Below are 56,592 nucleotides of genomic sequence, written 5' to 3'. Positions count from 1 at the left end.
TCATCGTCTCCGCCATCGGCCAGTCGGTCTTTCCGCAAAAGCAGAAAAAGCAGGCCAGCCTCAGCCCGCAGGCGGCGGCGATCGCCGGCTTCGATGCCGGCCAGCCCGGCGCCGGCCGCACCCAGGCCTTCCGCCAGCCCGTCACCGAGCACCAGATCATCGTCGGACGCTGCAAGGTCTCGGGGCCGATCGTCTTCCTCCACTCGGCGACCGACGATGAGGGCCGCGCCGATGGCTATTTCTACTCGGTGGTGGTGCTCGCCGCGCACCACGTCCGCGCCATCGGCGAGATCTATCTCGGCGACAAGCTGGAGAGCGATGGATCCCTCGCCGGGCTGGTCCGCATCGACCGCCATCTCGGCGAGCCGGACCAGGGCGCCGACGCCAACCTCATCGCTGAGACTGGCGGCCAGTGGACCAGCGAGCATCGTGGCCGCGGCCGCGCCTATGTCGCCGTGCGGCTCAAGCTCACCGCCGAGGCCTTCCCCGCCGGCCCGCCCAACATCGCCGCCATCGTCGAGGGCGCCGATACCATCCTCGACCCGCGCACCGGCACGACGGGCTGGTCCGACAATCCCGCCCTGCTGCTCGCCTGGTACCTCACCGCCCCCTTCGGCTGGCGGGCCTCCTGGACCGACATCGACATCCCCGCCCTCATGGCCGCGGCCAACATCTGCGACGAGTTGGTCGGCACCAGGGCCGGGGTCTACGAGCGCCGCTACACCGCCAACGGCGTGCTGTCCCTCGCCGAGGGCAAGATCGCCATCACCCGCAAGTTCGTCGCTGCCATGGCCGGCGCGCTGGTCGTCTCGGGCGGGCGATTCTTCATCCATGCCGGGGCGCCGGCCCTGCCGGCGGCGACCCTGACCTCGGATGATCTGCGCGGCGACGTCACCATCCAGGGCGCACGGCCGCGGCGGGACCTCTTCAACGGGGTGCGCGCCGTCTATGTCGAGCCGGCCGCCAACTGGCAGCCGACTGACGCCCCGCCGCTGCTGGCCTCCAACTACGTCGCCCAGGATGGCGGCGAGATGATCTACCGCGACCTCGAGTTCCCGCTCACCACCTCGGTCAGCACGGTGCAGCGGCTGATGAAGGTTGAGCTGGAGCGCAACCGTCGTCAGCGCACCGTCGCCTTCCCGGCCAACCTCTCCGCCCTGCGGCTGCGGCCCTGGGAGGCGGCGACGGTCGCCCTCGACCGCCTCACGCCCTTCCCGGCGCGGGTCACCGCCTGGTCGCTGGCGGCCGAGGGCGGGGTCGACCTCACCCTGGAGGAGGAGGACGCCGCGGTGTGGGACTGGAACCCGGCGGTGGATGAACGCGCGACGGGGAGCAATCCCGCGGTCGTTCTCCCCAACCCCGGCGTCATCGCCGCGCCCGCCAGCATCACGGTGGAGACGCCGGAGACGGTAGCCTTCGCTATCCTCGCCGTTTCCTGGGCGGCGGTCGGGTCCTCGCATCTCGCCGGCTACCAGGTGGAGTTCCTGCCGGCCTCCGTGGCGGCCTGGCAGGGCTATGGTGGGTCTTTGGGTGCGACCGCCGCCGCTATCCCCACCGCCGAGCCGACCGGCTTCCGGGTGCGCGCCGTGGCGCGCAGTGGGGCGGTGTCGGGCTGGCGGCAGGCCCTCGTCCCCACTCCGGTGACGGCGCCCGTGGCGACGGGGATTGCCGGCGGCATCCGGCTCTCCGGCGGCTCCCCGCCCGACGCCGTGCGCCTGCAGGTGTTCGAGGCCAGCTCCAACAGCCTCGCCGCCGCGACCAAGCTGCCGGAGGAGGCGAGCGGCCTCTTCTGGGACCGCACCGGCCTGACCGCCGGCGACACGCGCTGGTACTGGCTGCGTGCCGTCTCGGCCGAGGGCAACGTCTCGGCCCTGGCCGGGCCGGTCTCTGCCACCGCGCTCTGATGTCGGCCCGCCGCGCCCACGCGCGTGTACCCTCGCTCTGGTCGGGATAGGCGCCGCCGCGCGCCCCGTAACGCCCAGCCTATGCCGCTCACGGGCGGGCTTTCCGCGGCGACCTGCCGTCCCCATCTCTTCTACAAGCGTTCCGGCCGAACCGAGTGCCGTTCAGGCTGCGGCCTTATCCATCGGTGTCCGACGCGGGCAGTCAGGTGGCGACGGCTGCCGTCCTTTGGCGACCCACGGCCGAATCAAACGCTCACCATCAGGGAGCGACCAATGACGACCTTCCTGGGGCGCCCGGCTTTCGAGCGCCTCGCGCAAGTCCGTTCCCGGCTCATTGACCAGGGCTTTGCACCGGCGACCCCAGATCGGCCGGGCATCGCCGGCCTGTTCCTGCCGTGGTCCGGCCGGGACCTGTCTACGAAGGGGGGCATCTATTGGGTAGGCGCCGGAACTGACGGCATCTACGGCGCAGAAGGCGAACAGAGCTACGAGGCCTGCCACGAGCGGGCGGCGAGGCTTTGCGATCGCGGCCCCAACGCTCGGGCGCACACGCCGGTATGGCTCTTCCTTGATGCTTTGACTCGCACCCTGCTGGGTGGGACCTACGATACAACCTCAAGCCGCTGGGGATGGTCGAACCTCCTCAAGATTGGCTGGAGCGCTGGCAGTCCGGACGTCTGGCCGCCCGAAGTCGTCGAACGTCAGCAGCACGCATGCGCCGCAGCGCTCCGAGAGGAGATCGGGCAGCTGCGGAACAGTCTCATCTACATCGGGTCGCTCGATGATTTTGGCATTCTCGGCGAGGCACTCGGCAGCGTGCCTGCTTGGCACAGCGAGAACAGCACAACGACCAGCATCTGGTGGTTCCGCGACCAGGTCTCCGGAAATCTCTTCGTTCATGGAAACCACCCGAGCACTGCGCGACGCGAGGAGGCCGCCATCGCCGCGATTGAGCGCACGGTCTTGCTCACGCAGAACCTGCTTCCGCGGTTTGTGTGATGATCCTGCAAAGCTCCGTCTCGCTGGAGGCTGATGGCCCGCGGCCAACTCACCGGTACACCCGAGGCGAGCTTCTGGCCGACGGCACCATCCACCTTCTCGGTACATCCGCGGCTCTAGCCGCGTGTGTCGCGTTGCTCGCTCTGGCGGTGCGATCCGACAACCTGCTCACAGGACTTGCGATCGGCCCCTACCTGACCGGACTGGTGGCCATGTTCGGCTTCTCGGCGCTCTACAATCTCGCGACGGAAGGCCGCTGGAAGTCCCGGCTTCGGCGGCTCGACCATGCTTCGATCTTCATGATGATCGCGGGAACCTACACACCCGTCGTCATCTTCGCGATTCCCGGAACGCGAGGCTGGAGCCTGCTGGCTGTCGTCTGGGCCGGCGCTATTGCGGGCGCGACCCTGAAATTGCTCGCCGGTAGGCGCTTCGAGGGCTTGTCGGTTGTTGCCTATCTCGTGCTTGGCTGGGCCGGCGTGACCGCCCTTGGACCATTGCTGGACGCGTTGCCCACGCGGGACATGGTTCTGCTCGCGGCGGGCGGGCTGATCTACAGCACGGGCGTCGTGATGCATCTCGCAACGCAGCTCCGCTACCACAATGCGCTGTGGCACATGTTCGTCCTCGGCGCCGCGGGCTGCCACTTCGCGGCGGTGTACCGCCTCGCGGCTGTGTCGTCGGCTTAAGTTCTTCGTCGGCGCCCTTTCACGCTGCGGCCCCGCCAGAGGGCCTTCTTGGCCGTCGTGGTGGCGGCACCCATCGAGGTCACCGTTCCCGCGCCGAAGGGCCGCGATGCCCATAACCGCGCTCTGATCCGGAGCATCCCCTCATGCCCGCCCGTATCGATGACCTGCTGGTGCTCGACGCCGCGGTCAGCAAGACCGACCTCGCCAAATACCTGCGCGACCGCGAGACGGTGCTGCCCTCCGACTTCGGCGGCCTGGGCGATGGCGTCGCCGATGATCGCACCGCGATCCAGGCCGCCTTCGACCGCGCCGCGGCGGACCAGAAATTCGCGGTCATCCCGCCCGGCACCTGGAACGTCGCCGCCGGCGTCACGCTCGGCGGCGGCGCCCGCGGCCTGATCATGCATGGCGTCATCCGCTACAGCGGCACCGCCCCCACGACCGTGCTGACGCTCGGCGATGGCGGCACCGTCCGCAACGGCGAGAAGCACTATGCCGGGCTGCAGGTCGTCCGGCAGACCCAGTCCGATTGGCTCGACGAGACCGACATCGGCATCCTGGTGCGCAACGTCGACGCCTCGGTGGTCGAGCTCCGCCTGGTGTCGGGCTTCACCATCGGCATGCGGACGCTCGGCGACGGCCGCGGCGTCGAGGACAGCACCTTCCATCTCGGACGCATCCTCAACAACCGCATCGGTCTCGATATCCGCTGCGCCACCGCCACCGCCTGGAACACCTCCATTCGCTACTATGGGGGTCACTTCGCCATCGCAACCGGGATCAACCCCACCATCGATCGCTTCGGGATCCGGCTGTCCAAGGCGGACGGGGCCTATTCCAACCACAACCGGCACGTCTTCGACGCGCCGAACTTCGAGCTGCGGCAGCTCGACCCGAACGTCGCCATTCCCTTCCTGAACGAGACCAGCGGCTCGGCGATCATCGGCCGGGCGCTGCGCATGGAGGCCTGCTCGCCGATCGTCGCCCGGCACACCGCCGCGGCGCAGGATTGCGAGTACGAGGTCGCGTGGAGCAACACCTACCAGGTTGGCATCGACTACACCGCGACCGCCACGCGCTGCGGCAACACTGTGCTCAACCGCCACCGGGCGCCGGCTTCGCGGCATCTGCGGCTGCTGGGCTCGGTGCCCAATGTCCGGGCCCAGGCCTTCCGCCACAGCGCGACCGAGATCGGCGTCGAGGGGCTGGCGGTGGTCGCCACGTCCACGACCAGCGCCACCACGCTCGCCGGGCTGTCTTTCAACGGGCTGGACGACATCACGCCCACTTCCCGCGGGCTGCTGCTCGAGGCGCAGCGGGGGCTCGCCTTCGTGGTGGACTGCTCGCAGGCCAAGGAATTCGCCCTGGTCCATTCACTCGTCGGCGGGGCGGACGGGGGGCGGATCTTCGTGCGGTGCTTCGATGCGGCGATGGACGTCCGCGAGAACGTCGCCGGCGATGCGTTGGCCTCGATCACCACGCTGCTGTGGAATGTCCCGTCCAAGGCCTGGACCGGTGGCGCCGCCATGGCCGACGCCTCGCTGAACAAGCGCATGACGGTGCGGCTCGGCGCCGGTGTCGCCTTCGCGCAGATCGGCATCGTCGGCTTTGATGGGCAGATCGAGGTCGAGGCGCTGCGGCTCTATGGGCTGCCCGAGGCGGCGCCGGCGCTGCTCTGTGGCACGCCCGCCCTGCCGGTCGGGCAGCGGGAGTTCGCGGCGGAGGTCGCCTGGGACCTGCCGAACTTGGCGCCAGGGGCGACCAGCTTGCTCGACGTCACCGTCAACGGCGCGCGGCAGGGGGACCTTGCCCATGCGGCACTCGCCTCCTCGACGCGCTTCATCGAGCTCGACGCCGCAGCCTGGTCCAACAACACCGTGCGCGTTATGGCCAGGAACATCTCGCCCGCAACCTTCGACCTGGGCGCGGCGACGCTCTCCGTGGCCGCGCGGAAGGGCAGAGTACCGTGACCGATCAGAGCACATCGTCGGTGATTATGTGCGGCGTCCCGAGCCGCCCCCACGACCGAGCCGCTTGCGTTGCGACCTCATGGCGGGCACGGCGTCCACCCAAGCCATGCCCCTCTGTCGAGCATAGTGCCTGGCGAGAGCCAACACTGTTGCGCGCCCATCGTCACCAAGTGCCTCCATCAGCCGAATGAACTCCTCCCGCTCATCAGGGCCGATCGGGTCGCGAGGAAACCGGGGATCGTCTTCTATGCCAGGCATCGCTGTCGTCTCCTGCGTCAACGCCAATGGAGATGATCCAATGGAACGGGGCATCAGGGCGGTGATGGCCCAATGCGCTCTCGGCGGAAGGCGTGCCCGGCGCTGTCGCCGTGCCGGGCACGCTTCCACTGTTCGGCCGGTCCCATGGCGGCCGGCCTGGTGGGCACCAGCGGGTCCGCCGCCATCCCCACCACCGCCCTCGATCCGCCCCACCGTGCGGCGTCTCCGGCGGTCCCCGCGCTTTCGGGTCCGGGTCCCCATCCCAATGGCCGGCCCCGCCCGGCCGACCAGGCTATTCTCGTGCGATGCTCCGCGCGTCCGTCGCGACGGCCTCCATCACCGAGACCAGTTCGACAGACAATTCGGGGTGGTGGCGCGACAGATAGCTGGAAACCGCCTCGTTGCGCATGAGGCGCGCGAGGTACCCCTTGGCGACGACCAGCACGAGCATGGTCTCGCCAAGTGTGTCCTCCGCCACCCGGTGGTCCTGCTGAAGCCGCTCCATCTCGCGCTCCATGCGGGCGATGTCCTCGGGAGTCGTCCCCTCCGTCGCCTTCGCCCGCTTCGGCTCTACCAGGAGGTCGGCCCGCGTTGCCACCAGAACCATGCGTGCATAGTTCTCCGTGAAGCGGTTCGCTGAGATCATCATCTCCGCGGCCTCGATCTGCCGGATCGGCTTCATCCGGCGCAACACGCCGAAGACGCCGTGGCTCACCATCCTGTCCTTGAGGAGCGCCACCACCTCCGGCGCGATGCCATCGAGCATGCGCTGGCGCGCACGGATCCTCTCGACATTCACATTCAGGGCCTGGGCAATGCGCTCCGGTGGCACCCTGCGTTCGATCGCCTTCAGGATCATGCGGTGCTCCTGGATGGCGCTGAGCCGGTTGATGCGGCGATTGTAGGTGTAGCCTTCATCCTCCTTTGCCAGAAGACAATGCGCTTCCGTCGCACCCAGCACCTTCAGCGCCTCCAGCCGGAGGTGCCCATCCAGCAGCGAATAGCGGGGCGTACTGCCGGCCTCGACAGGTTCGGCATAGACGGCCAGAGGTTCCACAAGGCCGAGTTCCCGGATTGACGCGGTAATGGTCTGGAACTTCTGGGACTTGCGGATGTCCCGCGCGAGCTTTCTGGTCGGATGGATTTGGGCGATGGGGATGACGGCCGTGTTGTCCTCGAAAGCCGGTCGGACGCTGCTCATGGCCGCGCGGCTCCCGAAAGGCGGTCCGCCAATGGCTTCGGGACCTCGCCGACATTCTCCGCGCGAAGCAAGGTTCGGAGATGCTCGTCGGACATCAGGCGGCGCAGCGCCGACACGACGAAAAGCAGGCGCTGCTCTCCGACTTCGGCCTTCTTGACAACCAATCGTTGTCGGCGGACCTCGGCCTGGTAAGCCAGCAGCAGGCGGCGCGGCGTCATCGTTCCCTGCTCGCGTCGGGTCCTCGTATAGCGCTTACCCGCCGCTTGGCGCCGATCAATGAGTCGGCGGACCTTCATGAGCTGCTCGCCCCGAAGCATGCCGCTGTCATAGGCTTCCATCATGGCAACCTGGACGTCTTCTGGGCCAGCGGCGGAGATCTGCATCGCCAATGTGATCGGGAGCCATCCCTTCTCGACGGCGGCAATGAGGCGCTCTTCGCCAGCAGCCAGGAGCTGCAGGACGCCGCGAATGTAGGTCTGGTCGAGACCCGTCTTGCGGCAGATCTGCATCGCCGTGTAGCCGCGCTCATCGAGGGCACGGACAGCGCTCAGCAGGTCGGCGTTCGAATGCTTCCGCCGGGCAAGGTTCTCGACCAAGCTCATGAGGTACCGGTCGGCTTCCGAGGCCTGCACCACGATGCTCGGTATCTCCTTTTCGCCGAGCGCCAGGAATGCTTCCAGTCGGCCTTGGCCGCACACAAGATCGTATCGTGGCCCGCCTGCGTCGCTGCCGTTCAGCGCGACGGTGATCGGTCGCTTCAGGCCGATGGTTGCGATGCTATCCACGATGCTCGCGAAGATCTTCTGATTGCGGACCCGCGGATTGATGACGCGGATCCGGTCCACCGGAACGCGCCGTATCTCGCTTGCCTCCGGGCGGTACGGCTCGCGAGGCTCAGGTCTGTCGTGTTCGCTCATGCCACCTCCTTCAGGGGCACTCGTCCGGTGAGATCATACAGGGCGCCAAGATCGTCGAAGCGATACGCGTCGAGGCCGCCCTCGTTGTGCTGCTCAAAGCGTATCCGCGGCTCTGCCATGTCGATGCCTGGCAGGATGTAGTAGTCGAGGGGAACGAGGTTTCCCTCCGCCATGCGTACAGCGACGGTGAGGTCGGGCACGAGGCCTGCATCGAGGCGGAGGTGCCAGCGGGCCGAACCGGCCGCCGTTTCGGTGCGCCGTCCGATGATGATGGAGAGCAGGAGCTCGCTGTTGACCTTCAGGAGGTCGGTCTCGGGATCCTGGACAACGCTCCCGCCTCCAGCCTCGATGCCGGCAATGACAGATGCGACGATATCGGGATACATGCGCCGCAGGGCACGGTTCGTCTCGACATAGCCGTAGTCGCGATCGGGCGTGAAACCCACGAGCTCATAGGCTCGCAGGAGGCTGCCGAAGCGGTACTGGTACGCGCTGCTGGATGGGAGGCCCTCTGCCTCGTCGATGATGAGGCCGGACAGCTGGCCTCGCGCCTTGAGAAGGCTGCTCAGTGCCGCCAGCATTTCATCGTTGGAGAGGCGCTGCGAGCGGTCTTGGACGATGGCCTGCGCTGCATTGAAGAGAGCGCGATCGACCACCGCTTCGAAGGCGTCGTCGGCTCTGACCCAGAACTCGGGGCGATTGCGATGCGGTTTCTCCGTGATCTTCGACGAGGTCCGGTTCCAGACATTGTCACCGGCATATTTCGGGTTGATCAGCACCTGATGCACAGTTCCGCGGGTCCAGGCGCGGCCCAGGTCCGTCCAGATGCCATTTGCGTTCAGCTCCGCGGCAATCTCACGCTCGGTCCTGCCGCCTTCCACGAAGGCGCCGTAGATCCAGCGAACGATTCCGACTTCCTCTTCGGGGCCTGGGACAAGGATCACGCGGTCGGTCTGGATACTTTTCTGCTGTCCACGCTGGAGCAGGTTCTTCGGGTTGCCGCCAATGTCGATGAGCTGACGCCGGAGACCGAAGCCAGCAGCGCCGCCCTGCCGGCAACCGCGTTCGATGAGGCGGCACTGTCCCGCGAAAACCTTCACGGACAGCTCCCGGCTATACTCGCCGGCCATCATGCGTTTGACGTCCTTGACGATGTTCGCGATGGGGCTGCCGTCATTCTCGAATTGCTCGGCGCAGTACTGGATCGTGATGCTGGCCTTCTTGCAGATATGCTCGTAGTAGCCGGCCTCATCCGGATCCTGGAACCGACCCCAACGGCTCACATCATAGACGAGGATGGTGTTGAAATCGGCTTGGCCGGACTCTACGTCCTGGAGCAGGGCCTGCAGGCCATCGCGACCGTGGATGGTGACGCCGCTCTTCCCGTGATCAGTGTAGGTGCGGACGATCTCGATCCCTCGTGCTTCGGCATATCGTCGGATTGCATCCGCCTGATTTTCCGTCGAGTACTGCTGATGTTCGGTCGACATGCGAAGGTACTCGGCCGCCCTCGGTGGTCGAACCGCGCTCCCCCTCTTCGCCCGTGCCTTGTCGTGCCGATCCACCACCCGCGCCATTCCTGGGCAGCGCTGCCCGGTTCGCCGGAGATCACGCACTGCCCTGCAATGCGCGGAAGGCCCGGCAAGCGCGGTCGCACTCGCATCCTCGATGCCCTGAACCTAGCGGAAGGGGCGTGGCAGGATGTTGCCAATAAACGGGGCCGGGCGGGCGAAAAGCGGCAAGAAGTTGCCACGGGCCAATGGCGACGCGCTTGCTGCAGGCGAGTACGCCAAAGCCATTGCAAAGGCCTTGCAGCGTGGTGTGGGCCTCAGGGGCGGCGCGGCCAAGCAGCTCGAACGCTGGACGGGGGCAAGCAATAGGACCGTGCGTGGCTGGCTATCGGGCGCACGAGGCCCGAGCGGGGAGCATCTCCTGCGCATCGCACGACATTCTGATACCGTGCTTGAAGCCATACTGGTCCTGGCGCTGCGGAGAGATACTGCTGGCGACGGCAGAGATCTCATGATCCGTCGTCTCTTGACGCTCTCGATGTCGTTTCTTGACGTCGAAGGAGAGGAGTGAAGCCGCTCCGTGACAGCCTCTCATGCTTCGGGGTCAGATGCCGTCGGGACAATGGCGAGATCGAGTGCGTCGCAAGCGCGCCCCAAATCGACAGGGCTGTCCAGCAGACGCCGACGCGACGCAATGCGCAGGGCTCCCACAATGCGATCGTGAAACAGGGCGAGATTGTCCCCGGTCCGGAAGCGCGAGGGAAAGACTATGCCGGCGAAGCCGGAAGGATGTCGGCGGAAGGCGGCTGCCCAGGCACGGGCCAGCCGCTGGTCGGCAGCGCCCACCACATCGGTCGGAACGCGGGACCGGGTCAGCGCTGTGCCACGCAGATCCACCAGCAGCAGGGGGCGGACGACTTCGATCTCAACCCAATCCCAGAGCGCGAACTCCGCCTCTGCAACCAGGAAAGGACCAGGCGGCGCGACGTTGGCACGGTCCCGCAGCAGCACCTCCTGAAGGCACAGCGTGAAGGACTGACCGAGATAGAGCGGCAGCCAGCGCGGCAGCCGTCCACGGTCCAGCATCGGATCGGAGAAGCGGGACGCGCCCTGGCCGACACCGAGTGCGTCAGAATGCACGGCCCGCACGAAGCGAATCCAGCGGGCGCCCGCCGGGATCGTCGCGACGGCAGGCCGTAGTTCGGCCGCGCGACGGGGCGGACGGGCCCGTGCCCGCGGGTTACTCACGCCCCAGCCGGGCCGAAGTCACCACCGCGACGGGCAAGCGCAAGCGCCTCGGCCGCTTGGCGCGGATCGGTCACGGCCTCGAGGCCTGTCCGCATACCGAGCTCCGGATGGCGTTGGCGAAGGAAGCGGTACACGGCCCACGGCTCCCCCAATGCCTCGTGCAACGCTGGAAGCGCCGCCGGCGGTCGCCCGTTCGGCCCGATCTGCCATGCCGGGAAGCGCATGCCGCGCTTGGCGCCTTCGAGGCCGAGCAACTCACCGCGCCGCCGCTTCTGATGCACCGCCTCGCGCGATAGGCCGAGCCGCTCAGCCAGCGCATCAGAAGAAAGCATGTCCGGTCCCGACAGCAGCTCGGCCGCCGCTGCTGCGCCACGGCTATAGGCACGCTTCAACGCCGCGCGTGCGGCAGCTGGCGTGAGCGGCTCACCTTCATGCTGCGCGGGCTGGGGCTGTGCGGCCACGACGCGCTTCGACTTCACGAGCAGGAAGCGAGTCGAGCTACGTCCGACTGTCGGCTTGAGGTCGAGCGTCAGCACCCGACCGGTCCGCATCACCATGCTGGCGCTGCTTGCGACAGCGGAAAGCACTCGCCGGGCCTCTTCAGCGGAGATACCCTGTGGCACCTCGACGCGGGCTGGCGCCTTTCGGGCATGCGTCCGGGGAGGGCGGGCAGCGACCTTGCTGTGAGCAGTTCTCTGGTCGGTGGTAGTCATGGCGGGAATATGGGCCCGCGGCATTATTTCGTCAAGCTCGTCAACTTGGCCTTGCTGCATCGAAAGGCCACGAGCCGCTTCCTGCTGCGGCACGGGAACCGGCCACCGAAGACGGTTCGAACCCGGTAGCACTCCCTCCGCCAGTTCCGATGCGTGTCGTATTCTCCGGCTGAATGACCGCCGCGCTGAGTGGCAGGCATCCGAATTTTCCCAGCGCGCACCTGTTGACCGGCGAGACGCGGAGACGGCCGGACGTCGCTCTCCGGCTGGTGTTTCTCTCCGCACCTCCTGACCTGGCCGATTTAGTACGGAAATCGAAAGACCAGTTCAAAGGCCGGTTTCAGCACGGTCGGCACTTGCTCTGATTCGCATACCACTTGCCCGAAATCCGTACTTCGAGAACGAACACTTCGGTACGCCGCCGCCGATCGACGTGTGCTCGTGTTCGCTTCAATGAGGCCCCGGCATTTCTGCCGAGGAAGACTCCCCAAAAAAATCGCCCAGAAGACCAGACCCTTGCAAGACCCATTGCGAGCACTCTCTCCGGCGCCGTGATCTCGCCAGACGACAGAGGCTCTGCTCATCAGCACGATCACTGCAACTCCCTGATTTACCTGTTCAAACAGCCTGTGCGAGCGCTCCCGACCTTCTTGCCGCCATCACAGCGCTCGCACCGCCCTGGCAGCAAGTGCCACTGATGCGTCCGCCACCATCACACGATGACCGGTCGTCGTTCCACTGCCTCGAAGGCCTTGCCCAGGCTCGACACGCGCGGCTTCACCTCGTCCGCCGGGCCAAGGTCCAGGAACAGAACGTGGTCCTGGTTGTTGTTGACGACCTCAGCCAGGGCCGCGCGCAACTCCACCATGCCGCGCCGGGAGAGACGGCATTGGAAGACCGAAAGCTGCAACCACTCGCCGCGCCCTTTCATGATTCGGAATACACGCCGCCAGCGCTTCTGATCGCCCACATCATAGGTCACGTTCCAAAGCTGATCCCCGACGCGCATGCTTCCCCCTATCGCGGCGTGATGTGGGGCATGTCGGGAATCTCGCCGGCCAGGAAGCGCCCGAGCAATCGCGCCTGCACTTCGAACAGCTGTCGATAGGCCACCCGGTAGCCGAACAGCGGATGCGTGATCTCCTGGTCCAGCCGCCGCTCGAAGGTGGCGATGATGGCGCGCCGGCCGTCCGTAGCGCGGCTGGCGATAGAAGCCGCGATAGGCATCGAGGCCAACTGCCGAGAGCTGAATCGTCCAGGCGCGCGTCAGCATGGCATAGACAAACGAGAGCAGCGCGTTCACCGGATTGGTCGGCGGGCGGCGGTTGCGGCCTGGCCAATCAAAGCGCCCCTCTCCCAACATCCCAGGCGCGATGCAGGCCGAAAACCCCTCGAAGTACCGCCGCGCTGCGATCCCCTCGATGCCGAGCAAGGCTGCCTGGTCCCGCGCCGTCTCGGCCTCCTGCCGGTCACGGTCGAGCGCGGCCAAGAGAGCATCCGACGGCGCTTCACCCCGCCAGTTTCGCCGCTGCAAGGTGCGCCCGTTGCGGATTTTTGCGGCCACCAAACCGCGCGCACCAATGGCGGCAGAGCTTCGATGATGCGTTCTGCCTGCGCATGGCGCGCGGATTTCCACATTGCGATGGCCGAGCCCCATCGTATGGCCCATGAACCAGCCGCCATGGCTGTGCCAGCTCACCGGGATTTCGCGGCGCATCAACTCGTGCAGCGCTGGTGTGGTGAGGTAGGCGTTGCCATAGACCACAAGCTGCGAAACCTCGGCGAGGCGCGCCGTTGCCACCTTCGCGCCCTCAACGGAGACCTCCAGCGTGTCGCCATCCTTGCCGATGCGCGCGCGGGGCTCCTGCACCACCATTGGCAGAGCCTCGGCGCGGGCGACGGCCAGCGGCCGCGGCTCGGCACGGCCCGCCCGCAGCCACGACACCTCGTCGGGAAGGCAAATGCCGACGAGGGAACAACGTGGGCACTTCGGGTTGTCCTCCAACGGCGGTGGGATGTGGCTGGAGGCCGCCATGAGGCGCAGGCCATGCACGGCCTTCAGCACTTCGGCGTGCAGGTCCTCGTCCAGCACCACCGGCACACGCTCGCGACTTTCGGCGAAATGGAGGATGCCCTCATCGCAGGCGTAGCCATGCTCGCGCAGCAGCAGGATCTGCAGGCCGACCTGCACGCGTTCCGGCAGGTATGCCGAACGTTCAATATACGGACGGCGACCGCGCTTCGTGTCTACAGGACGAACCGCGCCGTCCTCGCCCTCGACCAGGTCGAGCTTCGCGATCACGCCAAGCGTGTCGAAGGCGAGGGTGATGGAGCGGGCGTGGATTCGGGTGGCCGCGTCGAGTTCCTCGGCTTCCGGCATGGCGCCGCGCGGGCTGTCCGTGCGGCGATGCGCGAACCGGCCCTCGGTGGTGTCGGCACTCTCGGCCCATTCGCCCTGCACCCATTCCAGGTAGGCGAGACGTGGGCAGTAGACGAACTCATTCACCATGCGCGCCGGCAGCAACGGAATCTCGGCGCCGGCGGCGAGCGGATAGGATAGCGCGAGTTCGGGCTGCGATGTCGGGTCAGTCATGGACAGGCTTGAAACAGGCCGCCACCGGCATGTGCGGTGCGCCCCAGCAGGATCGGCCCGGGCCGCGCAATGGCGAAGCGGAGGTGCAAGGTTGCGGTGAGGCCGCCACGCGGCCCCGCGCGGATATCGAGCACCTCGCAGATGGGCTCCGGCCAGCGGCGTCGCCGGCATTCGCGCCTCACATCCTCGGCGATCGCCTCGACGGGCGGCAGCGCCTTCGCATAGCGCGTCGGTGTGTAGGGTGTGATGCTCTGCCAGGAAGTCGCCGTGGTCAGCAGCGGGTCATCGTCCTGGCCGACATCGGCCCCCCGCAGCCGCAGCAATCCGGCGGAGCCGGCGCGCAGCTCAACCAGGCCCGCGAGCGCCGCATCCAGCGTGGCGAGGGGTTCACGTTCCCAGCGGGCCACCGGGCGGCCCTCCAACCCGTGCGGCGCGATCACCAGCCGCCGCCGATGCGGGTCGAAGGCGAGATGCCGGTGGTTACCGTCGCGCAGCGGCGCGCCATCGGGCGCATGGCCGGTGAAGAAGGCGTCAAGGCGGTCACTGCCCGTGCAATCGCGAACCCGCGCCATCACCGCGCGGCGGAGCGCGGATGCCAGGTCCGGCGCGGCACCGGAGCCGGCGGCGAGGCCGCCCATGACCCCGAGGGCGAACATGCGCGGATGCACCGCCACTGGTGCAAACAGGCCAAGGCCCAACCAGCGGCCGTTCCCGAGCACCAGCGGCCCGCGGCGGGGCTCGGCGAACCGCTGCTCCACATGGCGGAGGGCTGCCGCGGGACAGCGCGGCTCATGGACGAAAGCTTCCGCCCGCTCGCCGCGCCCCGCGAAGGGTTCGTGCTGCACGCGGATCGCGGTGACCGCCTCGGTGACGCCCGCATGGCGCAGCACCTGGCGCACCGCGCAGGCCTGGGAGGCTTCGCCGGCGAGGCGCGCCGAACCCGTGCGGCCGGATCGCGGCGGCCCGCCGGGCAGCGCCATCGGCATCACGCTCCGCCACAGCCGCGCCGGTTGCGATTCCTCACCCAGGCCATAATGGCGCAGCATCGTCTCCTCCGCGGCCGGAACCAGGCGGGCGTCTGACTGGATCTCGCCGGCGACGTGCAGGGGTATGGCGAGGAGCGCCCCGCGAAGCTCCAGGGGCGAGAGCGGGCAATGCGGGGGCACTTCCAGCAGGACGCGGCGGATCGCGCGATCGGCATGCACGAAGCCGATCGAGGGCAGGGGGATGAGCCGCGGGCGCAGCGCGAGGTCCGCTGGCGTGGCGCCGCGCCCCACCAGCAGCCGCTCGACGGTCGCGGCGCGGTCGGGCTTGGCCTTGCGGAGGCGGCGCGCCGCTTCGTCGCGCAGCATCTCGACCAGGGCAGCCGCGCGGCGCAGCGGCCAGGGCGCGAATGCCCGACCGGCGCGGAAGTCGAACAGCAGGCGCGCCGGCGGACAGTCATACGGGACCATGCGGAACCGCGGCTTCGGCGGTTCCGCGAACAGGATCGTGCCCTTGCGCTCCCCGGGCCGGAATCGCGTGGCCTGGGCCTGGTGGCGTAGGATAAGGCCGTCGAGCGACCCTGGCTGCGGACAGGCAAGTCGTGCACCACCGCGGCCGGAGTCGCTCGGCCGGTGCTTCGGGCCAGGATGCGCGGCGAGCCGGGCATCGGCGGTTGCCGGATCGACCGCCTCCGCCGTGGCCCAGGCCATGTCCACGCCGCGGCCGAGTTGATACAGGCGGTCGGCCATGGCGATCAGCGCGGGCAGATGCGCCGCGTCGTCCGGGATGCTCCAGGCATAGACCAGCGGGATTTCGGCATCGAAGAGCATCGGCCGGATCGTCTTGCCGGCACGGATTTCGCCGATCCGGACCGGATGGCCGCCCACGGCGTCGAGGTCGCTGTTCGGGACGTAGGTGATGGAGCCTGCGCCGCGGCGAGCCAGTGGCGTTGCAATCGTCGGTGGTGCAAGGCCCTCAAGCCAGCGGAGCGCCGCTGCATCGACGTCCGTCAGGGCGGCGCCACGGGCCGCGCCGGCGACGAGCGCCTGGACAGCCGCGCCGGGGCATGCGGCCAGTCCTCGGCCCCGTGGTAGCGGGCATCGTGGAAGCGGATGGCGATGAGGAGGACGCGAGGCACGGAACGGCTAGAGCAGATCCCGATCAGGTGGAATCACCTGATCGGGCAAAGATGCTCGCGAAAACAGAAGGCAGGAGAGGTTGCCGTGAGCCAAGGCGAACGGAAACCGCTCTAGTCCGAGGGGCTCGCGCCAGCCGCAGGCGCGTCCGGCTTGCCCATGCCGCGCTTCTCCTTCTTCTTGTCGGTCAGGTCCTCCCTTGCGGATTTCGGGTCGAAGGCGACCTTGCGCCCGGCGGCGACGCCGAACGTCGCGGCGGCGCTGGCCGCGAAGGCACGGAGGATGTCAGGGGCGATTGCCACCGGCTGACCGATTGCACGATGCGGGGCAGCTTCGCGCCCTCGCCGCGCGAATCCCAGGCGCCGAACACGAGGGAGGTCGGCGCCAGCCTGCCGATGGCCGTCGCGTCGCCGCCGATGCGGAATCCCTCGAAGGCGCGCTGCACCTCGGCCTTCAAGGCCGAGTTGCGCACGCTGGCGTCGCCGAGACGGTGGCCGACATCGAGCAGCGACACGCTCGACGCATTGCCGAAGGTGATCTCGATCTGCGGCACCAGCGCCGCGAAGGGCTCGCGCTTGAAGATCGGCTCCATACGGTTGGCCTGGGAGCCGACCGAATCGATGGTCGCGACCTTCGTGCCGTCGGCCAGATCGTCGATGTTGTAGTGCGGCCCTTCATCGTCCCGCCTTCCCGCATAGGTCGGCGGAAACACAACGCCGTCCTCGCCCTCGACGGGCACAAGCTTCTGCCTGAGGTGCAGCGCGACGGGGCCGGCGGGGTCGTCGGCCCAACTCTTGATGAGGTCCTCGGTGAGGATCCGCGTCACCCGGCCGATGCTTGTCAACGAAGACCTCGGCGCCTTCACCGACTTCGCCGCAGCGCTTGGCCGGCGCATCGCCGGCTTCGAGAATGCCACCGCCTATGGCCTGCTGAACTCGGCGAACGGCGACGGCCCGACGCTGACCACCGGCAACGCCGCGGTGTTCGGCACCGACGCGGCACGCGCCAACAAGGCGGGTGCGGGCTCGGCGCTGGATCTCGGTGGGCTCGCCGCCGGCCGCGCCGCCATCATGCGCCAGAAGACCCTCGACGGGCTGCCGATCGCAATCGGCTCCTCGATGCGCCTGCTGGTCGGCCCGAACCAGGAGCTGGCGGCGCGGCAGCTCACCGTCAGCGTCGCCGCGACGTAGACCAGCAACGCGAACGTCTTTGCGGGCTTCGTGCAGCCGCTCGTCGAGCCGGTGATCCAGGCGAACCGCCGGTACCTGTTCTCCGATCCGCTCTCGGCGCCGGTCTATGTCTATGGCTACCTGAACGGGGCGGAGGGGCCGCAGGTCACCACCGGCCCAGTCTCCAGCGTCGACGGCGTCGAGGTCAGCGTGATCTTCGACTTCGGCGTCGGCGCCATCGACTGGCGCGGCGCCCGCGTCAGGGGGCGCCGCAGCCCTTGCAGTCGTAGAACCACTGGCAGGCGTCGGTCGGCACGGTCTCCGGCCGCGCGTGCCCGCAGTGCGGGCAGTTGATCGTCCAGGTGAGGGTCACTGCCATCCGCGTCATCCCGCCGCCAGGGTGAGGCCGGCCAGCCCGCCACCGAGCATGACGATGGCGAGGAGCAGGACCCGAAAGGCCGCCTTGGAGCACACGCCCTCGGCGCAACCCGGCGCACTCCGCACCCGAGCAACAAACAGGGCGGCGACCAGGGCCGCTGCGCCACCCCACGACAGCACCCGCTGCCACGGTCCGGCAATGACGGCGATGTCCAGCATCCAGGCGCCACCCGCAATTCCAAGGGTGGCGAACACGACGGGCAGCGCACAGCACGCGGCCGCCGCCAGTGTCGCGGCGAGGCCGCCAACGGCCAGCACGGTTGCGCTGAGGGCGCGGGCGGCCCCTTTGGACGACTCTTCCACCGACTACTCCTGAGACTCCCCCCGGCCTTCGGGCAGCAATGGCGAAAAGCCACGCCCTCTCGGCGGATCTGGCCATTGGGCAGCACCCCCACACCACCACAGCATCATCGGAGCTTTTCCCATGCGCAACTTCGTCCAGCCAGGCGAGAGCCTGGCCGTCGCCGTCCCCTATGCGGCCGGCGTCACCGCTGGCCAGGGCGTCCTGGTCGGCGCGCTGTTCGGCGTGGCCGCCGTCGACGGCGCGCAGAATGCCGTCATCAAGGCCGCCACCCAGGGCGTGTTCGACCTCACCGAGGAGCCCTCGCTCGCCATCTCCGCCGGCGCGCGCGTCTTTTGGGACAACGCCAACCGCCGGGTCACGACCACCGCAGCGGGCAACTTCCAGGTTGGCATCGCCACCACCGCTGCGCTGGCCACGGACGCCACCGTGTACGTCTGGCTCACCACCACCATGCTACGCCGCATCGCGCAGCAGCCGGCGCTTCTCAAACACGCTCTCAGCGTCGCACCATGCAGCACGATGAGGAGCAGGAGCGGTGTATCGACGGCGCCGAAGGGCATCTGCGTCTTTATGCGCCTTTTGCGCCGCGCCCGCGGATCTCACATCGATCCTTTGCGCGCCACCCCGCTACGTCCACGGGCCGGACACGTGATGTCCGCACTCGTCCTTCCGAATTGGGGCGCACCATGATCGACCTTCTGCTGCTGGCGCTCGGCGTCGGCGTCTTCGGCCTGATGGCCGCCTATGTGGCCGGCTGCGAGCGGGTGTGACCGCCGTGACCGAGTTGATCCTCGGCGGCGTCGTGGCCGCCGGCCTCCTCCTCTACCTGCTGCGGGCGCTGGTGCGCCCAGAGGACCTGTGACGCCATGACCGCGATCGGCTGGGCGCAGATCGCCCTGATCCTCGGGCTCGTCGTCGCGACGGCCGTGCCGCTAGGGCGCTACACCGCGGCGGTAGCGGCGGGCCGCGTCGCCTTCCTCGCGCCTGTCGAGAGACTGTTCTACGCCGCGGGCGGGGTGGATCCGGCGCGCGGCATGGGTTGGAAGGCCTACACGCTGGCGATGCTCGCCTCCAACGCAGTCGGCTTCCTGCTGCTCTACGCGATCCTCCGCCTGCAAGGCGTGCTGCCGCTGAACCCCGAGGGCGTGGGCGGCCAGTCCGCCTGGCTCGCCTTCAACACGGCGGTCAGCTTCACGACCAACACCAACTGGCAGGCCTACAGCGGCGAGAGCGGACTGTCCTACTTCAGCCAGATGGCGGGGCTGACGGTTCAGAACTTCCTCTCCGCCTCGACCGGCATCGCGCTGGCGCTTGCTCTGAGCCGTGCCTTCGCGTCAGGCGCGGTGCAGGATCTTGGCAACTACTGGGCCGATCTCGTCCGCATCACGCTTTACCTGCTGCTGCCCCTGGCTCTGCTGCTCGGGCTGCTGCTGGTCGCCGGCGGCGTGCCGCAGAGCCTCTCCCCCTACGTCCAGGCGGCGACGCTGGAAGGGGGCACGCAGACCATCCCGCTCGGCCCCGCCGCCTTCCAGGTCGCCATCAAGCAACTCGGCACCAATGGCGGCGGCTTCTTCGGCGTGAACTCCGCGCACCCGTTCGAGAACCCGACGCCCTGGACGAACCTGCTGCAATGCTGGGCGATCCTCGCGATTCCCCTCGCGCTGGCGCTGACCTTCGGGCACATCGTCCGCGACATCCGCCAGGGCTGGGCGCTGTTGGCGGTGATGATGGGCTTCGTCGTCGCGGGCGTCGCCATCGTCTATGCGGCCGAGGCAGGCGGCAACCCGCTCCACATGGCCGCGGGCGTGGAGCTGGCGACGGGCAATATGGAGGGCAAGGACGTGCGCTTCGGCGTCGCCCTCTCCTCCCTCTGGGCGGTCGCGACGACCGGCGCGTCGAACGGCAGCGTCAACGCGATGCTCGACAGTTTCACGCCGCTCGGCGGCTTGGTTCCGATGCTGATGATCCAGCTCGGCGAGGTGCTGCCAGGCGGCGTGGGTTCCGGCCTCTACGGCATGCTCGTCTTCGTGCTGCTGGCGGTGTTCGTGGCCGGTCTGATGGTCGGCCGCACGCCCGAGTACCTCGGCAAGAAGGTGGGCGCGAAGGAGGTGAAGCTCGCGATGCTCGCGGTGCTGATCCTGCCGGCCTTCATCCTCGGCTTCGCGGCTGTCGCCGCCGTGCTGCCGGTGGCCACCGCCTCGGTGCAGGATGCGGGGCCGCACGGCCTGTCGGAGATTCTCTACGCCTACACCTCCGGCGCCGGGAACAACGGCTCGGCCTTCGGCGGGCTGACCGCCGACACACCCTGGTTCAACACCACTATAGGCCTGGCGATGCTGTTCGGTCGCTACGGCGTGATCGTGCCGGTCATGGCGCTCGCGGGGGCGATCGCGGCAAAGCCGAAGCTCGCCGCCTCCACCGGCACCTTCCCCACCCACACGCCGCTCTTCATCGGCCTGCTGGCAGGCGTGATCCTGATCCTCGGGGGCCTGCAATTCATGCCGGCCCTCGCCCTCGGCCCGGTCGCGGAGCACCTCGTGCTTGCCGCCGGCAAGACCTTCTGAGGCCATCCACGATGGACGCCACCCCTGCCTTCCACCCGGGCGAGGCCCGCCGCGCGGCGCGCGGCGGCGCCCTCCTCAACGGCCCGATCATCCGGCGCGCGATGCTGGATGCGATCGTGAAGCTCGATCCGCGCCGCCTGGTGCGGAACCCCGTGATCTTCGTCACCGAGGTCGTCTCCATCCTGGTGACTATCCTGGCGGTCCGCGCCGCCGCGCTGGGCGAGCCCTGGGCCTTCCAGGCCGGCATCGCCCTCTGGCTCTGGCTGACCGTCCTCTTCGCCACCTTCGCCGAAGCGGCGGCGGAGGGCCGCGGCCGCGCCCAGGCCGACAGCCTGCGCCGGGCGCGCACGGAGACGCAGGCCAAGCTGCTCCTGCGGGGCGACGACCGCACGCTCTGGCAGCCCCGCGCTGCCACAGAGCTGCGTGTCGGCGAGCTGGTGCTGGTCGAGGCCGGCGACCTCATCCCCTCCGACGGCGAGGTGGTGGAGGGCATCGCCAGCGTGAACGAGGCCGCCGTCACCGGCGAGAGCGCGCCGGTGATCCGCGAGAGCGGCGGCGACCGCAGCGCGGTGACCGGCGGCACGCTCGTCGTCTCCGACTGGATCGTGGTGCGCATCACCGCCGCACCCGGCTCCACCTTCCTCGACCGCATGATCTCCCTCGTGGAAGGCGCCGCCCGGCAGAAGACGCCGAACGAGATCGCGCTCGATATCCTGCTCGCCGGCATGACGATCATCTTCCTGATCGCGGTGGCCACGCTGGTGGGGCTGGCGAGCTGGAACGGCCAGCCGCCCTCCGTCGCCGTACTGGCCGCGCTGCTGGTCACGCTGATCCCGACGACGATCGGCGGCCTGCTCTCCGCCATCGGGATCGCGGGCATGGACCGCCTGGTGCGCTTCAACGTGCTCGCGACGTCGGGGCGCGCCGTGGAGGCCGCGGGCGACGTGGACGTGCTGCTGCTCGACAAGACCGGCACGATCACGCTGGGCAATCGCCAGGCCGCCGGGTTCATCCCCGTCCCCGGCGTGAGCGAGCGCGAGGTGGCGGAGGCCGCCGTGCTGTCCAGCCTGGCCGACGAAACGCCCGAGGGCCGGTCCATCCTCGCCTTCGCGCGGCAGCGGCACGGCATTGCGGCGCCGGCGCTGCCCGAGGGCGCGCGCGTGATCCCCTTCACGGCGCAGACCCGCATCTCCGGCCTCGACCTTCCGCATGGCGCCTTCCGGAAGGGAGCGGTGGACGCGCTGCTGCGGAGCCTGGGCGGCGAGGCCCCGGCCGAGTTCCGCGCCGACGTGGACCGCATCGCCCGCGCCGGCGGCACGCCGCTCGCGGTAGCGAGGGACGGCCGCCTGCTCGGCGCGATCGAGTTGAAGGACATCGTCAAGACCGGCATGCGCGCCCGCTTCGACGCCCTGCGGAAGATGGGCATCCGCACCGTGATGGTGACCGGCGACAACCGGCTCACCGCCGCGGCGATCGCCGCCGAGGCAGGCGTGGACGACTTCATCGCGGAGGCGACGCCGGAGGACAAGCTCGCCTACATCCGCGAGGCGCAGGCGGAAGGCCGCCTGGTCGCCATGGTCGGCGACGGCACCAACGACGCGCCGGCGCTGGCCCAGGCCGATGTCGGGCTCGCCATGCAGACCGGCACGCAGGCGGCGCGCGAGGCCGGCAACATGGTGGACCTCGACAGCGATCCGACCAAGCTCATCGAGGTGGTGGAGATCGGCAAGCAACTGCTGATCACCCGCGGCGCGCTGACCACCTTCTCCATCGCCAACGACGTCGCGAAGTACTTTGCGATCCTGCCGGCGATCTTCGTCGCGTCCTACCCCGAGCTCGGCGCGCTGAACGTGATGGGCCTCGCCTCGCCCGAGAGCGCCATCCTCTCGGCCGTCATCTTCAACGCGCTGGTCATCGTGGCGCTGGTGCCGCTGGCGCTCCGCGGGGTGCGCTACGCCCCGGCCGGCGCGGCCGCGCTGCTTCGGCGCAATCTTCTGATCTACGGCCTGGGCGGCGTCGCCGCGCCCTTCCTCGGCATCAAGATCATCGACGTCCTCCTCGTCCTCCTTGGGCTGGCCTGACCATGACCGCTCTCCTCCGTCCCGCCTTCGCCGTGGTCGGGCTCTTCACCCTGCTCCTCGGCCTCGCCGTGCCGCTGGCCTTCACCGGGGTCGCCGGCCTGGTCTTCCCGGGCGAGGCCGGCGGCAGCCTCGTCGAGCGCCAGGGCCGCATGGTCGGGTCCATGCTGCTCGGCCAGAACTTCACCTCGGAGCGCTACTTCCACCCGCGGCCCTCCGCAACATCGCCCGATCCCTACAACGCGGCCGCGGGTGCCGCCTCGCAACTCGGACCGACCTCGGCGGCGCTAGGCGAGGCGGTGACGGAGCGCGTCGCGGCGGCGGGCGGCGGGACGGTGCCTGCGGACGCTGTCACGGCCTCGGGCTCCGGCCTCGACCCGCACATCAGCCCGGCGAACGCCGCGCGCCAGGTGCCGCGCATCGCGGCCGCCCGCGGCCTGCCCGAGGCCCGCGTGGCGGAGCTGGTCGCACGCCACACCGAGGGCCGGCAGTTCGGCCTGCTCGGCGAGCCGCGCGTCAACGTGCTGCGCCTCAACCTGGCGCTCGACGCGCTGCGCTGAGTGCTTTGCCCTGATGGCCCCAGCGCCGCGCCACCTTGTAGCCGGCCCATGCGCGCCGCAACAACCGCCGCCCGGCCGCCCGACGCCCTGCTATCCTGCGGCCCATGCCTGGTGAGCCGGCCCGACCCGACCCCGATGCCCTGCTGGCGCTGGCCCGGCGGGAGGGACGCGGGCGGCTGAAGGTGTTCCTCGGCGCCGCGCCCGGTGTCGGCAAGACAATGGAGATGCTTGCCGAGGCGCATCGCCGCCGCGCCGGCGGCTCGGACGTGGTGGTCGGCATCGTCGAGACCCATGGACGCGCGGATACCCAGGCGGCGATCGGCGACCTGCCGATCCTGCCGCGCATCCGGATCGAGTACCGGGGCCAGGCGCTGGAGGAATTCGACCTCGATGCGGCGCTGGCGCGGCGCCCCCAGATCCTGCTGCTCGACGAATTGGCGCATACGAATGTGACGGGCAGCCGGCACCCCAAGCGCTGGCAGGACGTGGAGGAGCTGCGCGAGGCCGGCATCGAGGTATGGACGACGATGAACGTCCAGCACCTCGAGAGCCTGTCGGAAGCCGTGGCGCGCATCACCGGCGTCCGGGTGGCCGAGACGGTGCCCGACCGCGTGCTGGCCGAGGCGGACGCCGTCGAGCTGATCGACATCCCGCCCGCCGAGCTGATCGAGCGCATGCGCCAGGGGCGCATCTATCGCCCCGACCAGGCGAGCCGGGCGCTGCGCGGCTTCTTCAAGGAAGGCAACCTCGCCGCGCTCCGCGAGATGGCGCTGCGCCGCACGGCCGAGCGCGTGGATGCCGACGTCACCGGATACATGCGGGCGAACGCCATCGCCGGCCCCTGGCCGGCCGGCGACCGCGTCATGGCCCTGATCGGGGCCGATCCGTCGGCCGAACTGGTGGTGCGCGAGGCGCGGCGTGTGGCGGATGCCTTGAAGGCGCCGCTCGTCGCGCTGCATGTCGAGCGGCCTACGGCGGATCCCTCTGCCGATCCCGGTCCGGCGCTGCGCCTCGCTGAGCAGCTCGGCGCGGAGACGGAGACGGTCGCCGACGACGACCTGCCCAGCGCCATCCTGCGCGAGGCGCGGACGCGCAACGCGACGCATCTGGTGATCGGGCGCGGCCGCCCGGGCTGGTGGAGACGCCTGACAGGGCGGACGCTCTCGGCGACGCTGCTCCGCGAGGCCACCGACTTCACGCTCCACCTGGTGCCGGAGCCGGCCAGGGCGCCACGGCGCCTCCGCGCGGAACCTCGCGCGCTGCCGGGCTGGGCGGGTTGGGCGGCAACCCCGGCTCTCGTCGCGGCGGCGACCGCGGTCGGTATTGCCTTCGACGGTGTCGTGCCGGAGGGTGCCCTCGGCATGGTCTATCTGGTGCCGATCGTCGCGGCGGCGGTGGGGTTCGGGCCGATCCAGGGCGCCTTCGCCGCGGCACTCTCCTTCCTGGCCTGGAATTTCCTGTTCCTGCCGCCGCGCTACACGCTGACGATCGCCGGCCCGCAAGACGTCGTCGGCGTCGTCGTCTTCGCGCTTGTCGCCCTGCTGCTGGCCGGCACCACCGGCGGCCTCGGCCGCTCCGTCCGGGCGGCGCGCGCCCGCATGCTCGGCCTGCGTCGCCTTGTGGAGTTCAGCCGCCGTCTCGGCGCGCCGGGCGACAAGGGCGACCTCCTGCTCGCCATCGCGGAGGAGGCGTCGCGCATCGCCGGCGGGCCCGCCTGCATCCTGCTGCTCCTGCCGCCGCTGCCGGGCGAGAGCGCCCCGGAGCCGGTCCTGCGGGCGAGCGTGCCGATCTCTGTCGAGCCCGACGAGGCGAGCATGGCCGCGGCGCGCTGGTCGGCCGCCAACCGGCGCCCGGCCGGACGTGGCACCGACACCTTGCCCGCGGCCGCCTGGCAGTTCCGGCCGATGCGCACGGCGCATGGCCTGGCGGGGCTGGTCGGGCTGCGCTTGCCGGAAGTGGGCGTTCCGCTGGAGGGCGAGGCAGACCGGGCGCTCGACGCCCTGCTCGACCAGGGCGCGGTCGCGCTGGAACGGGCGGAGCTCATGGAGGAGCGGGCCCGCAGCGAGGCCCGTGCGGAGACCGAGGTGCTGCGCACCGCCCTTCTCACCTCGCTCGGCCATGACCTGAAGACGCCGCTCACCTCGATCCGGGGCGCGATCGGCACGTTGCGCACGGCAGGCCCCGCGCTTTCGGAGCAGACGCGTGCCGATCTCCTCGCGACCGCCGAGGAGGAAACCGAACGGCTGTCGCGCTGGATCTCGAACATCCTCGACATGGTGCGCATCGAGAACCGCCAGATCGAGCCGCGGCGCGAGACGGTGGACCTCGCCGACGCGCTGGAGACGGCAGCCGCCCGGGCGGGCCGGGGGCATGGCCGCGAGGTGGTCCTCGACATCGCGGCGCGGGCCACGGCGCCGCGCCTCGATCCTGCGCTTCTCGACCAGGTGCTGGTCAATCTGCTCGACAACGCGCTGAAATTCTCCGCACCCGCGGGCCGGGTGGTGGCGCGCCTGAGCCGGGAGGGGCCGGAGGTGGCGATCACGGTGGAGGATGACGGTCCCGGCATCCCACGCGAGGATCTGCACCGGGTCTTCGACCCGTTCTTCCGCGCGACCCGCACGGATCGCGTCGCGGCGGGCAGCGGGCTGGGGCTGGCCATCTGCCGCGGGCTCGTGCAGGCCATGGGCGGGCGGATCCTGGCCGAGAGCCCGGTGACGCCGGACGGAGGCGGGACGCGGATGGTGGTGAGGTTCCCCGGCGGATGAGCGAGAAGACATCTTCGCGGGTCTCCGACGCGACGCGGCCGCGCATTCTCGTTGTGGACGACGAGCGGCAGATCCACCGCTTCCTCGCCCCAGCGCTCGAGGCCGCGGGCTACGAGCCGTTGCGGGCCGAGACGCTGGCAGAGGGGCTGCGGGCCGCAGCCGAGCGGTCGCCGGCCCTGGTGCTGCTCGACCTCGGTCTGCCGGACGGCGACGGCAAGACGGCGATCCCGAAGCTGCGCGGGTTCACGGAGGCGCCGATCGTGATCCTGTCGGCGCGCGACCAGGAGGCCGAGAAGGTTGCCGCGCTGGATGCCGGGGGCGACGACTACGTCGAGAAGCCCTTCGCACTGGGCGAGCTGCTCGCCCGCATCCGTGCCGCACTTCGCCGAGTGGGGCGGCACCAGCCCGAGATGCAGGAGCCGGTTGTCCGTGTCGGGAGCCTGGAAGTGGATTTTGCCCGGCGCACGGCTCGCGTCGAGGATGGCGAGCCGCTGAAGCTCACCCCGAGAGAGTGGGGCCTCCTGGCAGCCCTGGTGCGCGGTGGCGAGGGCAGGGTGATCACCCACCGCCAGCTCCTGACATCCGTCTGGGGTCCGGCCCATGCGGAGGAGACCCAGTACCTCCGCGTCTATATCGGCCACCTTCGGCAGAAGCTCGGCGCCGCATCGCGCCTGATCCGCACCGAGCCCGCCGTCGGCTATCGCTTTGGCACCGACGACCACTGACGCATCCAGCAGGTCGCAGCACCGCAACGCGTTGAGCTCCATCTGCCTGGCCCGGGCCTCGGTTCACTGGCATCACCTCTCCGTCAGTTCTGAATGGAGCCCCGGCGCCATGACCGACAATGCGGCCGCGCTAAACTCCAAGCGCGTTCCTGGTCGCAAGCCAGGGCCCGCACAGCGCGACGAGCTGCTGCGGATTTGGGGGCATGTCGACGAGGACGGCCGCAAGCTCATGCTGTTCTTCGCGCGGACGCTCGCGCGTGATCAGGGCCTGGTACCGCCAGATACACCGCTCTGAATGACCGACCGCGCACTCTAACTTGACGACGGGATACGCCGCTTCGTCACCCGCACCGCCAGTGGCGCCGCGGCGCGGTCCACCGTCGAGGCGCCACTGGCGGTGCAGGCGACGAAGCGAAGGGCGCCTTCGAATCGCACTGCCGCGCGGCAGCTCAGCGGGATGAGCGCCTCGCGATCTCTGCGAGCATCGCGGCTGCCTCGCGGTCCTGGGGATCGAGCGCAAGGACAGCCCGCGCATACCGCTCTGCCTCCCCCAGCCGGCCACGGTCTCGCTCGAAGGTCGCGGCTGCGATCAGGCTGTCGCGGTGCCCGGCTTGCCGCGCGAGAACCGCGATCGCTGCGTCCACGCGGCCCTGCCGATGCAGCGCGAGCGCATGCGTGTAGGCATAGCGCGGTTCGTGCGGCGCCAGCCGGGACGTGGTGGCCAGAATGTCCGTCGCCTCCCCGATCTGCCCGCGCCGAACCTGCAGCAGCGCCAGGGCGTAAAGCGGCTCCGCCGCCTGCGGATGCGCGGCGACGGCGCGGCGCAGCAGCGCTTCCGCCGCCTCGGGCCGGCCGCGCGCCTCCTCGAAGCTGGCCTGGTTGACGAGGGCCGGCAGGAAGGCCGAGTCGCGCGCCAGCGCCGCGCGATAGGCGGCCTCGGCGCCCGCCTGGTCGCCGCGCTGGGCGAGCAGGCCGGCAATGTTCACCTGCGCCTCGGGGCGCTCGGCCGCCACCCGCTCGCTCGCCAGCAATTCGTCCCAGGCACGGGCGAAGGCGGGGCGCGCGGCTTCCGGCAGCGCGTTCAGCGGCACCGGCGCCAGCGCGCGCGCGGCCTCGATACGGACGAGGCGGAACTCGTCGGTGAGGAAGCGAATCGCATGCAGACGGTTGCGTGGATCGAGGCCTTCGAGGGCGCGCAGCGCGCTGGCGCGGACCAGCGGCTCGGGGTCGAGCAGCGTGGCGCCGATCGCGCCGGCGCTCGCCTGGGACGGCGGCATCGGCAGCAGGGTGACCGCCGTGGCCCGCAGGATCGCGGGATGCGTCCGGTCGGTGGCGATGGCGGCGAGTGCCGCATCGGTCTGGCGCGCCCCCGCGCGGCCGGCAAGGATCGCGAGCGCCGGGTGCGGTCCGCCGCGTGGCGGGCCATGCCATGACGCGAGCTGCGCCGCCGCCCAGGCCTGCGTCCGGCCGGCATGGCAGGATGTGCAGGTGTCGGGCGCACCGATCGCCGCCGCGACGTCGGGACGCGGGATGCTGAAGGCGTGGTCGCGACGGCGATCCACGCCCATGTAGGTGACCGCCGGCATGTGGCAGGCAACGCATCGCGCCCCGGCGCTGCCCGGCGCATGCCGATGGTGGTCGGGCGCCTCGAAGCGGGCAGGCAGGTGGCATTGCGCGCACACCGCGTTGCCCTCGGCGCGCATTCGACCGCTGTGCGGGTCGTGGCAGTCGGCGCAGACCACGCCGGCGCGCTGCATGCGGCTCTGCGCGAAGGACCCCCATTCGAAGACCTCGCCCTGGATCTGGCCGTCGGCGCGGTACTCGCCGCGTTCCAGCAGCAGCGGCGCATGGGTGTCGAGGAAGCGCGCGCCGGGCAGCGGGTCGGCGACGATCGGACGGGCGCGGGCATGGCAGGGGGCACAGGTCTCGACCTGCGCGGCGGTGGATTGGCGCGGCGGGCCGTCCCACCGGGCGATACCGCGCGGGTCGCCACGAACGATGCGCCAGGCGCCGCCCGAGCGGTCGCGCAGCGCGACCGCGAGGCCGCGATGGGCGATCTCGACGCGCGTGCCGGCCTGCGCCCAGGCCACATGCGCCGCACCGGGCCCGTGGCAGGACTCGCAGCCGACGCTGATCTCCGTCCAGGTCGTGTCGTAGCGGCCGCGCGCCGCGTCGTAGCCCCGCCGCACTCCGGTCGAGTGGCAGGAGGCACACATGAAGTTCCAATTCTGGTCGCGCCCGGTCCAGTGCAGCGGGTCGCCCGCGCGCAGCGCCTCCTGCGGCATCAGGTGGAACCAGCGCTGGCCGCCCTCCTCGCGCGGGCGGCTGTCCCAGGCCCAGGGCAGGGCTTGGCGGCGGCCATCGGGGAACAGCACGAGGTATTGCTGCAGCGGATCCACGCCGAAGGTCTCGCTGACCGGGAAATCCGCGACCGTGCCGCCGGGGCCGTCGGTGCGGATGACGAAGCGATCGCCGTTGCGCCGGAAGGTGGCGGTGTGGTGCCCGTCCGTGACGCTGACGCCGGAGAAGTCGCCGAGCACGGTGGCGGGTGTGGCGGCAGCCATGGCGCGGGCATGGTCGCTGGTCCGCCATGCGGCGGCCTCGACGGTGTGGCAGCCGGCGCAGGTGGTGGTGCCGACGAAGCCGGGGTGCGCCCCTTCGGTCGCGACCGCCGGGGCGCCGCCGGTCAGCAGCGCCGCCGGCAGGAAGGGGACGGCGATGGCCGCGGCAAGAGCCAGGACGCGGGGCAGGCCACGAACACGGGATGTCCTTCGCGGGTCTCGGTCACCGTCCACGCGGTTCCCCTGCGCCTCTCACTCGACCATCACAGCATACCGCCTCGGCGCGCGCCCAGCGTCGCGTGCGCGGAGGACGCGGATCGGCATGCCGCCGCCATGCCTAGAAGCTGAAATTCACCGCGAGGTAGGCGCCGCTCAGCGACATGTCCTGGACCAGTGCGCTGCCGCCCTGGTCGAAGGACATGTACCGCCAGCCGAGTTGCACGCCGGCCCAGCCGCTCTGGTAGCCGATGCCCGCGAAGGTCTGCCAGGTAGGGTTCGAATCGCCGCCGCCGATGTCCACGTAGTAGGGCATGAAGAAGCCGGTCTCGGCGACGTTGATGCGCCCGCGCAGGCCGACGATGCCGTTCCAGATGTTGTCGCGCCCGGAAAAGCGCCCGGCGCCGCCAAAGGTCGGCCCGGCATTGCCGCGCGGCCCGACCAGCGTGAGTGCGAGGTTGTAGTCGGTGGTCGCCTCGACCCCGAGGTAGCGGAAGCCCGCCAGCACATCGACATTGCCCCAGGTGCCCGAGGCGAGCGTGTAGCCGCCGGCCAGCGTCCAGAGCGTTGTCTTGAGCGTCGAGTTGCCGCTGACATTGAGCGTGCTGGAGATGGGATTGCGGCCGACACCGATGATGTCGACCCCCTCGACGCGGCTGCCGCCGGCATCGGCGCTCACGTAGATGATGTCGGTCAGAAGCGAGAAGCGATCGTAGCGCACCGTCGCCGCCAAGGCGCCGGCGAAGTTCAGGTTGCCGAAGTAGTCGCCGGCATCCGCCTTGACGTCGGCCGAGCCGGCGAGTTGGGAGCGCAGGTCGTAGCGCAGGTTGGCGCTCACCGAGGGCAGCCAGACATAGGGCGCGACCTCGAAGCTCCAGCCGGGGCGCAGGCCGGCTTCCTGCGCAGCGGCGCCGGCGCACACGCCCATCGTCACGAGCGCCGCAGCGACGGGACGCATCCAGGTCTGTCGCATCGTGATCCTGCCTGTCCTTCCTTCTTGGTGTGGCGGCCCGCCGCCGCAGCCGCTCCGCCCCTAGTTCCGCCGCGCGGGTGCGGTGCCGGGGGCGACGCCCGGGGCGGGCCGCTCCACGTCGCGGCCGCGCGCCTGCATCTCGTTCAGGAAGCGGATCATCACCTCCGGCGTCAGCGTCGTCTCGCCCATGTCGAAGGTGATCCGCCCGATCCGCCCGGTGAAGTTGAAGGGCACCTGGTAGTCGCGGTCGTCCACCGGCGTGCCCATGTCCATGCCGACATCGAAGGTCTCGTCCCAGGCGAAGGTGATCGGGGTGGTGTGCGGCAGGCTGCGCCGCGCCACCTGCTGGCCGTTCACGCTGAGCGTGCCCGTGCCGCCATGGCCGAAGGGGATCGGCCCCTGCGGCGTCAGCACGAAGTCGAAGACCAGCGTGTGGCTGCCCGGGGGCAACGCCTGCTGTCCGTCCCACTTCACATACTCGGCGCCGAGCAGGTTCATGGTGAAGACCGGCCTGCCCTCGCGCAGGTAGAAGCCCCAGCCGGCGAAGCGGCCGCCCTGCGTCACCAGCATCCCGTTCGCGCCGCCCTGCGGCACCTCGATCTCGGCGGTGATGCGGAAGGAGCGGTTGAGGATGTTCGGCGCCGCATTGGCCTGGGTGCAGCAGGACGGGCCGGTGTAGACGAATTGCCGCCGCCCCGCCGCCGGCCCCGGCCGCTGCGCGACCATCGCCGCGCCCGAGTTGTTCAGCGGGAAGACCTGGTTGCGCGTCGCCTCCATGATGAAGAGGTCCTGCATCATGCGCAGGCGCTCCGGCTGCTCGGCCGCGAGGTCGCGCGCCTGCGCCGGGTCGGCCGTGGTGTCGTAGAGTTCCCAGCGGTAGCCGTGCATCACGTCCGAGGGCAGCGGCGCCGTGAGCCCGACCCAGGGGGGGCTGGCCGGCGTCGTGCTGGCGATCCAGCCATCATGGTAGATCGCGCGGTTGCCCAGGATCTCGAAGTACTGCGTGCGCCGCGTCGATGGCGCGTTCGCGTTCTCCCGCGCGAAGGTGTAGGCCATGCTCACGCCGTCCATCGGCCGCTGGGCGATGCCGTTCACCACATTGGGCTGCGGCATGCCGATCAGGTCGAGGATGGTCGGCACGATGTCGATCACATGGTGGAACTGGTTGCGGATGCCGCCGCGGTCGGTGATGCGCGCGGGCCAGGAGATCGCCATGCCGTTGCGGGTGCCGCCGAAATGGGAGGCGACCTGCTTGGTCCAGCGATAGGGCGTGCCGAAGGCCCAGGTCCAGGGCACCGCCATGTGGTTGTAGGTGCGGTCGGTGCCCCAGACCGGGATGAAGGGCATCTGCTGCTCGGCGGTCATGGCGACGCCGTTGAAGTACATCACCTCGTTCGGCGTGCCGTTGAGCGAGCCCTCCGCGCTGCTGCCGTTGTCGCCGGAGATGTAGATGATCAGCGTGTTGTCGGTCAGGCCGAGCCGGTCGACCTCGGCGACGACGCGCCCGATCTCGGCGTCGGCGTAGGCGAGGTAGGCGGCGTAGACATTGACCTGGCGGATGACGAGACGCTTCTGCGCCTCGCTCAGGCTGTCCCAGCGCGGCAGGAAGTCGGGCCAGGGCGGCAGTTGCGCATTGGCCGGGATGACCCCGAGGCGGCGCTGGTTCTCGAAGATGCGCTCCCGCACGCGCTCCCAGCCGTCGTTGAACAGGTTCATCGCCTCGATCCGCTGCACCCATTCCTGCGTGGGGTGGTGCGGCGCATGCGTGGCGCCCGGCGCGAAGTGGATGAACCAGGGCCGGTTGGGGTCGAGCTCGGTGCGGGTGCGGATGTGGGCGATGGCGTCGTCGGCCATCGCCGTCATCAGGTTCCAGCTGCCCGGCGCCGCGCCGACATAGGGGTGGATCGGCGTGGTGTTGCGGAACAGGTTGCCGGGCTGCCACTGGCTCGTGTCGCCGCCGACGAAGCCGTAGAAATAGTCGAAGCCCAGGCCGATCGGCCAGTTGGTGAAGGGGCCGACGGGGTTGGCCTCCCAGGCCGGCGTATTGTGGTTCTTGCCGAACCAGGCGGTGCCGTAGCCGATCTGCTGAAGGATGCGCCCGATCGTCGCCGTCTCGGGCGGGATGATCGAATTGTAGCCTGGGTAGCCGGTGGCGAGTTCCGAGACGTTGCCGAAGCCGACCTGGTGGTGGTTGCGCCCGGTCAGCAGCGCGGCGCGGGTGGGCGAGCACAGCGCGGTGGTATGGAACTGGGTGTAGCGCAGCCCCGCCTGCGCGACGCGGTCGAGCGTGGGCGTCGGGATCACGCCGCCGAAGGTCGAGGGGGCGGCGAAGCCGACATCGTCGGTCAGGATCAGGAGCACGTTCGGCGCATTGCCCGGGGGCATGGTCATGGGCGGCCAGGCGGAGGTGCTGTCCACCGCGTTGGGCATGATGGCGCCGGTGAAGGGCGGCGTCGGGGCCGGCAATTGCAGTCCCTGTGGCGTCATCACCGCGTTGGGGGCGCCGGGTGTCCCGCGGACCTCCTGGGCGCGCGCGGGAAGAATGGCGAAGGCCGCGGCGGCGAACAGGGCAGAGAGCAGGCGAGCGCACCCCGGAACACGAGCTGGAGATGGTGATGCCCGCATGTTCGGCCTCCGTCGCGACAACAGCCCGCCGCCTTCCGCGGGCCGTCAGGAAATGATGCACCGGACTGCCGGCCCTCGTCGTAGACTATCGCTATCCCGAATGCGCCGACCGCCCGTCCCGGCGCGCCAAGGTTTCCGACGGGAACTCGCCGAACAGCGCGCGGTAGTCATGCGCGAAGTGCCCGAGATGCCAGAAGCCGTGCCCGAGCGCCGCGCTCTTCACCAGGTCCTGGCCGCGCCCGCCAGCGAGCAAGGCGCGGCGAACCAGCTTGAGGCGCCGCAGCTTCAGGTAGGTGGCCGGGCCGACACCGAGCACCGCGCCGAAGGCGTTGGTCAGTGTGCGCGGCGCGACACTGAGCGCGGCGCAGAGGTCCTCGAGGTACACCGCCCTCGTCGGGTGATCCGCCAGGACGTCCTGCGCATCGCGAACGATCCGCATGGCGCGGCCGGTTGCGCGCCCCCGCGCGTCCTCCGTGCCGCCGGCGAGAAGGGTGGCGAGATGCTCGCGCAGCGCGCGGGCGAGGCCAAGCGCGTCCTCAGGCCGGGGCAAGGCCTCAGCGCCCCTGGCCGCCATTCCGGCTGCCGCGCCGATGTCGGCGCGCAACACTTGCAGCGGTTGCGCCGGCAGGTCCAGCAGGCGCACAGCGCCTGGGCGCAGAAAGGCCTCGTCGACGAGCGGTGCCAGCGTCTCCATCGGCAGCGCGAAGGCGGCCCAGCCATGCGGCGGCGCGACCCTGGCCAGGAAATCCCCGCCGCCCGTCAGCAGCACGCCTTGCCAGGGGGCGACCGGCACCCCGCCGACCTGAGGCGCCTCGCCGGCCCCGTTCATGCGGACCAGGAGCCCCATCATGCCGACCCGCACTTCGCCGCGACCCAGGAGGGGCCCGCGGGTCTGCAGCGTCTGCGCGATCATCGAGCCAAGCACCAGGCGCCGCACCCGCACCCCGAAGCGCTCCGCGCCCGGCAGGGGCAGGTATTCGCTCCGCATGTTCGGCAGTGCCGCCGCGAACTCGTCGGGGTCCGTGAAGGACCGGACGAAGCCGGCCGGGGCGCCGACCCGGTCGAAACCATCCATCCCGTGCCTCCGCTGCGTCAACCGGCGCCGGTGGGCGCGCGATTTCCGGACCATGAGGATCACCGAGGACGGTGCATCGTCTCAAGGGCCGACATCGCTGCCGCGGCGGTCAGACGCGGCCGGGCCTCGGTGACCCGGGACCCCGAGCGCGGCGGGCGGTTTGCGCGGCGTCGATGGTGGCGCGAGGTCGCACCCGGGATGGCCGGCGGGCCGCAGCATCATGCGGCGTGGGACGCTGTCCCTGCTCCACGGGTTCGGCGAATGGATGCCATGTCCGCGCTTCGGGAGCGCGCATTTCGGCTGTGTCGCGCGTGACGAGAGCGAGTTCGTGCAACTGCGCCGCCGCGGCAGGCAGGGCATCTAGAGCGGTTTCCGTTCGCCTTGGCTCACGGCAACCGCTCCAGCCTCTTGTTTTCGCGAGCGTCTTTGCCCGATCAGGTGATTCCACCTGATCGGGATCTGCTCTAAGACCAGGACGGATCGCGCCTGGGTGTGGATTTCCTTCGCATGGGGCACATCCGCCGGACTTCCCGAGAAGCATCCGGAAACGCAGGCGGCGTTCAGGGCGATCTCCGGTTCAGCTCATGGCGAGCGCGGCACCAGGCACGCCGTGGCGCCCGAACGACGAAATTCATCAAAGTGTCATTCGTTCCCTGGGCCGTTGTCCGCATCGCTACAAGGACATGATCATCCGCCAGGAGAGCAGCCGCTTCACCTCTGCACGCGGCAACATCACCGCGATCTTCCGGCCATCCGCAGACGACAGGAGAACCGTGACATGTGCGGGGTCGTCGGTGGAAACCGACACTTCCTCGAACTCGTGCGTGGCCTTGCTGCGCCCGAGCGAGAGCATCACCGTCGCGGCCACCTTGGCGCCCGTCGTGTTGGCCTCGTCATCCTTCGTCTTCTTCGACATGCGCCGGCGACCCCTTTCGCAGAATGACGCGGCGAGAGTAGCTTCCGCCACGGTTGACGGGCAACGCGCCCACGAAGGACATCAGGATCGCGTCCCATGCCGCCTCTCTTGCTTTTTCTCGCTGGCGTCGCTGCGGGTGCGGGTGCGGCGATCGTGGCACCCGCCCTCGCGCCGGAGGCATCGCGCAATCTGCGTCCGGTCCTGCGCGCGGGGCTGAAGCTCGCGATCGCCGCCGGCACCGCCGCGCGCAGCGCCGCGGCCGAAGCGGCGGAGACGGTCGAGGACCTCTATGCCGAAGCGCAGGCCGAGATCGCCGCGGCCGCGGAACCGCCGCCGCCCAAGCCGGCGCGGGCGAAGCGCGCCCCGGCACGCAAGCGGGTGCGCGCAGGGGCGAAGGCCACCGCCGATGCCTGATCTGCCGCAGGCCGTTGTCGTCTCCGCCGTGGCGGGACGGATGCGGCTGCGGTTGCCTGCCCATCGCGACGATGCGGCCTTCTTCGCGCGACTGGCCCAGCGGGCGTTGATGCTGCCGGGCGTGACGGGCGCCGCCGGCACGCCGCTCACCGCCGGGCTGCTGCTGCGGTTCCGCGGCGATGCGGAAACCGTACTCGCCGCCGCGGCGCGGGAAGGCCTGTTCCGCGCCGCGCAGCCCGTCCCGGACCAGGGGCACGCGGCATCGGCGGCGCAACTCGCGCCGCTCGGCGCCGCGGCCTTCGGCCTGCTCGCGCTGCTGCAGGCCGCACGCGGAGCCGTGCTGCCGCCGGCGGCGACCCTGCTGTGGTACGCCGGCAGCCTGCTGCGCGGCGCGACGCAGCCCACCCCCGAGGAGTGAGCCCCATGGCGACGACCCCGAAGCGCCGCACGGCGAAGCCGCGCGTCGCTGCTCCGCGCGAGGCCGAGCAGGCGCTGGTGAGCGCGGCCCTCGCCGTGCAGACCGCCGAGGACGCGCTGGCCGAGAGGATCCGCGCTACCGTCGCGCAGGCCTTGCGCCACCCGGGCGGGACGGCGACCGAGGCGGCGGAGGCCGTCGCTGTCCAGGCCAAGGCCGTCCTGGGCATCGTGGTGGGCGCCGGCGCCGACGTGCTGGTGGCGGCGCGCGCCGTCGCCAAAGGCACTGCGCTCGGCGCCGCCGATGCCGGGACGGATGCCGCGAGCGCTGCCGTCGCCGTGACGCGCGCCATCGCCGAGGGCGCGGTGGGCGCGGGCGGCGAGGCCGCCTCGGCGGTGAACCGTGCCCTGGCGGGTGCGGCGGAAGCAGCGGTGGCGACACGGGACGATGCCGCGCGGATCGTCGCCGCGGCTGCCGATGCCACCGTGCAGGCGGGCCTCGCCGCGGTCGGCATGGCGCGGGAGATGGCCGAGCGCGCACTGGCGCTGGTGCGCTCGCCCGTGCCGGCGCCCGAACCCGCCGGCACGCGGGCTCCACGCAAGTCGCCGGCGAAGGCGGCGGCAAAGGCGCCGGCCAGGCCACGGCCGAAGGCGGCAGCCAAGGCGCCGGCCAGGCCACGGCCGAAGGCGGCCGCGAAAGCGCCGGCCAAGCCCCGCGCGAAGGCCGCCGCCGGGGCGCCGGCGAAGAAGGCCCCGGCCAAGGCCGCCGTGAAGCCGGCGGGCGAGTCCCGCGCCGCCGCCGGGAAGCGTGTCGCCAAGCGCCGTTCCGGCAGCCGGACCACCCCCGCCCGCCGCCGCTGAGGCGGCCTGCGCCGCGGCCCGCTGGCCTACCGCAGAAGCGCCGCCTCGGCCGTGTCCTCCCAGGGCACGCCGAGGTCCTCACGCCCCATCTGGCCGTAGACCGCCAATGGCCGGAAGAAGCCGCCCGCATCCGCGGCATGCGCGCGCGCGCGCAGGGCGAAGCGGCGCTCGATCGCGGCGGGGCGGAAGTCGAAGGTCTCGGCGATGCGGCGGGCGATTTCCTCCTCGGCGATGGTGGCCGTGCCGAAGCACTCCACCGCGACGCTGACCGGCCGCGCATGGCCGATGACATAGCCGAGATGCACCTCACAGCGCCGCGCCAGCCCGGCGGCGACCACGCATTTCGCCGCATGCCGCGCGGCATAGGCGCCGATGCGGTCGATGCGGGAGGGATCCTTGCCCGACAGCGCGGCGCCGGATTGCCGCGCCGCCTCGCCATAGGTGTCGATGCCGTTCTTGCGGCCCGTCAGCCCGGCATGGCGGGCGGGACCGCCGACGGCGAAGGGGCCGCCGGCGTTCACATGCAACTCGGTCCTCGCGGTCAGTCCCAGCGGCGCGCCGGCAAGCGCGGGCACCACCACCTGCTCGCGCAGCGCGTCGGCCAGGACCGCGGCGCGGGGCGCGCCCGGCATCGTCGCCACGGTCAGCGCGACGGAGGCGAGTTCCGCCGCGCCGCCCGCGCCGTACAGCACGCCGGCCTGCGTCTTGCCGTCGGGCGCCAGCCAGGTCAGTGCCCCCCGCGCCGTGTCCAGCGCGCGGGCCAGGCGGTGCGCGATGACCAGCGGCGCGGGCATCAGCTGCTCAGTCTCGTCGGTGGCATAGCCGAAGACATTGGCCTGCTCGGTGGCACTGAGGGCTTCGAGCTCATGTTCCTCGTCGGCGTCGTGCTCGTGCGGCGCGCGCTCCTCGGCCGGGAGTTCGGAAATGCTGGTCAGGATCGAGCAGGTGCGCGCGTCGAAGCCTTCACCCACATAGCCCGCCTCGGCGATCACGCCGCGGGCCAGGCTGGGCAGGTCCACCACCGCATCGGCGGCGAAGCGCGCCGCGATGAAGACGATGCCGGTCGCCACCGCGCATTCCACCACGGCGCGCGCGCGCGGGTCCTGGTGCAGGAAGGCATCCACCGCGGCATCGCTGATGCGGTCGCAGAGCTTGTCCGGATGGCCCGGCGTCACCGATTCCGAGGTGAAGATCATGCCGTCACGCATGCGCGCCCCCCTGCCGCGGGCGCCGCGGCATCGCCGAGATCATCCCGTTGACCGCGAGCGGCGCAAGGGCCGTCGCCGCGACACCCAGCCATCCGGCCGGGCCGAGCGGGCCGAGGCCGAGCAGCCGCCGCAGCGGCCCGACGCCCTGCGCCGCCGCCTGCAGCGCCACGCACAACCCGATGGCGCCGAGCAGCTTGGGGTTCGTCGGCGGCCGGTCTGCACCGAGCAGCCCATGGGTCTCCGAGCGGCAGAGGAAAGCGTGCGCCAACTGCGCCAGCGTCAGCCCGTGGAAGGCGACGCCGGGCGGCGCGCCGATGGCGGAGACCAGCGCCGCCGTGCCCATAACGGCGCCCTCGCGCAGCAGGCGGCGGAAATCGTCCGGGGAAAGGATCGGGGCGCGCGGGTCGTGCGGCAACTGTTCCAGCACGTCGGGCTCCGGCGCCTCCAGCCCCAGCGCCAGCGCGGGCAGCGGGTCCGAGATCAGGTTCAGCCACAGCAGCTGCATCGGGTTCAGCGGCTCGGGCAGGCCGGCGATGGCGGCGCCGAGCATCAGCATCGTCTCCGACGCATTGGTGCCGACCAGGTAGCGCAGCACCTTGCGGATGTTGGCGTAGGTCGCGCGGCCGAGGGCCACCGCCTCGAGCAGCCCGCCGAGCTCGTCGGTGGCGAGCACGATGTCCGCCACCTCCCGCGCGACGTCGGTGCCGCCGCCGCCCATGGCGATGCCGATCTCCGCGGCGCGCAGAGCGGGGCCGTCGTTGATGCCGTCCCCGGTCATGGCGACGATCTGCCCCGAGGCCTGCAGCGCGCGCACGATCTGCAGCTTGTTGGCCGGGCTGACGCGGGCGAAGACGTCCGCCTGCGGGGCGAGGGCGGCCAGCGCCTCCGGCGGCAGGTCGCGCAGCGCGCCCGCTTCCAGCACGCGCACCTCGCCGTCGCGCGGCATGCCGAGTTCCTTGGCGATGGCGTAGGCGGTGGCGCTCTGGTCGCCGGTGATCATCATGGTGCGGATGCCGGCGACGTGCAGGGCGCGGATCGCCTCCGCGGCGCCCGGCCGCAGCGGATCGGCAAGCCCGGCGAGGCCGAGCCAGGTCAGGTCCCGCTCGTCATGCGGGTCGCCGCCGCCGTCCCGCCGCGCGACGCCGAGCACGCGCAGCGCCTGCGCCGCCATGCGGTCGTTGGCGGCGATGATCGCGGAGCGCGCCGCGTGGTCCAGCGGCACCTCGCCCGCGGCGGTCAGCCGCTTCGTGCAGCGCGCCAGCACCTCCGCCGGGTCGCCCTTGACCGCGAGCAGCGTGCCGTTGCGGCCGCGATGCAGCGTCGCCATGCGCTTGCGGCCCTCGGCGCGCGGCACCGTCTGCTTCCTCGGCCAGCGGCTGCGCAGCGCGGCGGGGTCGAGGCCGAGTTCCAGCCCCGCGCGCACCAGCGCCGTCTCCGTCGGTGATCCGGCGAGGACGTCGCCGGTCTCCTCGACATCGCTGCACAGCGTCGCGGCTTCCAGCAGCGCGACGGCGACCGCGCGGCGGGCACCGACGAGCGCTTCCGGCGCGAGCAGCGCGCCGTCCAGGTGCAGCGCGGCGGCCGCCATGCGGTTTGCGGTCAGCGTGCCGGTCTTGTCGAGGCAGACCACCTCCACGGCGCCGAGCGTCTCCACCGCGTCCAGGCGTCGGACCAGGATCTGCTTCTCCCGCATGTCCTGGATGCCGAGCGCCAGCGTGGTGGTGGCCACCGCCGGCAGCCCTTCCGGCACGGCGGCGACGGCCAGGCTGATGGCGCTGCGCAGAATCGCCTGCCAGGGCTGGCCGCGCAGCAGCCCGATGCCCGCCACGGCGGCGCAGATCGCGCCGTTGACGATGATGAGCTCGCGCCCGACCTCGCCCAGTTGCCGCTCGATCGGCGTCTGCGGGGGGCGCAGGTCGCCGAGAAGCGCCTGGATGCGGCCGATCTCGGTCGCGCTGCCGGTGGCGGTCACGATGGCGAGGCCCGAGCCGCCCGTCACGGCGGTGCCGCGGAACACCATGCTGCGGCGCTCGGCGAGGGGGGCGACCACCGCCACGCCGGCATCCGCATCCTTGACGATGGGCAGGCTTTCGCCGGTCAGGGCGCTTTCGTTCAGCGTGAGGTCGGTGGCCGTGATCAGCCGGGCATCGGCCGGCACCAGCGTGCCGGGTTCGAGCAGGATCAGGTCGCCTGGCACGATGCCCGCGACCTCCAGCATCATGCGCCGGCCGCCGCGGATGACCGGCACCGGCGCGGGCGAGACGTCCGACAGGCCTTGGATGGTGCGTTCGGCGGATCGTTCGGTGGTGGTGGCGATGCCGGCGTTGAGCAGAACCACGGCGCCGATGGCAAGCGCATCGGCGAGTCCGCCGGTGGCCACCGAGACCAGCGCCGAGGCTCCGAGCAGCGCGACCGGGACGGAGGTGAGCTGCTCGGCGAAGATGGCGGCGGCGGAGCGCGCCTCGGCGCGCGCCAGCAGGTTCGGCCCGCCGGCGGCGAGGCGCGCGGCGGCCTCGGCGGGTGGCAGGCCGCGCTTCGGCGCGCAGCCGAGCGCTGCGGCGACCGCCGCCGCCGGCATGGCGTGCCAGGCATGGGCTTCGCTTGCCGGGTCGGCCTGCACCGCGGCGGAGGAGAGCGCGCGTGGCCGCGGAGGATCCCCAAGCGCCGCGCCCAGCACGGCGCAGAGCCGCTTGGCGGTGACCGAGGGTATGCAGCGGACCAGCGCGGTACCGGTCACGGCGGAGGCGCTCGCCTGCGTCACCCCCGGCACGCCGAGCAGGGCGAGGCGTGCGGCCTCCGCCGCATCGGCATCGCCGCGCAGCCGGCGATCCGCGAGGCGGTAGCGGCCGGGGAGGGCATGCACCACCTCGGTCCGCGGCCGCTTCGCCCGGCGCCTGCGGGCCGGCACCGGCGCGGGGGGGCCGGCATCCATCGCGGCGACCCGCATCAGAACAGCAGCCCCACCAGTCCCAGATAGACGGCGAGCGACAGCATGTCCTGCACCACCGTCCCGACCGGTCCCGAGCCATGCGCCGGATCAAGCCCGGCGCGCTGGAAAGCCCAGGGCAGCAGGAAGCCGACACCGGTCGCGATGGTGCCGGCGGCGGCGACCGCGCCAGAGACCGCACCGGCCAGGCGCAGGTCGCCGAAGACGGCCCAGACCGCGCCGAACCCGACGGTCGCGAGGATCAGTCCGAGCAGCGCGCCGGTGCCGAGCTCGCCGAGCAGCAGCCGCCAGGTGCTTCCATCGGTCAGCGAGAGGCCGCGCACCGCGACCGCTTCCGCCTGCGTGCCGATCGCGTCGGCGAGATAGACGATGGCCGGGATGAAGAAGGCGACGGCGATGTTGGCCGTGAGTTCCGCCTCCGCCCCCGCCATCAGGCCGGTAGCCGCCGCTGAGCCGGCGAGGCCGACCAGCAGCCAGGGCAGGCGGAACAGGGCGCGCCTGTGCGGCGCCGCGGTCAGCGCCGCCTTGGCCTGTTCGCTCCGGCCGAGGATGCCCGCCATGTGGTGCAGGTCCTCGAGGTGCTCGTCGCGCAGGATGGCCATGACCGCATTGGCGGTCAGCGCGCCGAGGAAGGCGCCGGACTGGTCGAGCACCGCGAGGCAGGCGGCATTGGCGCGGATGGCGACGCTCGCCGCCTCCTCGCGTGAGGCCGAGGCCGGCACATGCGCGGGATTCTCGACGGTGAGCTCGGCGATGGGGGTTTCCTCGGCCGCCGCGAGCAGCAGCGCGAGCCGCACCGTGCCCAGCAGGGCGCGCCCTGCGTCGAGGACGAAGACCGGATCGATCGCGGCGTAGCGGTCGCGGACGAGCCTGGCGCGGACGGCGGCCGCGGTCTCGTCCGGGCGGGCGACGAGGACGGCCGCGTCGATATAGGCGGCGACGGGCATGGAAGCCCGTTCGCCTGCGGAGACGGCCCGAGGAGTATCGCTTTGCATGGGACCATTCATGCACCGGAAGCCGTGACGGTATGGTGACACCGGACCGGACGAACATCGCGCCGATCGTCGGGCACCGCCAGTGGCCGCGCCGCTGCCGCTGGGCAGCGCACCTCGCCGTTTGGCAGGCATGCGTCACCGCGGAGGCCGAGGCGCGGCGGCGTGCTTCCGGCCTGCCGCGGAACCGGGGGGCATCGAAGGCGCGCGGCACCGCGAGGCGCGCCGCCTCCGGGGCGGGCCATGGCGAGGCCGCGAAGCCATTCGCGCCCAGCGCGGCCTCTCTTCGCAGCGGCGTGTGGCCGCCGCGCCGGCTCCCTGCCTTCGGGCACACCTTCACCCGACCGGGCGATCCCATTTGATCGGATGCCGCTATTGCGCCCGGCGCCGGGTCACGCCGACGGGCGCCAGCGCAGCAGGCGCAGCGCATTGAGTGTCACCAGCACCGTCGCGCCGGTATCGGCGAGGATCGCCGGCCACAGCCCCGTCACGCCCATCAGCGTGGTCGCCAGGAACACGCCCTTGAGGCCGACCGCCACGGCGATGTTCTGCTGCACGTTCGCCATGGTGGCGCGCGACAGGCCGATCAGCTCCGCGACACCCGCCACGCGGTCCTTGAGCACGGCGGCGTCGGCGGTCTCGAGCGCGACGTCGGTGCCGCCGCCCATCGCGATGCCGACATCGGCGGCAGCGAGCGCCGGCGCATCATTGATGCCGTCGCCCACCATGATGACGCTGCCGCCATCCCGCAGCCTGCCGACCTCGCGGAGCTTGTCGTCGGGCAGCAGTTCCGTCCTGGCGTCCAGGCCCAGGGAGACGGCGATCGCCTCGCCGGTGCGGCTGTTGTCGCCGGTCAGCATCACCGGCCGCACGCCGAGCGCCGCGATGGCCGCGACGCCGGCGGCGGCATCGGGGCGCGGCTCGTCGCGCAGCGCGATCAGGCCAGCCGCGGCGCCATCGGCCAGCACCACGGCGACCGTCCTGCCTTCCCCCTCGAGCCGTTCGATCGCCATCGCCAGCACGCCGAGCCCGGCATTCGCCTCCCGCGCGTGACGCGGACTGCCGACGGTGACGGCGACGCCTTCCACCGTCCCGGCCACGGCGCGCCCGGGAACGGCGGATTGTCCGCTCGCCTGCGGCACGACGATGCCGCGCGCCGCCGCCTCGGCGAGGATCGCCTTGGCGAGCGGATGTGCCGATCCCTGTTCCACCGCGGCGGCGAGCGCCAGCGCCTCCCCGGCGCTGCGCCTCCCGGCCGCGATCACGTCGGTGACCCTGGGCCGTCCCTCGGTCAGCGTGCCGGTCTTGTCGAAAGCGACGGTGCGCGCCGCGCCGATCGCCTCGAGCGCCGCGCCGCCCTTCACCAGCAACCCGCGCCGCGCCCCTGCCGAGAGGCCGGACGCCATCGCTGCCGGCACCGAGATCACCAGGGCGCAGGGGCAAGCGATCAGCAGCACCGCGAGGCCGCGATAGAGGCTCGTCCACCAGTCCCATCCCAGGGTGAGGGGCGGCACCAGGATCGCCAGCAGCGCCACGATCATCGCTCCGGGCGTCCACCAGGCGGCGAAGCGCTCGACGAAGCGCTGTGTCGGCGCGCGCCTCGTTGTCGCCTCCTCGACCATGCGGATGATGCGGGCGATCGTGTTGTCGGCCGCGGCGCGCGTCACGCGCACGCGGAAGGCGCCGTCGGCGTTGATCGCGCCGGCGATCACCGCATCGCCGGGGCCACGCGCGACCGGCACGCTCTCGCCGGTGACCGGGCTCTCGTCGAGGGCGGTCCGGCCCTCCTCGATCACCCCGTCGCAGGGCACGCGGTCGCCGGGGCGGACCAGCACGAGGTCGCCGACCGACAGGCGCTCGGCCGGCATCTCCTCGGTGCTGCCATCGGCGCGCAGGCGCAGCGCGACGCGCGGCATGAGCCGCGCGAGGGCGCGGATGCCGTCCCGCGCGCGGCCGGCGGCGACGTTCTCCAGCAGCTCGCCCACCGCGAAGAGCAGCACGACGACGGCAGCTTCCTCCGCCGCGCCGATCACGGTGGCGCCGATCGTCGCCGCGCACATCAGCGTCTCGATGCTGAAAGGGCTGCCGGCACGGGCAAGCGCGATGGCGCGCCGTCCGAACGGCAGGATCGCGACGGCGGTCGCGACGAGGAAGAGCGGGTAGGTCAGCCGATCCGGCAGGGCGAGCGACAGGCCATAGGCGCCGATGACCAGCACGCCGAGGATCCAGACCAGCTTCGCCTTGCCGGTCGCCCACCAGGGCCTGGCCGCGTGGGCGGGGTCGTCGTGGTCGGCATGGCCGTGGGCATGGCCATGCGCGGCGCTGCCGGCGTGGTCATGCCTTTCCGTGGACGGGTGGTGGTGGTGGCCGTGGTGTTCATGGCCGCAGCCGCAGGCCTCGCCGGGCGGGGGCGGCGCCTCGGCAGCCTCGCCGCCGCGCTTCGCCGTATAGCCGAGGGCGGCGAGCCGGGCCTCGACCTCCTCCCGCCGGCCGGCGGCATCGAGTTGCAGCGTGAGCCGCTCTGCCATGAGGTTGACCTCGACCGCCGACACGCCCGGCAGCCGTTCCACCGCCTTCGTCACCTTGGCGACGCAGGAGGCGCAGTCCATGCCCTCCACCCGCCAGGTCACTTTCGTCGCTGTGCCCATGATGTCCGTCCGATCGTCGCGGACAGGGTTATGAGACTTCCAGCGACTGGAGGTTCAAGCCCCCTCTTGCGGCCCGCCTGGAGCGGATCCCGATCAGGTGGAATCGCATGATCGGGGGGAAGATGCTTGCGACGACAGCAGGATCGGGAGATTGCCGAGAGCGGAGGCGAGCGGATGCCGCCCCGGGGAAGGGCAGCGGGCCTGTAGAACCGCATGCCGGGGCTCGCGGGCCGCCAGCTTCCATCCGGCGACGCCCTGGCAGGGGTGCGGCCGATGCCGGTTCTCTCTCACGTCGGTGCCGCGGCACCCCCGCCCGATGCTTGCCTGCCTTGCCCGCCGGCCGCACCCTGATGGCCGGCAAGGAAGGAAGAACATGGATCTCAGGGGAACGGTCGCGCTCGTCACCGGCGGCAATGGCGGCCTCGGCCAGCGCATCTGCCATGCGCTGGCGCGCGAGGGCGCACAGGTCGCCGTCGTCTACGCGCAGAGCCGCGACCAGGCCGAAGGCGTGGCGCGCGACCTTGCCGCCCGCCACCAGGTCCAGGCGGCCGCCTTCGGCTGCGACGTCACCGATCAGGCGGCCATCGAGCGGCTCGTCGCCGAGGTCACGGCGCGCTTCGGGCGGCTCGACATCCTGGTGAACGACGCCGCCTACAACAGATCGGTGCCCTTCGCCGACCTCGACGGCCTGACGCCCGAACTGTGGGAGCGGATCATGGCCGTGAACCTCACTGGCCCGATGCGCCTGATCAAGGCGGCGGCGCCGGCGATGCAGGCGCAGGGGCGCGGGCGCATCGTCAACATCGCCTCGGTCGCCGGGCTGGGGCCGACCGGATCGTCCATCGCCTACGCGGTGTCGAAGGCCGGGCTGATCCACCTGACGCGCTGCATGGCGGTCGCCCTCGCGCCAGCAACGCTGGTGAACTGCGTCGCACCCGGCCTGCTCGAGGGCACGCGCGCGACCGCCAACCTGCGGCCCGAGCAGGTCGGGCGCTCCGCCGCCGCATCGCTGCTGGGCAGGCCGGCCGACAAGGACGATTGCGCCGAGATGGTGGTGGCCATGTGCCGCACCGAGACCATGACGGGGCAGACCGTCGTCATCGATTCCGGACGCGTCTTCCACTGATGCACGCCTGGCTGACATCGGCCCCCGCCGCGTAGTTCCCCGCGTGCCGAAGGCCGCGGCGGCGCCGGAGGTGCGTGCAGGCACCGGGCGGCGAGGTGAATTGACGTCCGCGCAACGATCCCGTCGCGGGGCCATGCGATTCATCTTTTCGTTGGCAGAAGGCAGGGGAAGGGGACGCATGCTGCGTGCCGTCGCCGCGGTCGGCGTGGCGGTCGCCTTGGCGGGCTGCCTCTCGTCAGGGCAGGTCGAAGGCATCCGCATGCAGCGCGAGATCCACCGCGCGGTGGCGGCCTCCGACGCCTGCCGCGCGCCGATCCGCGAGAAGCCGGACTACCAGGCGCTGTTCCGCCGCCTCGCCCTCGAGCCGAGCGTGCCGCCGCCACGGCCGACGCCGGCGCAACTCGCCGATCGCAGCCATCCCGACCGCGCGGCGATGCGCCTCATGGTCGCGATGCATTCCGACCTCGTCGTCTGCCGCAACCCGCTGATCGAGAGCATCGCCCGGATCTCTCCCGATCTCGCCGAAACCGCCGTCGACATATGGTTGAGCGGGGATCGGCTCGTGCTGTCGCTGATGCGGCGGGAAGTGACCTATCGAGGCCAATCGCCGCATCGGCGCCGTGCAGCAGGAGTATTTTCGCCGCCTGGGGCAGGTGACGGCGGCGACGCGCTCCCGCCTCGACGCTCTCCCGGGCCCGATTTCCCCCACGCAGGCCGAGCCATTGCCCGCTTCCGTCCGGCGTTTTCCCGTCGAGCTTGCGGACATCCACCGGCAGATGGTGGCGGAAGCGCAGCGCGCCGCCGATTGACGCCGTTCAGGCGACGCCCGCCAGGCGCAACCCGCGCAGGAAATGGTCGATGTCCCGCCGCCGCACATAGGGCGCGGCGTTGCGGAAGCGCTGCAGGGTGAAGCCGGGGTCCAGTTCCAGCAGCGAGCGGACCAGCGGACGCGCTTCCTCCGCCCGGCCGAGATGACCCAGCGCCGCGATCTGCGCCCGCAGCGCGGCGGTGAAGCGCGGCTGCATCTGCAGCACCGCGCGGCCGATGCCGATCGCCGCCTCGAAATTGCCGAGCAGCATCTCGACCGTCGCCAACCCGGCCTCGGTGAAGAAGGCGTGCGGGTTGCGCGGCAGCAGCTGCAGCGCGCGCTTCAGGTGGCGCCGCCCGGCCTCCAGCTCCCCGGCATAGGCATGGGCCATGCCGGCGAAGGTCCAGGCCGCCGGCAGGTTCGGGTTGATGTCGAGCGCCTGGCGGCACAGCGCCATCGCCTCCGGCACCTGGTGGTGCAGGAAGCCGCGCACATGGCCGGCGGTGGCGAGGCCGCGCGCGTCGCGCGGGTCGAGCAGGATCGCCTGCTCCGCCGCCGTGCCGGCATGGGCCAGCGCCTCGCGCTCGTTCACCGCCCAGCCCTGGCCCACCAGCAGGATGTTCCAGTAGGCGAGCCAGGCCTGCGCCGCCGCCAGCCGCGGTTCCCGCCGCACCGCGAGCGCCAGCACCTTGCCCGCGCGCTCGAAGGCGTCGCGCTCCAGCCGGTAGATGTCGGGGACGACGCGCAGCACCATCTCGAGCGCCGAGGCATCGGCGAGGGGGCGCAGTGCGGCGCGCTCGGCCTCCAGCAGCAGCAGCTCGTGCTCGAGCCGGGCGCAGGCCATGGCCGCGACTTCCTCGGCGAAGGCGGCGGGCCGCGCCTCGTCGGGGTCGATCACCGCGGACCACAGCACCGCGCCGCCGCCGCCGACATCGACCAGGCGCAGCACCACCTGCGGCTTCTGCCCCGCGAGGTGGATGTTGCCCGTCAGCATGTAGTCGGGGGTGGGCGGCGGCCGCCCCGCCACCTCCACCACCACGGCGATGGAGCGCAGCGTCGACAGCGCGGCGACGATCGCATCCGTCGCCGCGACGTCGAGATGCCCGATCCGCGGCCCGGCCAGGTTGTTGAGCGGCGTGACCAGCACGCTGGCGCGGCGCTGCGTCGCGGCGGCGGGGCGCTCGGTGGCGCGTGGCTCGCCGGCGGGCGCGGCCGGCGGTGCGCCGAACTCGGCCCGTGCCAGCCAGTCGTCAAGCTGCGGGTCGATGCCGCGCAGTTCCGGCAGGAAGGGCCAGCCGGCGGAGCGCGGCACGCACTCGACCAGGATGCGGTCGGCGCGCAGCCAGATGGAGGCGGCGTCGGCGCCGAAGATCCCGATGCCGCGCCGGTCGAAGCCGGTACGCAGGTCGTGCAGCACGTCGCGCAGCCGGCCGAGCGCCTGCGCCGCCGGCGCGCCGCTCCAGAGCAGGCCGGCGAGCAGCCGGCGCGGCATCCGGTGCCCCGGGGCCAGCGCCAGCAGGGCGAGCAGCGCCCGTGGCCGCGCACCGCCAGGCAGCAGCGACGCTCCGTCGGCGCCGACCGCCTGCATGGTGTCGGCGAGGCGGAACCGCACCAGGCCCTCGGCCTCGGGCGCCGGGGCATCCGGCGTAGGCGGCGGGGAGCCAACGTTGAGCAACGCGCAACACCTCCTGGGCGACGGGAGCGCCGACGCTTTTCCGACGCTTGCCGACGCAGAAGCGTTGTGCCGCAGGGCGCGGAAAAAGGACACTGGAAATCGCCATAAGGTTGAATCTCCCGGAAGGATCGCGCGTCGTGGATCTGCTCGCCCTGCCGCCGCCCGCCCGCGGGCCACTGCATTCCGCGCCCGGCCTCGCCGAAACCCCGCGCCGGTCCCGCCGGGCGCCGCGCCGTACCGCGGCACCGCTGCCGACGGCGGGCGAGGGGGCGGAGGACCGCGAGGCACTGTTCACCCTGCTGTCGCACTGCCTTGGCTGGATCGAGGCGGCAGAGGCCGTGGAGGAGGTGCTGCGCCGCTTCGGCTGCCTCGCCGAGGCGATCGCCGCGGAGGAGGCGGAACTCGCCGCATTGCCGGCGCTCGGGGAGGCCGGGGCCGCGGCGCTCAAGGCGGTGCACGCGGCGGCGCTGCGGATCGATCTGCGCCGCCGCGACCGCCCGGTGCTGCGCGACACGGATGCGGCACTGGCCTACCTGCGCGACGCTGGTGCGCTGCCGGCGGAGGGTGAGCTCTGCGCCCTGTTTCTCGATGCACGGCATGGCCTGGTGGCGGACGAGCTGGTGTGTTGCGCGGCCGGCGCCGCGGCGCCGGGGCAGGTGCTGCGCCGCGCCCTGGCGTTGCGGGCCGCCGCGGTCCTGCTGGTGCGCGGCGGCGATCCTGCGGCGGTCGCCGCCGAGGCCGCGATGGCGCGCGCCATCGCTCAGGCCGGGCGGGTGATGGATGTCCATCTCGCTGACCATGTCGTGGTCGGGCGCGGCGGCCACGCCTCGCTTCGGGCGCAGGGCCTGATGGAGGTGCCGGGGGCGGCTTGATGCCGCCGAGCCTGGTTGCCGACCCATCGGCGGCGAGGCGCGGCGGTATCGCGCGCAGGGTTGGTGAGGCGGCTGCGCGCCAAACACGATGTTGATAGCGAGTCACCCGGAAGGCCGGCCGGTATTGGCGATCGTCGGAAAGTGCCGGCTCCAGCCCACACGGCCACCCGGCCACCCAGCGGCAGTGTCCTGGGTTGGGGCCGTGTGCCGGTATCGGGAATGCGCCGTTCGGCGCATTCACAAAAAGGGTTCTCATTGCCCGCGCGGATTGCCGGTGGGGCTGCAGTGGCCGGGGGGCGGTCCCGCGGCACTCCGTCGTGCAGGCCGGGCGCGCGAGGATTTCTCCCCCTCGCGCGCCCGGCGTCCTGCGTCAGGCGGGTTCGCCGCGCCGCCGCCGGCGGATCGCTGCCGCGTCGCGGCCGAGCGGGCAGCCCCCCTCGCGCCGTGGCGCCACGATGCTGCGGTCATAGGCCTCCCACTCCGCCGGGCCGAAGGCGGCCAGCCCATCCTCGACGGCGAAGGCGGCGAGCGAGGCCTCGCGATAGGCCTCGCGCGGCACCGGCTGCACCTGGAACAGCGGCATGTCGCGGCGGAACTCGACCGGCGCATGGGTGCGCGTCAGGCGCAGGTTGACGAAGAGCGGCCCGAACCAGCGATCGGCTTCGACCATGCCCTCGTAGATCTCGTAGCCGGCGGGGCGTGGCAGGTTGGCCGGCGGGCGTAGCAGCAGGCTCCAGCCCGGGCGGCTGCGGGCGAACAGCCCGGACCAGAGGTTCACCAGGCCGGGTTCCGGCAGCGCCCCGGCGAAGGGCGGCGACCAGCTGCGCAGCGCCTCGGGCGCCGCGGCGTCGAAGCGGTCGCGGAAGCCGGGGAACTGCGCGACGGTCAGCGGATGCCAGCCATCGGCGCCCTGCCAGGTCCAGCGGATCTCGCTGCCGTCCCAGACCATGGCGAGGTCGATCGGCGGGAAGACCAGCCAGCCGAAGCCGGCGGCGGTGGTCGCGGCCTCGCAGTAGCGGAAGGCGCGGGTCGGCAGGGTGCCGCCGGCGGAGCGGTCGGCCCGCCGGGGCGGGGGACCGGCCTCGGTCACGCGCCAGAAACGGCAGAGGGGCTCGGGGCCGGCATCGGACATCGGGTCGGTTCCTCGGGGCGGGGTACGGGGAAGGGGCCCGGCCCCCAGGGGAGGCCGGGCGTCGCGGATCAGTCGCGACCGAAGAGCGGGCTCAGCCCGCCCATCCGCAGCCGGCCGGGATCGGCCACCGCCGCCGGCGGAAAGAGCGGCGACAGACCGCCGAGGCGCAGCGCGCCGTCGTCGCGCGCCTGGTCGGGGGCCTGGGCGGGCGTCGTCGCAGTGGCGTCGCGGGCCGGGATGGTGTCGTGGGTCATCGAGAGGGGGTCCTTGCTGCTCGGGTGGCGGCCTGCGGGGCAGGCGGGGGGCGCCGGGCCGGGGCCACGGCTGTGCCGGCGCCCCTCGATGGGGCGCGGCGACACGGGGTGCGGAGCGCGCCGCGGGGCGGGCGCGCGCCGGCCTGGCGCCGCCGCGGGACGGCGGCACCGGGTGAGGTTGGACAGGTGTCGGTGATTATTCCTGGAAGACTGGCAAGCACGCAGCACGGCAGCCGCCTGGCGGGCAGCAGCGGAACCGTGCATTTCTGGGAAATCACAGGGCGGTGCCGGACGCACCTCGCCCCTTGATGCGTCTTTCGTATCGTCCTGCATGGTGGGGCGTCAAGACGAAATTCCCATTATCCGGCGCATCCCGCGATGCGTGCGTGACGATGCATGCCTGCCCCGAACGCCGCCGGCCTGTTCGCCGTGCGGCGAACCGCTACAGAGGCGATCCATGACGAGGGAACGACCGGACGTGCAGGGACTCGACCGCCGCGCGCGCCTCAACCTGCTGCTGCTGGCCTGCTGCCAGGCCACGGGCCAGGCCGCCAACACCATGATGTTCGCGGCGACGGCACTGTCGGTCGTCACCTTCTACCCGGAGCGCGAGCTCGCCACGCTGCCGATGACGATGCAGCACCTCGGCATCATGCTGTGGGTGTTCCCGGCCTCGCTGCTGATGCAGCGGGTGGGCCGGCAGCACGGCTTCCGCATCGGCTCGGTGTTCGGCATGGCGGGGGCGGGGGTTGTCGGCTACGGCCTCTACTCCGCCGACTTCATCATGATGTGCCTGGGCGGGGTGATCCTCGGCTATGCCGTCGCCAGCCTGCACATGTACCGCTTCGCCGCGATCGAGCTCGTGCCCCCCGCCTACCGCGCGCGGGCGATCTCCTGGGTGACGGCGGGCGGTGTCGTCGCCGGCGTCATCGGGCCGACGCTGGTGCGCGTGACCCATGACCAGTGGGTGCCGATCTACCTCGCCACCTATGCCGCGATGGCGGGGCTGCACCTCATCGTCTTCACCATCATGTCCTTCATCCGCTTCCCGGCGGTGCAGGAGGCGCCCGCCACCGCCCAGGCAGCCGCCGCGCCGCCGGCGCCGCCGCGGCCGCTGTGGCGCATCGCATCCCAGCCGCGCTTCATCGCCGCGGTGATCTCGGGGATGGTCGCCTACGGCACCATGTCTTTCCTGATGACGGCCTCGCCGCTCGCCATCGTCGCCTGCGGCCTGCCGCATGCGGAGGCGCACTGGGTCATCTTCATGCACGTGATGGGCATGTTCGTGCCGGCCTTCTTCACCGGCAACCTGATCACCCGCTACGGCACCACGCCGGTCATGTTCGCCGGCATCGCGCTTCTCACCCTCGGCGTGGTGGCGGGCGTCGCCGGGATGTCGGACTGGAATTTCCGCATCGCGCTGACGCTGAACGGCGTCGGCTGGAACCTGCTCTTCGTCGGCGCGACCACGCTGGTGACCACCTGCTACCGCCCGAACGAGCGCGGCAAGGTGCAGGCGCTGAACGACTTCCTGGTCTTCGGCACCACCGCGACCTCGAGCTTCCTCGCCGGCTTCCTGCAGGAGAGGATGGGCTGGGTGCCGCTCAACTGGTTCGCCTTCGTGCTCATGGTGGCGGCCTTCGCCGCGGTGGTCTGGCTGCGATTCCAGCGCCAGCCCCTGCACGGCAGCGCCTGATGCCGGCCGGCCTTCCGGCCGGCACGGCATCGGAGCTCCGGTCTGGCGCGCGGCCGCCCCACCAGCCCCGCGCGCCATTCCGCTAGAGCGGTTTCCGTTCGCCTTGGCTCACGGCAACCGCTCCGGCCTCTTGTTTTCGCGACCATCTTTACCCGATCAGCTGATTCCACCTGATCGGGATCTGCTCTAATGCCAACGGCCGCTATTCGCGACCGCTGGCATGAGGCTTTTCGAGCCCTCGGACGCCCGGCGCAAACCTCCGGCTTGCTGGGCTTCGCCGGACCACCGGCGGGCCGCATTCGCGGCCTCGGCACGAGTCACGAACTCGTGCCGCTGGTGTAAGCCCGGTCGACAACCTCATCGGCCGGGCTCGGCGGCAGGATGCGGACGCGCCTTCCGCTTCCGTGGCGCGGCGCCCTGCCGGTAGCATGGCCGGCCGGGACCCGCCTCGCGCCACCCAGGGGGGACACGCTGCGCCGCATACCGTTCCGTCGGCTGATCCTGCCGGGCATCTTCGCCGTGCTTGCCCTGGCGCTGCACCTCGCCCTGCCGGCGGAGGGAAGGGGCGGCATGCTGCGCCTCGCCGCCGGCACCGCCTTCTGGTTCTGTGCCGCCTGGCTTGCGGCGCGGCTCGCGGCGCTGCTGCTGGCCCAACACCCCAAGCTGCTGAGCGATCTGGTGGCGACCGCGCTCTTCGTCACCGCCGGCGTGCTGGTGGCGCAGCTCGTGTTCGAACTGCCGGCGACCGGGCTGATCGCGACCTCCTCGGTGCTGATCGCCGTGCTCGGCTTCGCGCTGCGCAACACGCTGGGGGACATCTTCTCCGGCATCGCGCTGGGCATGGAATCGCCCTACGCGATCGGCGACTGGATCGAGGCGACGGAAGGCTGCGCCGGCCGCGTCACCGGCATCGCCTGGCGGGCGACGAAGCTGGTGACGCGGGACGGCGTGACGCTGGTGGTGCCGAACAGCCTGATCGCCGGGCACCGCATCGCGGTCTATGGCTCCGGCGACCATGGGCGCTTCCGCAGCGCGATCCAGGTGCCGCTCGATGCCGCCGTGCCGGCGGAGCGCGCCCGCCGCATCCTGCTCGCCGCCGCGCTGGAGGCCGGGCAGGACGTGCCTGGCTTCGCGCCCGACGTCATCCTGGTGGACCTGTCGCAGGGCAACGCGGTCTATGCCGTGCGCTTCCACGTGCCCGACTACGGCCAGGAGATGCGCTGGCGGGATGCGGTGGCGGGCGCGGTGCAGCGCGCGCTGCGCCACACCGGGCTGGAGACGGCCCGTCCGGTGCGCGACCTGCGCCTGCGCCGGCCCGGCGCGCCGTCGCCCGAGGCCGGGCGCAAGGCGCTGCTCGATGCGCTCGAGATCTTCCGCCCGTTCAGCGCGGAGGAACGCGCCTCCCTCGCCGCCGCGCTGCAGGAGCGCACCTGGCCCGCCGGCAGCGCGGTGGTGCGTCAGGGGGAGGCGGGGGACTCGCTTTTCCTGCTGGCCGAAGGCGCGCTCGACGTCCGCATCTCGGCGCCGGGCGGCGCCGAGTTCTTCGCCGACCGCCTGACCCAGGGCGCGGTCTTCGGGGAGATGTCGCTGCTCACCGGCCAGCCGCGCAGCGCGACGGTGCTTGCCGCGACCGAGGCGGTGGTGTTGGAGCTGCGCAAGGAGGACCTCGATCCCGTGCTGCGCGCGCGGCCGGCGCTGCTGGACGGGCTGACGGCGATCATGGTCGAGCGCCAGGCACGCAACCTGGCCCGCCCCGCGGCGGCCGACGCCCCCACCCCGGCAGCCCCGACGCGGGAGGACATCCTGGTGCGGCTCAAATTCTTCTTCGGGATCAGGTAGCCTCGCCGCTTCGCGCACCGGGGCGACCGATGGCGCGGTTCCGTGCGGCCGGGACCGGCGCTACCGGCATTCCAGGACGCGAATGTCGTAGACCGGGTGTTCCAGCATGTTCACGCCGGGCGCATTGGCGAACATCCAGCCCCTGAAGGCGGGCGGGCTGCCCGGGGCGGCGCGGCTGTCGCTCATCTCCATCCAGGCGGCCGCGTCTGGCACTTCGTCCTGCGGGCGGCCGTGGCAGGCGCGCAGGTTGATGGTCAGGCTGCCGAAGGTCGCGGTCTCGCCGACGCGGGCCTCGATGATGGTGATGCGCGCCGTCACCTTGTCGAGCGCCTGCAGGCGCGCACTGCGCATCGGCACCCATTCCTGCGCCGCCGCGGGCAGGGGAGCGAGCAGCAGGGCGAGCAGCAGCGCGCGCTTCACGGCTTGCGCTTCGGGCTGACCAGCCCATCCACCAGCTCGGCGAGGATGCGGCGCATCGCCGCCTCGTCCACGCCCATCAGCACCGCGTCCTCGAACACGTCCTGCAGCGCCTGGCGTGCCTCCTCGTGATTCTCGGCCAGCATCTTCAGCTTCTCCCGGCACGAGATCGGCGCGCCGTCGGCCCCGGGCCAGCTGGTCGGCGCCGGGTTCACTGCGGGGTGCCGCCCTGCGGCTGCGGCGCCGGCGCCGGCGCGGGCTGCTGCTCGCCGCCGCGCTGCTGGTTCATCTCGGTGACCGAGAAGATGAAGCGGCCGAGCAGGCTTTCCAGGCTGACCGCGCTCTGGGTGATGGTGATCTCCTGCCCGTCGCGCAGGATGCGCTCGGACCCGCCGGGCACCAGCGCGACATACTTGCCGCCGAGCAGGCCTTCGCTCTGGATCTCCGCCGAGGTGTCGGCCGGCAGGCGCAGCCCGGCGTCGACGCGCAGCGTCAGCACGGCGAGGAAACTCTCGGGGTCGATGCGCTGCGCCACCACCTGGCCGATCTTCACGCCGGCCAGGCGCACATCGGCGCCGGCGGCGAGGCCGTCGATGCGGTCGAAGCGTGCGGTCAGCGCGATGCCGCTGCTCGTCAGCGACCGCCCGCTGCCGGCGACGGCATAGACAAGGAATACCGCGGCCACCGCGAGGACGATGGCGCCGGTCATCAACTCGGCAAGGCTGCGCTTCTGCATGCTGACAGGATGTCGGGGCTCAGCGCCCCGGCGTCCAGGCCTCGTAGTCGCCGGCGGTGGCGGGACGCTTGCCGCCCGCGGCATCGTGACCGGGCGGCCGCCACGCCTCGGGCGTGCCGGTCATGTTCGGCCGGTGCTCCTTCTGCCAGGGGCGGCGGGGCGCGTCCTCGGGGAGCGGGGCCTCGGTGGTGTGGTGGATCCAGCCCCACCACTCCGGCGGCACCGTGGTCGGCTCGCTGGCGCCGCCGTAGATCACGCGGCGCATCGGGCGGCCGTAGGTGTCGCGGCGGGACCGCGCCTCCCAATAGGTGTTGCCGAAGCGGTCGCGGCCGATGCGGCGGCTGGTCAGGCGGATGAACAGGGGGTCGAGGAACGACATCGGTGCGTCCTTGGGGGCAGCCCGGAAAGCCTTCGTGTGCCACAGCGGAGCCAAAGGCGCAAAGGACCGGCTGTCCACAGGATATTGGGGGTGTCGGAGCATTTCGCCACAAGATGCGGCTTCCTCCCGCCGCCGAGTCCCGCTAGCCTTCGTTGCATGGCAGGCATCCTCGGCACCCTGTGGGATGGCGTGGCGCTCCGGCGGGAGCGGATCGGCGCCGATCCCGATTCATCTCCCCGCCCCGTGGCGCTTCCCGCCGCCTGGGAGGAGGACGCGGCAGCGGCCCTCGCGGCGCTGGCGCCGGGCAGCGGCCCGGTGATCCTGCCGATTCTCGCGGAGAACTGGATCCGCCGCGTCACCACGCGCGGCCGGCGCCTCGGCCTGCTCGAAAGCCCGGAGGAGGCGGACCAGCTCGCCGCCGGGCTGCGCACCCTGCTGCTCGCCCGCCGTGGTGCGCCCGGCGCCGAGGTCTGGCGCGACCGCAAGGAGGAAGCGCGCTTCGTCCTCAACCTTCCGGCCTTCCTCGATGCCGAGGGCGCCTTCGACGCCGTGGGATATGCCGCGGCCGTGGCGTTCGGCGTGCGGGCGCTCGACATCCTCGGACAGGGGCGGAGCCCCCGCCTGCGCGTCGGCTTCGCCGACCTCGCCGGGCTGCTCGCCGCCTACCGCCTGCCCTATGGCGGGCAGGAGGCGCAGGCGGTCGCTGCCGCCGTCGCCGCCCTGACCCGCGGTGCGGCGGAGGCGGAATCCGGCCGCCTCGCGGCGCGCCACGGCGCGTTGCATCCGGTCGCGCTGATCTGGCCGGAGCCGCCGGAGGAAACCGCCATCCCCGGCCTCGCGGCGGCGGCGCGCGCGGCACTGAATGCCGCCGCCGCCTCGCCCGGACTGCGCCACGAAGGCTGCGTTGCCCTTGCCCCCGCCGATGCGGTCGAGGCGCTGCTCGGTGCCGAGAGCGCCGGTCTCGCCCCGGCCGCCGGCCCGCTGCGGCCGACCCGCGACGAGGAAGGCCGCTACATGCTGCGCCCGACGCGCGCGGCGCTGCGGGCGGGCGATGCCGCGGCCGCGGTGCTCGCCCCGCCGCC

At 71.5% G+C, this 56,592-nt stretch carries 47 protein-coding genes and 2 pseudogenes (1 of these 49 only partly in view); 22 read left to right on the top strand and 27 right to left on the bottom strand.

Annotated features, from left to right (window positions below; translation table 11 throughout):
* The 4 genes from GXW74_RS21435 to GXW74_RS21420 all read left to right on the top strand — a co-directional run.
* A protein-coding gene (locus GXW74_RS21435; RefSeq protein WP_211848600.1) for a phage tail protein crosses the window boundary here: on the top strand, window positions 1–1,904 show its 3' portion. The gene continues 103 nt to the left of window position 1, outside the view; 1,904 of the gene's 2,007 nt are visible here — the last part of the coding sequence; its start codon lies off the left edge, out of view; the stop codon is at window positions 1,902–1,904.
* Window positions 1,905–2,177: 273 nt separating this feature from the next.
* Complete coding sequence (locus GXW74_RS21430; protein ID WP_211848599.1) at window positions 2,178–2,903, top strand: hypothetical protein; 726 nt, start codon at window positions 2,178–2,180, stop codon at window positions 2,901–2,903.
* Entirely contained in the window at window positions 2,903–3,592 is a 690-nt protein-coding gene (trhA, locus tag GXW74_RS21425; RefSeq protein WP_211848598.1) for a PAQR family membrane homeostasis protein TrhA, read from the top strand. Before GXW74_RS21430 ends, trhA begins: the two co-directional genes overlap by 1 nt.
* Window positions 3,593–3,735: 143 nt before the next feature.
* A complete protein-coding gene (locus GXW74_RS21420) occupies window positions 3,736–5,562 on the top strand; it encodes a hypothetical protein (RefSeq protein ID WP_211848597.1) in 1,827 nt (608 codons plus the stop codon).
* 550 nt (window positions 5,563–6,112) lie between these two features.
* On the opposite strand, the gene GXW74_RS21415 is transcribed toward GXW74_RS21420, so the two are convergent.
* From GXW74_RS21415 to GXW74_RS21405, 3 genes are read right to left on the bottom strand one after another with little or no spacing between them, the layout of a single operon-like run.
* Entirely contained in the window at window positions 6,113–7,021 is a 909-nt protein-coding gene (locus GXW74_RS21415) for a plasmid partitioning protein RepB C-terminal domain-containing protein (protein WP_211848596.1), read from the bottom strand.
* The gene (locus GXW74_RS21410) at window positions 7,018–7,938 is read right to left on the bottom strand and encodes a plasmid partitioning protein RepB C-terminal domain-containing protein (protein WP_211848595.1); all 921 of its coding nucleotides are present in this window, start codon (window positions 7,936–7,938) and stop codon (window positions 7,018–7,020) included. The genes GXW74_RS21415 and GXW74_RS21410 overlap by 4 nt, the downstream gene beginning before the upstream one ends.
* On the bottom strand, window positions 7,935–9,515 hold the full coding sequence (locus GXW74_RS21405) for a recombinase family protein (RefSeq protein WP_272877335.1): 1,581 nt from the start codon (window positions 9,513–9,515) through the stop codon (window positions 7,935–7,937). The genes GXW74_RS21410 and GXW74_RS21405 overlap by 4 nt, the downstream gene beginning before the upstream one ends.
* A gap of 124 nt (window positions 9,516–9,639) precedes the next feature.
* On the opposite strand from GXW74_RS21405, the gene GXW74_RS21400 reads away from it, so the two are divergent.
* Window positions 9,640–10,020: a hypothetical protein gene (locus GXW74_RS21400; RefSeq protein ID WP_211848593.1), complete on the top strand. Its 381-nt coding sequence runs from the start codon at window positions 9,640–9,642 to the stop codon at window positions 10,018–10,020.
* A 20-nt stretch (window positions 10,021–10,040) separates the two neighbouring features.
* Here the strand turns inward: GXW74_RS21400 and GXW74_RS21395 are convergent, their stop codons facing one another.
* From GXW74_RS21395 to cas7g, 5 genes are all read right to left on the bottom strand, one after another.
* Entirely contained in the window at window positions 10,041–10,598 is a 558-nt protein-coding gene (locus tag GXW74_RS21395; RefSeq protein WP_211848592.1) for an RES domain-containing protein, read from the bottom strand.
* 95 nt (window positions 10,599–10,693) lie between these two features.
* Window positions 10,694–11,254 (bottom strand): hypothetical protein, encoded by a 561-nt coding sequence (locus tag GXW74_RS21390; protein ID WP_211848591.1) that lies wholly within the window; start codon window positions 11,252–11,254, stop codon window positions 10,694–10,696.
* Window positions 11,255–12,122: 868 nt separating this feature from the next.
* Complete coding sequence (gene cas4g/cas1g / locus GXW74_RS21380) at window positions 12,123–14,003, bottom strand: CRISPR-associated endonuclease Cas4g/Cas1g (RefSeq protein WP_246523821.1); 1,881 nt, start codon at window positions 14,001–14,003, stop codon at window positions 12,123–12,125.
* Complete coding sequence (gene csb2, locus GXW74_RS21375) at window positions 14,000–16,063, bottom strand: type I-G CRISPR-associated protein Csb2 (protein ID WP_211848632.1); 2,064 nt, start codon at window positions 16,061–16,063, stop codon at window positions 14,000–14,002. Before csb2 ends, cas4g/cas1g begins: the two co-directional genes overlap by 4 nt.
* Window positions 16,064–16,310: 247 nt before the next feature.
* Window positions 16,311–16,949 (bottom strand): type I-G CRISPR-associated RAMP protein Csb1/Cas7g, encoded by a 639-nt coding sequence (gene cas7g, locus GXW74_RS21370; protein ID WP_211848589.1) that lies wholly within the window; start codon window positions 16,947–16,949, stop codon window positions 16,311–16,313.
* Here cas7g and GXW74_RS28110 point away from each other — a divergent pair.
* Window positions 16,921–17,487 (top strand): annotated as a pseudogene (locus GXW74_RS28110) (phage major capsid protein); the annotation flags it as partial. The gene cas7g and the pseudogene GXW74_RS28110 overlap by 29 nt on opposite strands.
* A gap of 64 nt (window positions 17,488–17,551) precedes the next feature.
* Here the strand turns inward: GXW74_RS28110 and GXW74_RS28455 are convergent.
* Together GXW74_RS28455 and GXW74_RS21360 are read right to left on the bottom strand one after the other, a co-directional pair.
* Entirely contained in the window at window positions 17,552–17,671 is a 120-nt protein-coding gene (locus GXW74_RS28455) for a GDCCVxC domain-containing (seleno)protein (RefSeq protein WP_272877334.1), read from the bottom strand.
* A 5-nt stretch (window positions 17,672–17,676) separates the two neighbouring features.
* Window positions 17,677–18,033, bottom strand: coding sequence for a hypothetical protein (locus tag GXW74_RS21360; RefSeq protein WP_211848588.1), 357 nt, complete (start codon window positions 18,031–18,033; stop codon window positions 17,677–17,679).
* Window positions 18,034–18,154: 121 nt separating this feature from the next.
* Between GXW74_RS21360 and GXW74_RS28105 the strand changes: the two genes are divergently transcribed.
* The 8 genes from GXW74_RS28105 to GXW74_RS21320 all read left to right on the top strand — a co-directional run bounded on the left by GXW74_RS28105 (window position 18,155) and on the right by GXW74_RS21320 (window position 27,021).
* Complete coding sequence (locus GXW74_RS28105) at window positions 18,155–18,724, top strand: DUF2190 family protein (RefSeq protein WP_246523817.1); 570 nt, start codon at window positions 18,155–18,157, stop codon at window positions 18,722–18,724.
* A gap of 76 nt (window positions 18,725–18,800) precedes the next feature.
* Window positions 18,801–18,896 (top strand): K(+)-transporting ATPase subunit F, encoded by a 96-nt coding sequence (kdpF, locus tag GXW74_RS21350; protein ID WP_211848587.1) that lies wholly within the window; start codon window positions 18,801–18,803, stop codon window positions 18,894–18,896.
* A gap of 4 nt (window positions 18,897–18,900) precedes the next feature.
* The gene (gene kdpA / locus GXW74_RS21345) at window positions 18,901–20,598 is read left to right on the top strand and encodes a potassium-transporting ATPase subunit KdpA (RefSeq protein WP_211848586.1); all 1,698 of its coding nucleotides are present in this window, start codon (window positions 18,901–18,903) and stop codon (window positions 20,596–20,598) included.
* Between the two features lie 11 nt (window positions 20,599–20,609).
* On the top strand, window positions 20,610–22,679 hold the full coding sequence (gene kdpB / locus GXW74_RS21340; protein ID WP_211848585.1) for a potassium-transporting ATPase subunit KdpB: 2,070 nt from the start codon (window positions 20,610–20,612) through the stop codon (window positions 22,677–22,679).
* 2 nt (window positions 22,680–22,681) lie between these two features.
* A complete protein-coding gene (gene kdpC, locus GXW74_RS21335; protein WP_211848584.1) occupies window positions 22,682–23,236 on the top strand; it encodes a potassium-transporting ATPase subunit KdpC in 555 nt (184 codons plus the stop codon).
* A gap of 104 nt (window positions 23,237–23,340) precedes the next feature.
* Entirely contained in the window at window positions 23,341–26,001 is a 2,661-nt protein-coding gene (locus tag GXW74_RS21330) for a sensor histidine kinase (protein ID WP_211848583.1), read from the top strand.
* On the top strand, window positions 25,998–26,726 hold the full coding sequence (locus GXW74_RS21325; RefSeq protein WP_211848582.1) for a response regulator: 729 nt from the start codon (window positions 25,998–26,000) through the stop codon (window positions 26,724–26,726). The genes GXW74_RS21330 and GXW74_RS21325 overlap by 4 nt, the downstream gene beginning before the upstream one ends.
* 109 nt (window positions 26,727–26,835) lie before the next feature.
* Window positions 26,836–27,021 (top strand): hypothetical protein, encoded by a 186-nt coding sequence (locus GXW74_RS21320; RefSeq protein WP_211848581.1) that lies wholly within the window; start codon window positions 26,836–26,838, stop codon window positions 27,019–27,021.
* A gap of 154 nt (window positions 27,022–27,175) precedes the next feature.
* Here GXW74_RS21320 and GXW74_RS21315 read toward each other — a convergent pair whose 3' ends face one another.
* The 5 genes from GXW74_RS21315 to GXW74_RS21295 form a co-directional block, all read right to left on the bottom strand.
* Window positions 27,176–29,521, bottom strand: a complete 2,346-nt coding sequence (locus GXW74_RS21315; RefSeq protein ID WP_211848580.1) for a CDC27 family protein — start codon at window positions 29,519–29,521, stop codon at window positions 27,176–27,178.
* Between the two features lie 103 nt (window positions 29,522–29,624).
* Complete coding sequence (locus GXW74_RS21310) at window positions 29,625–30,476, bottom strand: hypothetical protein (RefSeq protein WP_211848579.1); 852 nt, start codon at window positions 30,474–30,476, stop codon at window positions 29,625–29,627.
* A gap of 60 nt (window positions 30,477–30,536) precedes the next feature.
* Window positions 30,537–32,963, bottom strand: coding sequence for an arylsulfatase (locus tag GXW74_RS21305; protein ID WP_211848578.1), 2,427 nt, complete (start codon window positions 32,961–32,963; stop codon window positions 30,537–30,539).
* Window positions 32,964–33,192: 229 nt separating this feature from the next.
* Window positions 33,193–34,176: a helix-turn-helix domain-containing protein gene (locus GXW74_RS28450; protein ID WP_211848577.1), complete on the bottom strand. Its 984-nt coding sequence runs from the start codon at window positions 34,174–34,176 to the stop codon at window positions 33,193–33,195.
* A 673-nt stretch (window positions 34,177–34,849) separates the two neighbouring features.
* Entirely contained in the window at window positions 34,850–35,092 is a 243-nt protein-coding gene (locus GXW74_RS21295; RefSeq protein WP_211848576.1) for a hypothetical protein, read from the bottom strand.
* Window positions 35,093–35,188: 96 nt separating this feature from the next.
* Here GXW74_RS21295 and GXW74_RS21290 point away from each other — a divergent pair, with 96 nt between their 5' ends.
* Genes GXW74_RS21290 through GXW74_RS21280 form a run of 3 tightly spaced genes read left to right on the top strand, consistent with a single transcriptional unit; the run spans window position 35,189 to window position 36,781 of the window.
* Window positions 35,189–35,506, top strand: coding sequence for a DUF5132 domain-containing protein (locus GXW74_RS21290; protein ID WP_211848575.1), 318 nt, complete (start codon window positions 35,189–35,191; stop codon window positions 35,504–35,506).
* A complete protein-coding gene (locus GXW74_RS21285) occupies window positions 35,499–35,924 on the top strand; it encodes a hypothetical protein (protein ID WP_211848574.1) in 426 nt (141 codons plus the stop codon). Before GXW74_RS21290 ends, GXW74_RS21285 begins: the two co-directional genes overlap by 8 nt.
* A gap of 5 nt (window positions 35,925–35,929) precedes the next feature.
* On the top strand, window positions 35,930–36,781 hold the full coding sequence (locus tag GXW74_RS21280) for a hypothetical protein (RefSeq protein WP_211848573.1): 852 nt from the start codon (window positions 35,930–35,932) through the stop codon (window positions 36,779–36,781).
* Between the two features lie 26 nt (window positions 36,782–36,807).
* Here GXW74_RS21280 and metK read toward each other — a convergent pair whose 3' ends face one another.
* The 4 genes from metK to GXW74_RS21260 all read right to left on the bottom strand — a co-directional run bounded on the left by metK (window position 36,808) and on the right by GXW74_RS21260 (window position 44,576).
* Complete coding sequence (gene metK, locus GXW74_RS21275) at window positions 36,808–37,989, bottom strand: methionine adenosyltransferase (protein ID WP_211848572.1); 1,182 nt, start codon at window positions 37,987–37,989, stop codon at window positions 36,808–36,810.
* Window positions 37,982–40,852, bottom strand: coding sequence for a cation-translocating P-type ATPase (locus GXW74_RS21270; protein ID WP_211848571.1), 2,871 nt, complete (start codon window positions 40,850–40,852; stop codon window positions 37,982–37,984). Before GXW74_RS21270 ends, metK begins: the two co-directional genes overlap by 8 nt.
* Before the next feature lie 83 nt (window positions 40,853–40,935).
* Complete coding sequence (locus GXW74_RS21265) at window positions 40,936–41,883, bottom strand: magnesium transporter (protein WP_211848570.1); 948 nt, start codon at window positions 41,881–41,883, stop codon at window positions 40,936–40,938.
* 437 nt (window positions 41,884–42,320) lie between these two features.
* Window positions 42,321–44,576: a heavy metal translocating P-type ATPase gene (locus GXW74_RS21260; protein ID WP_246523815.1), complete on the bottom strand. Its 2,256-nt coding sequence runs from the start codon at window positions 44,574–44,576 to the stop codon at window positions 42,321–42,323.
* Window positions 44,577–44,949: 373 nt separating this feature from the next.
* Here GXW74_RS21260 and GXW74_RS21255 point away from each other — a divergent pair, with 373 nt between their 5' ends.
* Entirely contained in the window at window positions 44,950–45,702 is a 753-nt protein-coding gene (locus GXW74_RS21255) for an SDR family NAD(P)-dependent oxidoreductase (protein ID WP_211848569.1), read from the top strand.
* 235 nt (window positions 45,703–45,937) lie between these two features.
* On the opposite strand, the gene GXW74_RS21250 is transcribed toward GXW74_RS21255, so the two are convergent.
* Window positions 45,938–46,159: a hypothetical protein gene (locus GXW74_RS21250; RefSeq protein ID WP_211848568.1), complete on the bottom strand. Its 222-nt coding sequence runs from the start codon at window positions 46,157–46,159 to the stop codon at window positions 45,938–45,940.
* A 358-nt stretch (window positions 46,160–46,517) separates the two neighbouring features.
* On the bottom strand, window positions 46,518–48,185 hold the full coding sequence (locus GXW74_RS21245; RefSeq protein ID WP_211848567.1) for a hypothetical protein: 1,668 nt from the start codon (window positions 48,183–48,185) through the stop codon (window positions 46,518–46,520).
* Between the two features lie 137 nt (window positions 48,186–48,322).
* Here GXW74_RS21245 and GXW74_RS21240 point away from each other — a divergent pair, with 137 nt between their 5' ends.
* Entirely contained in the window at window positions 48,323–49,057 is a 735-nt protein-coding gene (locus GXW74_RS21240) for a JAB domain-containing protein (RefSeq protein WP_211848566.1), read from the top strand.
* Between the two features lie 370 nt (window positions 49,058–49,427).
* On the opposite strand, the gene GXW74_RS21235 is transcribed toward GXW74_RS21240, so the two are convergent.
* Window positions 49,428–50,189 (bottom strand): DUF6065 family protein, encoded by a 762-nt coding sequence (locus tag GXW74_RS21235; protein WP_211848565.1) that lies wholly within the window; start codon window positions 50,187–50,189, stop codon window positions 49,428–49,430.
* A gap of 68 nt (window positions 50,190–50,257) precedes the next feature.
* On the bottom strand, window positions 50,258–50,443 hold the full coding sequence (locus GXW74_RS21230) for a hypothetical protein (protein ID WP_211848564.1): 186 nt from the start codon (window positions 50,441–50,443) through the stop codon (window positions 50,258–50,260).
* Window positions 50,444–50,900: 457 nt separating this feature from the next.
* Between GXW74_RS21230 and GXW74_RS21225 the strand changes: the two genes are divergently transcribed.
* Together GXW74_RS21225 and GXW74_RS21220 are read left to right on the top strand one after the other, a co-directional pair.
* Window positions 50,901–52,139 (top strand): MFS transporter, encoded by a 1,239-nt coding sequence (locus GXW74_RS21225; RefSeq protein ID WP_211848563.1) that lies wholly within the window; start codon window positions 50,901–50,903, stop codon window positions 52,137–52,139.
* Window positions 52,140–52,520: 381 nt separating this feature from the next.
* Window positions 52,521–53,978 (top strand): mechanosensitive ion channel family protein, encoded by a 1,458-nt coding sequence (locus GXW74_RS21220; protein WP_211848562.1) that lies wholly within the window; start codon window positions 52,521–52,523, stop codon window positions 53,976–53,978.
* A gap of 60 nt (window positions 53,979–54,038) precedes the next feature.
* Here the strand turns inward: GXW74_RS21220 and GXW74_RS21215 are convergent, their stop codons facing one another.
* The 4 genes from GXW74_RS21215 to GXW74_RS21200 are packed head-to-tail and all read right to left on the bottom strand — an operon-like array spanning window position 54,039 to window position 55,510.
* On the bottom strand, window positions 54,039–54,398 hold the full coding sequence (locus tag GXW74_RS21215) for a DUF2155 domain-containing protein (RefSeq protein WP_338148301.1): 360 nt from the start codon (window positions 54,396–54,398) through the stop codon (window positions 54,039–54,041).
* A complete protein-coding gene (locus GXW74_RS21210) occupies window positions 54,395–54,610 on the bottom strand; it encodes a hypothetical protein (protein WP_211848561.1) in 216 nt (71 codons plus the stop codon). The genes GXW74_RS21215 and GXW74_RS21210 overlap by 4 nt, the downstream gene beginning before the upstream one ends.
* Window positions 54,607–55,131, bottom strand: coding sequence for an outer membrane lipid asymmetry maintenance protein MlaD (gene mlaD / locus GXW74_RS21205; RefSeq protein WP_211848560.1), 525 nt, complete (start codon window positions 55,129–55,131; stop codon window positions 54,607–54,609). Before mlaD ends, GXW74_RS21210 begins: the two co-directional genes overlap by 4 nt.
* Before the next feature lie 19 nt (window positions 55,132–55,150).
* Window positions 55,151–55,510 carry an NADH-ubiquinone oxidoreductase subunit NDUFA12 family protein gene (locus GXW74_RS21200; RefSeq protein ID WP_211848559.1) on the bottom strand — a complete coding sequence of 120 codons (360 nt, stop codon included), beginning with the start codon at window positions 55,508–55,510 and terminating at the stop codon, window positions 55,151–55,153.
* Between the two features lie 156 nt (window positions 55,511–55,666).
* On the opposite strand from GXW74_RS21200, the pseudogene GXW74_RS21195 reads away from it, so the two are divergent.
* Window positions 55,667–56,592, top strand: a pseudogene (locus GXW74_RS21195) (hypothetical protein); the annotation flags it as partial.

The organism is Neoroseomonas eburnea (genome assembly GCF_018129005.1).
Taxonomy (GTDB): Bacteria; Pseudomonadota; Alphaproteobacteria; order Acetobacterales; family Acetobacteraceae; genus Neoroseomonas; species Neoroseomonas eburnea.
The sequence above is the reverse complement of the archived record's forward strand: the minus strand, read 5'-3'. Positions and strand labels throughout refer to the sequence as shown.

What these genes read in the sequence shown, in the direction of transcription:
- GXW74_RS21420 (WP_211848597.1), top strand. Translation starts at nt 3,736, where the DNA reads ATGCCCGCCCGTATCGATGACCTGCTGGTGCTCGACGCCGCGGTCAGC.
- GXW74_RS21290 (WP_211848575.1), top strand. Translation starts at nt 35,189, where the DNA reads ATGCCGCCTCTCTTGCTTTTTCTCGCTGGCGTCGCTGCGGGTGCGGGT.
- GXW74_RS21260 (WP_246523815.1), bottom strand. Translation starts at nt 44,576, where the DNA reads ATGGGCACAGCGACGAAAGTGACCTGGCGGGTGGAGGGCATGGACTGC.
- GXW74_RS21390 (WP_211848591.1), bottom strand. Translation starts at nt 11,254, where the DNA reads ATGGTGATGCGGACCGGTCGGGTGCTGACGCTCGACCTCAAGCCGACA.
- GXW74_RS21280 (WP_211848573.1), top strand. Translation starts at nt 35,930, where the DNA reads ATGGCGACGACCCCGAAGCGCCGCACGGCGAAGCCGCGCGTCGCTGCT.
- kdpB (WP_211848585.1), top strand. Translation starts at nt 20,610, where the DNA reads ATGGACGCCACCCCTGCCTTCCACCCGGGCGAGGCCCGCCGCGCGGCG.
- GXW74_RS21230 (WP_211848564.1), bottom strand. Translation starts at nt 50,443, where the DNA reads ATGACCCACGACACCATCCCGGCCCGCGACGCCACTGCGACGACGCCC.
- GXW74_RS21310 (WP_211848579.1), bottom strand. Translation starts at nt 30,476, where the DNA reads ATGCGACAGACCTGGATGCGTCCCGTCGCTGCGGCGCTCGTGACGATG.
- GXW74_RS21405 (WP_272877335.1), bottom strand. Translation starts at nt 9,515, where the DNA reads ATGGCGCGGGTGGTGGATCGGCACGACAAGGCACGGGCGAAGAGGGGG.
- GXW74_RS28455 (WP_272877334.1), bottom strand. Translation starts at nt 17,671, where the DNA reads ATGGCAGTGACCCTCACCTGGACGATCAACTGCCCGCACTGCGGGCAC.
- GXW74_RS21320 (WP_211848581.1), top strand. Translation starts at nt 26,836, where the DNA reads ATGACCGACAATGCGGCCGCGCTAAACTCCAAGCGCGTTCCTGGTCGC.
- GXW74_RS21400 (WP_211848593.1), top strand. Translation starts at nt 9,640, where the DNA reads ATGTTGCCAATAAACGGGGCCGGGCGGGCGAAAAGCGGCAAGAAGTTG.
- GXW74_RS21220 (WP_211848562.1), top strand. Translation starts at nt 52,521, where the DNA reads ATGCGGACGCGCCTTCCGCTTCCGTGGCGCGGCGCCCTGCCGGTAGCA.
- metK (WP_211848572.1), bottom strand. Translation starts at nt 37,989, where the DNA reads ATGCGTGACGGCATGATCTTCACCTCGGAATCGGTGACGCCGGGCCAT.
- mlaD (WP_211848560.1), bottom strand. Translation starts at nt 55,131, where the DNA reads ATGCAGAAGCGCAGCCTTGCCGAGTTGATGACCGGCGCCATCGTCCTC.
- GXW74_RS21225 (WP_211848563.1), top strand. Translation starts at nt 50,901, where the DNA reads ATGACGAGGGAACGACCGGACGTGCAGGGACTCGACCGCCGCGCGCGC.
- trhA (WP_211848598.1), top strand. Translation starts at nt 2,903, where the DNA reads ATGATCCTGCAAAGCTCCGTCTCGCTGGAGGCTGATGGCCCGCGGCCA.
- GXW74_RS21325 (WP_211848582.1), top strand. Translation starts at nt 25,998, where the DNA reads ATGAGCGAGAAGACATCTTCGCGGGTCTCCGACGCGACGCGGCCGCGC.
- GXW74_RS21265 (WP_211848570.1), bottom strand. Translation starts at nt 41,883, where the DNA reads ATGCCCGTCGCCGCCTATATCGACGCGGCCGTCCTCGTCGCCCGCCCG.
- kdpC (WP_211848584.1), top strand. Translation starts at nt 22,682, where the DNA reads ATGACCGCTCTCCTCCGTCCCGCCTTCGCCGTGGTCGGGCTCTTCACC.
- GXW74_RS21415 (WP_211848596.1), bottom strand. Translation starts at nt 7,021, where the DNA reads ATGAGCAGCGTCCGACCGGCTTTCGAGGACAACACGGCCGTCATCCCC.
- GXW74_RS21235 (WP_211848565.1), bottom strand. Translation starts at nt 50,189, where the DNA reads ATGTCCGATGCCGGCCCCGAGCCCCTCTGCCGTTTCTGGCGCGTGACC.
- GXW74_RS21285 (WP_211848574.1), top strand. Translation starts at nt 35,499, where the DNA reads ATGCCTGATCTGCCGCAGGCCGTTGTCGTCTCCGCCGTGGCGGGACGG.
- GXW74_RS28105 (WP_246523817.1), top strand. Translation starts at nt 18,155, where the DNA reads ATGCGCAACTTCGTCCAGCCAGGCGAGAGCCTGGCCGTCGCCGTCCCC.
- cas4g/cas1g (WP_246523821.1), bottom strand. Translation starts at nt 14,003, where the DNA reads ATGACTGACCCGACATCGCAGCCCGAACTCGCGCTATCCTATCCGCTC.
- kdpA (WP_211848586.1), top strand. Translation starts at nt 18,901, where the DNA reads ATGACCGCGATCGGCTGGGCGCAGATCGCCCTGATCCTCGGGCTCGTC.
- GXW74_RS21430 (WP_211848599.1), top strand. Translation starts at nt 2,178, where the DNA reads ATGACGACCTTCCTGGGGCGCCCGGCTTTCGAGCGCCTCGCGCAAGTC.
- GXW74_RS28450 (WP_211848577.1), bottom strand. Translation starts at nt 34,176, where the DNA reads ATGGATGGTTTCGACCGGGTCGGCGCCCCGGCCGGCTTCGTCCGGTCC.
- GXW74_RS21305 (WP_211848578.1), bottom strand. Translation starts at nt 32,963, where the DNA reads ATGACGCCACAGGGACTGCAATTGCCGGCCCCGACGCCGCCCTTCACC.
- GXW74_RS21200 (WP_211848559.1), bottom strand. Translation starts at nt 55,510, where the DNA reads ATGTCGTTCCTCGACCCCCTGTTCATCCGCCTGACCAGCCGCCGCATC.
- GXW74_RS21410 (WP_211848595.1), bottom strand. Translation starts at nt 7,938, where the DNA reads ATGAGCGAACACGACAGACCTGAGCCTCGCGAGCCGTACCGCCCGGAG.
- GXW74_RS21330 (WP_211848583.1), top strand. Translation starts at nt 23,341, where the DNA reads ATGCCTGGTGAGCCGGCCCGACCCGACCCCGATGCCCTGCTGGCGCTG.
- GXW74_RS21250 (WP_211848568.1), bottom strand. Translation starts at nt 46,159, where the DNA reads ATGCATCGCGACCATGAGGCGCATCGCCGCGCGGTCGGGATGGCTGCG.
- GXW74_RS21295 (WP_211848576.1), bottom strand. Translation starts at nt 35,092, where the DNA reads ATGTCGAAGAAGACGAAGGATGACGAGGCCAACACGACGGGCGCCAAG.
- GXW74_RS21255 (WP_211848569.1), top strand. Translation starts at nt 44,950, where the DNA reads ATGGATCTCAGGGGAACGGTCGCGCTCGTCACCGGCGGCAATGGCGGC.